Source organism: Pseudomonas sp. P5_A12, assembly GCF_056400685.1.
The window spans coordinates 1-57,118 of sequence record NZ_JBFUKU010000008.1; the positions used below are offsets into that span (position 1 = coordinate 1).

At 58.7% G+C, this 57,118-nt stretch carries 53 protein-coding genes, 1 other RNA gene and 1 riboswitch; of the genes, 39 read left to right on the top strand and 15 right to left on the bottom strand.

Annotated features, from left to right (window positions below):
* Positions 1 to 280: 280 nt before the first annotated feature.
* Positions 281 to 559, top strand: coding sequence for a hypothetical protein (locus AC1DSG_RS02245; RefSeq protein WP_477789395.1), 279 nt, complete (start codon positions 281 to 283; stop codon positions 557 to 559).
* A gap of 63 nt (positions 560 to 622) precedes the next feature.
* Here AC1DSG_RS02245 and AC1DSG_RS02250 read toward each other — a convergent pair whose 3' ends face one another.
* Positions 623 to 1,786, bottom strand: a complete 1,164-nt coding sequence (locus tag AC1DSG_RS02250) for a 1-acyl-sn-glycerol-3-phosphate acyltransferase (protein WP_477789396.1) — start codon at positions 1,784 to 1,786, stop codon at positions 623 to 625.
* A gap of 141 nt (positions 1,787 to 1,927) precedes the next feature.
* On the opposite strand from AC1DSG_RS02250, the gene AC1DSG_RS02255 reads away from it, so the two are divergent.
* From AC1DSG_RS02255 to AC1DSG_RS02270, 4 genes are all read left to right on the top strand, one after another.
* Positions 1,928 to 2,110 carry a CPXCG motif-containing cysteine-rich protein gene (locus AC1DSG_RS02255; RefSeq protein ID WP_477789397.1) on the top strand — a complete coding sequence of 61 codons (183 nt, stop codon included), beginning with the start codon at positions 1,928 to 1,930 and terminating at the stop codon, positions 2,108 to 2,110.
* A 16-nt stretch (positions 2,111 to 2,126) separates the two neighbouring features.
* The gene (locus tag AC1DSG_RS02260; protein WP_477789398.1) at positions 2,127 to 2,387 is read left to right on the top strand and encodes a putative signal transducing protein; all 261 of its coding nucleotides are present in this window, start codon (positions 2,127 to 2,129) and stop codon (positions 2,385 to 2,387) included.
* Between the two features lie 35 nt (positions 2,388 to 2,422).
* Positions 2,423 to 3,046, top strand: a complete 624-nt coding sequence (locus tag AC1DSG_RS02265; protein WP_223515363.1) for an SOS response-associated peptidase — start codon at positions 2,423 to 2,425, stop codon at positions 3,044 to 3,046.
* A gap of 165 nt (positions 3,047 to 3,211) precedes the next feature.
* A complete protein-coding gene (locus AC1DSG_RS02270) occupies positions 3,212 to 4,030 on the top strand; it encodes a M48 family metallopeptidase (protein WP_477789399.1) in 819 nt (272 codons plus the stop codon).
* A gap of 113 nt (positions 4,031 to 4,143) precedes the next feature.
* Here AC1DSG_RS02270 and AC1DSG_RS02275 read toward each other — a convergent pair whose 3' ends face one another.
* From AC1DSG_RS02275 to AC1DSG_RS02285, 3 genes are all read right to left on the bottom strand, one after another.
* The gene (locus AC1DSG_RS02275; protein ID WP_477789436.1) at positions 4,144 to 4,725 is read right to left on the bottom strand and encodes a TMEM165/GDT1 family protein; all 582 of its coding nucleotides are present in this window, start codon (positions 4,723 to 4,725) and stop codon (positions 4,144 to 4,146) included.
* 92 nt (positions 4,726 to 4,817) lie between these two features.
* Positions 4,818 to 4,942: riboswitch (yybP-ykoY riboswitch) on the bottom strand.
* A gap of 39 nt (positions 4,943 to 4,981) precedes the next feature.
* The gene (locus AC1DSG_RS02280) at positions 4,982 to 5,980 is read right to left on the bottom strand and encodes a methyltransferase (RefSeq protein ID WP_477789400.1); all 999 of its coding nucleotides are present in this window, start codon (positions 5,978 to 5,980) and stop codon (positions 4,982 to 4,984) included.
* Between the two features lie 33 nt (positions 5,981 to 6,013).
* A complete protein-coding gene (locus tag AC1DSG_RS02285) occupies positions 6,014 to 6,979 on the bottom strand; it encodes a 2-hydroxyacid dehydrogenase (RefSeq protein ID WP_477789401.1) in 966 nt (321 codons plus the stop codon).
* A 321-nt stretch (positions 6,980 to 7,300) separates the two neighbouring features.
* Here AC1DSG_RS02285 and AC1DSG_RS02290 point away from each other — a divergent pair, with 321 nt between their 5' ends.
* From AC1DSG_RS02290 to AC1DSG_RS02320, 7 genes are all read left to right on the top strand, one after another.
* The gene (locus AC1DSG_RS02290) at positions 7,301 to 7,930 is read left to right on the top strand and encodes a LysE family translocator (RefSeq protein ID WP_007947100.1); all 630 of its coding nucleotides are present in this window, start codon (positions 7,301 to 7,303) and stop codon (positions 7,928 to 7,930) included.
* Positions 7,931 to 8,083: 153 nt separating this feature from the next.
* Complete coding sequence (locus AC1DSG_RS02295) at positions 8,084 to 9,766, top strand: fatty acid--CoA ligase (protein ID WP_477789402.1); 1,683 nt, start codon at positions 8,084 to 8,086, stop codon at positions 9,764 to 9,766.
* A 337-nt stretch (positions 9,767 to 10,103) separates the two neighbouring features.
* The gene (locus AC1DSG_RS02300) at positions 10,104 to 12,005 is read left to right on the top strand and encodes a DUF1302 domain-containing protein (RefSeq protein WP_477789403.1); all 1,902 of its coding nucleotides are present in this window, start codon (positions 10,104 to 10,106) and stop codon (positions 12,003 to 12,005) included.
* Positions 12,006 to 12,033: 28 nt separating this feature from the next.
* Positions 12,034 to 13,398 carry a DUF1329 domain-containing protein gene (locus tag AC1DSG_RS02305; protein WP_477789404.1) on the top strand — a complete coding sequence of 455 codons (1,365 nt, stop codon included), beginning with the start codon at positions 12,034 to 12,036 and terminating at the stop codon, positions 13,396 to 13,398.
* 266 nt (positions 13,399 to 13,664) lie between these two features.
* A complete protein-coding gene (locus tag AC1DSG_RS02310) occupies positions 13,665 to 16,403 on the top strand; it encodes a winged helix-turn-helix domain-containing protein (protein ID WP_477789405.1) in 2,739 nt (912 codons plus the stop codon).
* An 84-nt stretch (positions 16,404 to 16,487) separates the two neighbouring features.
* A complete protein-coding gene (locus AC1DSG_RS02315) occupies positions 16,488 to 17,129 on the top strand; it encodes an MBL fold metallo-hydrolase (protein WP_477789406.1) in 642 nt (213 codons plus the stop codon).
* A gap of 115 nt (positions 17,130 to 17,244) precedes the next feature.
* Positions 17,245 to 17,943, top strand: coding sequence for a YiaD family glycine zipper/OmpA-like lipoprotein (locus tag AC1DSG_RS02320; protein ID WP_477789407.1), 699 nt, complete (start codon positions 17,245 to 17,247; stop codon positions 17,941 to 17,943).
* Between the two features lie 201 nt (positions 17,944 to 18,144).
* Here AC1DSG_RS02320 and AC1DSG_RS02325 read toward each other — a convergent pair whose 3' ends face one another.
* Positions 18,145 to 18,579 carry a Z-ring associated ZapG family protein gene (locus tag AC1DSG_RS02325; protein ID WP_477789408.1) on the bottom strand — a complete coding sequence of 145 codons (435 nt, stop codon included), beginning with the start codon at positions 18,577 to 18,579 and terminating at the stop codon, positions 18,145 to 18,147.
* Between the two features lie 144 nt (positions 18,580 to 18,723).
* Here AC1DSG_RS02325 and AC1DSG_RS02330 point away from each other — a divergent pair, with 144 nt between their 5' ends.
* The 3 genes from AC1DSG_RS02330 (at position 18,724) to zapE (ending at position 21,919) form a co-directional block, all read left to right on the top strand.
* A complete protein-coding gene (locus AC1DSG_RS02330) occupies positions 18,724 to 19,353 on the top strand; it encodes an alpha/beta hydrolase (RefSeq protein WP_477789437.1) in 630 nt (209 codons plus the stop codon).
* A gap of 24 nt (positions 19,354 to 19,377) precedes the next feature.
* On the top strand, positions 19,378 to 20,733 hold the full coding sequence (locus AC1DSG_RS02335) for a tryptophan--tRNA ligase (protein ID WP_477789409.1): 1,356 nt from the start codon (positions 19,378 to 19,380) through the stop codon (positions 20,731 to 20,733).
* 91 nt (positions 20,734 to 20,824) lie between these two features.
* On the top strand, positions 20,825 to 21,919 hold the full coding sequence (zapE, locus tag AC1DSG_RS02340; RefSeq protein WP_477789410.1) for a cell division protein ZapE: 1,095 nt from the start codon (positions 20,825 to 20,827) through the stop codon (positions 21,917 to 21,919).
* A gap of 137 nt (positions 21,920 to 22,056) precedes the next feature.
* On the opposite strand, the gene AC1DSG_RS02345 is transcribed toward zapE, so the two are convergent.
* The 5 genes from AC1DSG_RS02345 to AC1DSG_RS02365 form a co-directional block, all read right to left on the bottom strand.
* Positions 22,057 to 23,037 (bottom strand): asparaginase, encoded by a 981-nt coding sequence (locus AC1DSG_RS02345; RefSeq protein ID WP_477789411.1) that lies wholly within the window; start codon positions 23,035 to 23,037, stop codon positions 22,057 to 22,059.
* 78 nt (positions 23,038 to 23,115) lie between these two features.
* Positions 23,116 to 24,324, bottom strand: coding sequence for a hypothetical protein (locus AC1DSG_RS02350; RefSeq protein ID WP_477789412.1), 1,209 nt, complete (start codon positions 24,322 to 24,324; stop codon positions 23,116 to 23,118).
* Between the two features lie 16 nt (positions 24,325 to 24,340).
* Entirely contained in the window at positions 24,341 to 25,228 is an 888-nt protein-coding gene (locus AC1DSG_RS02355; RefSeq protein WP_477789413.1) for a nitrilase family protein, read from the bottom strand.
* Between the two features lie 194 nt (positions 25,229 to 25,422).
* Positions 25,423 to 27,366, bottom strand: a complete 1,944-nt coding sequence (locus tag AC1DSG_RS02360; RefSeq protein WP_477789414.1) for a flavin monoamine oxidase family protein — start codon at positions 27,364 to 27,366, stop codon at positions 25,423 to 25,425.
* A gap of 243 nt (positions 27,367 to 27,609) precedes the next feature.
* Positions 27,610 to 28,506, bottom strand: coding sequence for a GlxA family transcriptional regulator (locus tag AC1DSG_RS02365; protein ID WP_477789438.1), 897 nt, complete (start codon positions 28,504 to 28,506; stop codon positions 27,610 to 27,612).
* Between the two features lie 243 nt (positions 28,507 to 28,749).
* On the opposite strand from AC1DSG_RS02365, the gene AC1DSG_RS02370 reads away from it, so the two are divergent.
* Positions 28,750 to 29,886 carry an acyl-CoA dehydrogenase family protein gene (locus tag AC1DSG_RS02370; RefSeq protein WP_477789415.1) on the top strand — a complete coding sequence of 379 codons (1,137 nt, stop codon included), beginning with the start codon at positions 28,750 to 28,752 and terminating at the stop codon, positions 29,884 to 29,886.
* 106 nt (positions 29,887 to 29,992) lie between these two features.
* On the opposite strand, the gene AC1DSG_RS02375 is transcribed toward AC1DSG_RS02370, so the two are convergent.
* A complete protein-coding gene (locus AC1DSG_RS02375; RefSeq protein ID WP_477789416.1) occupies positions 29,993 to 31,033 on the bottom strand; it encodes an NADP(H)-dependent aldo-keto reductase in 1,041 nt (346 codons plus the stop codon).
* 245 nt (positions 31,034 to 31,278) lie between these two features.
* Between AC1DSG_RS02375 and rplM the strand changes: the two genes are divergently transcribed.
* The 7 genes from rplM (at position 31,279) to AC1DSG_RS02410 (ending at position 36,167) form a co-directional block, all read left to right on the top strand.
* Positions 31,279 to 31,707: a 50S ribosomal protein L13 gene (rplM, locus tag AC1DSG_RS02380; RefSeq protein ID WP_007905295.1), complete on the top strand. Its 429-nt coding sequence runs from the start codon at positions 31,279 to 31,281 to the stop codon at positions 31,705 to 31,707.
* A 14-nt stretch (positions 31,708 to 31,721) separates the two neighbouring features.
* Positions 31,722 to 32,114 carry a 30S ribosomal protein S9 gene (gene rpsI / locus AC1DSG_RS02385; RefSeq protein ID WP_002555064.1) on the top strand — a complete coding sequence of 131 codons (393 nt, stop codon included), beginning with the start codon at positions 31,722 to 31,724 and terminating at the stop codon, positions 32,112 to 32,114.
* Positions 32,115 to 32,382: 268 nt separating this feature from the next.
* Entirely contained in the window at positions 32,383 to 32,976 is a 594-nt protein-coding gene (petA, locus tag AC1DSG_RS02390; protein WP_140668505.1) for a ubiquinol-cytochrome c reductase iron-sulfur subunit, read from the top strand.
* Positions 32,976 to 34,187, top strand: coding sequence for a cytochrome b (locus AC1DSG_RS02395; RefSeq protein ID WP_477789417.1), 1,212 nt, complete (start codon positions 32,976 to 32,978; stop codon positions 34,185 to 34,187). Before petA ends, AC1DSG_RS02395 begins: the two co-directional genes overlap by 1 nt.
* The gene (locus AC1DSG_RS02400; protein ID WP_477789418.1) at positions 34,187 to 34,969 is read left to right on the top strand and encodes a cytochrome c1; all 783 of its coding nucleotides are present in this window, start codon (positions 34,187 to 34,189) and stop codon (positions 34,967 to 34,969) included. The genes AC1DSG_RS02395 and AC1DSG_RS02400 overlap by 1 nt, the downstream gene beginning before the upstream one ends.
* A gap of 150 nt (positions 34,970 to 35,119) precedes the next feature.
* The gene (locus tag AC1DSG_RS02405) at positions 35,120 to 35,737 is read left to right on the top strand and encodes a glutathione S-transferase N-terminal domain-containing protein (protein WP_477789419.1); all 618 of its coding nucleotides are present in this window, start codon (positions 35,120 to 35,122) and stop codon (positions 35,735 to 35,737) included.
* A gap of 16 nt (positions 35,738 to 35,753) precedes the next feature.
* Positions 35,754 to 36,167, top strand: coding sequence for a ClpXP protease specificity-enhancing factor (locus tag AC1DSG_RS02410; protein ID WP_477789420.1), 414 nt, complete (start codon positions 35,754 to 35,756; stop codon positions 36,165 to 36,167).
* 51 nt (positions 36,168 to 36,218) lie between these two features.
* Here the strand turns inward: AC1DSG_RS02410 and AC1DSG_RS02415 are convergent, their stop codons facing one another.
* The 4 genes from AC1DSG_RS02415 to AC1DSG_RS02430 form a co-directional block, all read right to left on the bottom strand.
* Positions 36,219 to 36,797 (bottom strand): BON domain-containing protein, encoded by a 579-nt coding sequence (locus tag AC1DSG_RS02415; RefSeq protein WP_477789421.1) that lies wholly within the window; start codon positions 36,795 to 36,797, stop codon positions 36,219 to 36,221.
* Positions 36,794 to 37,387 (bottom strand): phosphoheptose isomerase, encoded by a 594-nt coding sequence (locus AC1DSG_RS02420; RefSeq protein WP_223515311.1) that lies wholly within the window; start codon positions 37,385 to 37,387, stop codon positions 36,794 to 36,796. The genes AC1DSG_RS02415 and AC1DSG_RS02420 overlap by 4 nt, the downstream gene beginning before the upstream one ends.
* Before the next feature lie 104 nt (positions 37,388 to 37,491).
* Complete coding sequence (locus AC1DSG_RS02425; protein ID WP_019582357.1) at positions 37,492 to 37,854, bottom strand: YraN family protein; 363 nt, start codon at positions 37,852 to 37,854, stop codon at positions 37,492 to 37,494.
* On the bottom strand, positions 37,854 to 39,665 hold the full coding sequence (locus tag AC1DSG_RS02430; RefSeq protein ID WP_477789422.1) for a penicillin-binding protein activator: 1,812 nt from the start codon (positions 39,663 to 39,665) through the stop codon (positions 37,854 to 37,856). Before AC1DSG_RS02430 ends, AC1DSG_RS02425 begins: the two co-directional genes overlap by 1 nt.
* Before the next feature lie 176 nt (positions 39,666 to 39,841).
* On the opposite strand from AC1DSG_RS02430, the gene rsmI reads away from it, so the two are divergent.
* From rsmI to ftsA, 16 genes are all read left to right on the top strand, one after another.
* On the top strand, positions 39,842 to 40,747 hold the full coding sequence (gene rsmI / locus AC1DSG_RS02435) for a 16S rRNA (cytidine(1402)-2'-O)-methyltransferase (RefSeq protein WP_477789423.1): 906 nt from the start codon (positions 39,842 to 39,844) through the stop codon (positions 40,745 to 40,747).
* A gap of 75 nt (positions 40,748 to 40,822) precedes the next feature.
* An RNA gene (gene rnpB, locus AC1DSG_RS02440) (RNase P RNA component class A) lies at positions 40,823 to 41,176 on the top strand.
* Positions 41,177 to 41,530: 354 nt separating this feature from the next.
* Positions 41,531 to 41,986 (top strand): division/cell wall cluster transcriptional repressor MraZ, encoded by a 456-nt coding sequence (gene mraZ / locus AC1DSG_RS02445; RefSeq protein ID WP_007943733.1) that lies wholly within the window; start codon positions 41,531 to 41,533, stop codon positions 41,984 to 41,986.
* Positions 41,983 to 42,930 (top strand): 16S rRNA (cytosine(1402)-N(4))-methyltransferase RsmH, encoded by a 948-nt coding sequence (gene rsmH / locus AC1DSG_RS02450; protein ID WP_405046781.1) that lies wholly within the window; start codon positions 41,983 to 41,985, stop codon positions 42,928 to 42,930. Before mraZ ends, rsmH begins: the two co-directional genes overlap by 4 nt.
* On the top strand, positions 42,927 to 43,220 hold the full coding sequence (gene ftsL / locus AC1DSG_RS02455) for a cell division protein FtsL (RefSeq protein ID WP_477789424.1): 294 nt from the start codon (positions 42,927 to 42,929) through the stop codon (positions 43,218 to 43,220). Before rsmH ends, ftsL begins: the two co-directional genes overlap by 4 nt.
* Positions 43,220 to 44,959, top strand: coding sequence for a peptidoglycan D,D-transpeptidase FtsI family protein (locus AC1DSG_RS02460; protein WP_477789439.1), 1,740 nt, complete (start codon positions 43,220 to 43,222; stop codon positions 44,957 to 44,959). Before ftsL ends, AC1DSG_RS02460 begins: the two co-directional genes overlap by 1 nt.
* Positions 44,959 to 46,422 (top strand): UDP-N-acetylmuramoyl-L-alanyl-D-glutamate--2,6-diaminopimelate ligase, encoded by a 1,464-nt coding sequence (locus tag AC1DSG_RS02465; RefSeq protein WP_477789425.1) that lies wholly within the window; start codon positions 44,959 to 44,961, stop codon positions 46,420 to 46,422. Before AC1DSG_RS02460 ends, AC1DSG_RS02465 begins: the two co-directional genes overlap by 1 nt.
* Positions 46,415 to 47,782: a UDP-N-acetylmuramoyl-tripeptide--D-alanyl-D-alanine ligase gene (locus AC1DSG_RS02470; protein ID WP_477789426.1), complete on the top strand. Its 1,368-nt coding sequence runs from the start codon at positions 46,415 to 46,417 to the stop codon at positions 47,780 to 47,782. The genes AC1DSG_RS02465 and AC1DSG_RS02470 overlap by 8 nt, the downstream gene beginning before the upstream one ends.
* On the top strand, positions 47,782 to 48,864 hold the full coding sequence (mraY, locus tag AC1DSG_RS02475; RefSeq protein ID WP_123435073.1) for a phospho-N-acetylmuramoyl-pentapeptide-transferase: 1,083 nt from the start codon (positions 47,782 to 47,784) through the stop codon (positions 48,862 to 48,864). The genes AC1DSG_RS02470 and mraY overlap by 1 nt, the downstream gene beginning before the upstream one ends.
* A gap of 6 nt (positions 48,865 to 48,870) precedes the next feature.
* Positions 48,871 to 50,217 (top strand): UDP-N-acetylmuramoyl-L-alanine--D-glutamate ligase, encoded by a 1,347-nt coding sequence (gene murD, locus AC1DSG_RS02480; RefSeq protein ID WP_477789427.1) that lies wholly within the window; start codon positions 48,871 to 48,873, stop codon positions 50,215 to 50,217.
* Positions 50,214 to 51,431, top strand: coding sequence for a putative lipid II flippase FtsW (gene ftsW, locus AC1DSG_RS02485; protein ID WP_477789428.1), 1,218 nt, complete (start codon positions 50,214 to 50,216; stop codon positions 51,429 to 51,431). The genes murD and ftsW overlap by 4 nt, the downstream gene beginning before the upstream one ends.
* Complete coding sequence (gene murG, locus AC1DSG_RS02490) at positions 51,421 to 52,491, top strand: undecaprenyldiphospho-muramoylpentapeptide beta-N-acetylglucosaminyltransferase (protein WP_477789429.1); 1,071 nt, start codon at positions 51,421 to 51,423, stop codon at positions 52,489 to 52,491. The genes ftsW and murG overlap by 11 nt, the downstream gene beginning before the upstream one ends.
* A complete protein-coding gene (gene murC, locus AC1DSG_RS02495; protein ID WP_477789430.1) occupies positions 52,484 to 53,944 on the top strand; it encodes a UDP-N-acetylmuramate--L-alanine ligase in 1,461 nt (486 codons plus the stop codon). Before murG ends, murC begins: the two co-directional genes overlap by 8 nt.
* Positions 53,941 to 54,924 (top strand): D-alanine--D-alanine ligase, encoded by a 984-nt coding sequence (locus tag AC1DSG_RS02500; RefSeq protein ID WP_477789431.1) that lies wholly within the window; start codon positions 53,941 to 53,943, stop codon positions 54,922 to 54,924. Before murC ends, AC1DSG_RS02500 begins: the two co-directional genes overlap by 4 nt.
* Before the next feature lie 4 nt (positions 54,925 to 54,928).
* A complete protein-coding gene (locus AC1DSG_RS02505) occupies positions 54,929 to 55,798 on the top strand; it encodes a cell division protein FtsQ/DivIB (RefSeq protein ID WP_477789432.1) in 870 nt (289 codons plus the stop codon).
* Positions 55,799 to 55,813: 15 nt separating this feature from the next.
* On the top strand, positions 55,814 to 57,073 hold the full coding sequence (ftsA, locus tag AC1DSG_RS02510) for a cell division protein FtsA (RefSeq protein ID WP_477789433.1): 1,260 nt from the start codon (positions 55,814 to 55,816) through the stop codon (positions 57,071 to 57,073).
* Positions 57,074 to 57,118: the final 45 nt, after the last annotated feature.

Genomic DNA, 57,118 nt, shown 5'->3' on the forward strand with positions numbered 1-57,118 from the left:
CCTGGCCTGGGTCACAGCTTCTTCATTCCCTGTGGGAGCGAGACCGGCTTGCCGGCGAAAGCGGATGATCAGTCAAAATAAATGTCGACTGACACGACGCCATCGCCGGCAAGCCGGTCTCGCTCCCACAGGGAATGAAGAAGCTGTGACCCAGGACAGGAATCAGCCAAATAGTGAGCTCTTTGTCGTAAAACAGATGCGGGAGGTGAGGCTTTCGGTAGAATCCGCGCCGCACTCGTCGATTCGACGTCTGCTACACCGGTTTTGTTTGAGGTCCGTGATGTCGCTGCATTTGATGACGCTGTTTACCGCCCATCCCGCCAAGCTGGTCAATCTGCTGGCCTTGCTGCTTGCCTTTCCGGGCTGTTGGCTGCTGCACGCCACTCGTCGCCGCGAACAACGCGCCATGGCCATTGTTGTAGCTCAGCGCCAGAGTCAACCCAACGTAGAGCCGACCCTCGATGGGGCGACGTTGCGCATGAACCGCTTTTTCTATCGCTTCGGTTTCGCCTGCCTCGGGCTGGCGTTGCTGGTATCGTGGATCAGTACGCGGGTCTGATTACAAACATTGCAGCAATGAAAACGGCGCCCGAAGGCGCCGTTGTCGTATCCAGCCAATTAACTACAGCGGCAACCCGGCTTTCACCCGGTACTGATTGCGCACCGGCGTCGCATATTGCAGCACGAGGAACGGACGATGTTCTTCGGGGCAGGCCTCCAGACGCTTGTTCCATTCTTCCTGCGCCTTGGTCAGTTCATCGGCCGCAAACACTTCAGCCGCTTTGGGCACCTGCAATTGCGGGTCGGCGTCTTTCCATTGGGCGTAGGCCAGGTAGTGCACCGGGAACAAGCGGTAGCCACCGAGGATTTGCTTGTCCATCTCGACAGCGAGTTGCTTGGTGTCTTCAAACAGCTCGGTGATCGGCGCGGCGAAGTTCACGTGGACCCGGCCTTTGTAGCCGGTGATGCCCTTGGCGATGCTCACATCGTCTTCACCCGGCACTTTGCTGTAGCTGCCGGTGGTGGCGCGGATGAACAACTCGCGCGCCTTGGCCTGATCGCACGGGTCGTATTCATAGCTGATCGACACCGGGGTGAGGTTCAGCGACTGAATGACTTCGCCGAACGGCTCGTCCTTGCGACTCATGTGGAACATCTTGAGGATCGCCGACTCGGTGCGGTCGTCGCCGTCTTTCGCCCGACCTTCGGCCTGGGCGATCCAGATCGAGGCGCAATCGTTGCGGATCGAGTGGTTGATGTAGGCCGAGAGCAATTGATACGCCGCCATCTTCTCGCGGCGACCGGTGATCGAGCGGTGCACGATGAAGCTCTTGTTCAGGCGCATCAGGTCGCTGACAAAGGGCTTTTGCAGCAGATTGTCGCCGATCGCGATGCGCGGTGTCGGCAGGCCTGCGTGGTACACGGCGTAGTTGACGAAGGCCGGGTCCATCACGATATCGCGGTGGTTGGCGATGAACAGGTAGGCGCTGCCGGACTTGAACTGTTCGACGCCGGTGTAGGTGACGCCGTCTGTTGCGCGTTCGATGGTGTGGTCGACGTACATCTCGACCTTGTCTTGCAACGTGGCCACCGAATGAACGCCAGCGAATTCGCGGCGCAGCCGATGAGCTATAAGTGGTTTAAGCATCCAGCCGAAAGCACCGGCAAAACGCGGGAAGCGGAAGTGGGTGAGGATATCTAGAAACGCCTTGTCGCCGAGCAACCTGTCCAGTACCGCTGGGACTTCGCTGTCGTCGTAAGGTCGGATGGCATCGAATTCGCCCATCATGCTCTCTTGTTAGAAACGGCTAGGGTAAGTAAAGGTTTTGATCAAAACCGACAGGGTACGGTCTGAAAAATTAGCCAGACAAAAATAGCCCTGCAAATAGACCGGCGATTATACGCACAAGTCACCTGGGAGACCGCGATGCTGGAAACCGAGCGCTACGAATGTCCGTATTGTGGTGAACCAGCCGAGGCCGTGCTGGATTTGTCCGGCGGCGATCAGACCTACATCGAAGATTGTCCGGTGTGTTGTCGGCCGATAACGTTTGTCCTGCAGACCGACGGTCAGGAATGGTTGCTCGAAGTGCTCAGCGAAAACGAGTGAAAAAAGGGGTATCCCGATGCTGCGAATCTACGAGCCGGAAAACCTGATGGAAGGCGAATTGCTGCAAGGCATGTTGGCCAGCGAGGGCATCGAGGCGCATCTGGTGGGGCGCCATTTGCTCGGTGGCACTGGCGAACTGCCGATCTTCGGCCTGTTGGGATTGTCGGTGGACAACGACCAGGCTGAATACGCCCGCGAGCTGATCACCGCGTACAATGCCGCGCTGCCCCTGTCCGGCGATGAACCGGAGAGCTATCCCGGCACGCTGGTCTGTTAGGCTGGCGTTCGTTTGATCAAGAGTCGTGCTGCCCCATGTGTGGACGTTATGCCCTGTTTCGCTGGAACCCCGCCTTCGCGGCCCTGCCCGGTTTCCCTGCCGATCAGCAGGCCCAGTGGAATATTTCCCCCAACGATTCGGTGTTGATGCTGCGTGCAGGCCTGGACGGCCAGCGTGAACTGGCCCGCGCCCGCTGGGGCCTGACGCCACCGTGGCTGACCGACCTGTCCCGCACCCCGGCCCATGCCCGGGCTGAAACCGTCGCCGAGCAACCGATGTTTCGCCAGGCCTTTCGTGAGCGACGTTGCCTGCTGCCAGCCAACGGTTTCTATGAATGGCGCGGCACCACGCGCAAGCGTCCGTACTGGCTGACGCCGGGGGAGGGTTCGTCGCTTTTTTTTGCCGCGATCTGGGAAGCGTACCCGGTGCAGGAGCAAGTATGGCTGAGCACGGCAGTGATCACGCAGCCGGCGGCGAGTCAGCGCCGACCGTTGATTCTCGATGCAGCGGGGCAGGCGGCGTGGCTCGATCCCGAGACGCCGCTGCATACCTTGCAGGCATTGCTTGCCAGTGAACCCGCGGTGTTGCGTGAGCGGGTGCTGGCGAATCTGGTGAACGATCCGAAGCTGAATGCGCCGGAGTGTCTCACTCCGGGTTGATGGGGTGTCTGGGCAGGCCCATCGCGATGAGGGCCGCAGCGCACTGTGAATTTTTTCCTGCGATGCCGAGAGCTTTGGCTGAAATTTGCGTCTTAGTTTTRTGTATCTGGCGTCGATACATTTCCACGCCTAGGATACGCGGCATGATTTCAGGGAGTTTATTTGATGAACAAGTTATTGGTTTTTGGGACGCTGAGCGCCAGTTTGCTGCTCGCCGGGTGTCAGTCGGTCAACACCACCAGCGGCGGTGCCGTGGGGGTTGAGCGCAAACAGTACATGTTTACCATGTTGCCCGCGCAACAGGTCGACCAGATGTATGCGCAGTCTTATCAGAAGACTATCGGTGAAGCCTCCAGCAAAGGTGTGCTGGACAAAACCAGCGAGAATGCCATGCGCGTACAGGCCATTGCCGACCGGCTGATTGCTCAGGCGCCGAATTTTCGTCCGGATGCCGCTCAGTGGAAGTGGGAGGTCAACCTGATCAAGAGCGATGAGCTCAATGCCAACTGCGGGCCTGGGGGCAAGATCATCTTTTACACCGGGCTGATCGACAAACTGCAACTGACCGACGATGAAATCGCCGCAATCATGGGGCATGAAATCGCCCACGCCCTGCGTGAGCATGGTCGTGAAGCGATGTCCAAAGCCTATGGTATTGAAATGGCCAAGCAAGGCGCCGGTGCCTTGTTAGGGTTGGGCCAGGGCAGCATGGTTCTGGCGGATACCGTTGCGAACTACGGCATGACCCTGCCAAACAGTCGCGCCAATGAAAACGAGGCGGACCTGATTGGTCTCGAGCTGGCCGCCCGCGCCGGTTACAACCCCAATGCATCGATTACCCTGTGGAACAAGATGAGTAAGGTCTCGGAAGGTTCGCCACCGGAGTTCATGAGTACACACCCGGCGTCGGCCAGTCGTATTGCCGCGTTGCAGGCGGCAATTCCCAAGGTGATGCCGTTGTACGAGAATTCTCGTAAATCCTGATTCTTGTATGGAGGCTGCTGACGCCATCGCGGGCAAGCCCGCTCCCACAGTTGAAATGCATTTCCTTGTGGGAGCGGGCTTGCCCGCGATGAACGATGACTCGGTCTACCGAGTTAAACCCAGCCACTGCTCTGCATCGCCTTGTACACCGCAACAATCGCCAAAATGAGAAACGCCGACGCCGCCAGTCGACGGATCAGGGTCAATGGCAATTTGTCTGCCGCAAAGTTACCGGCCAGCACCACAGGCACGTTGGCGATCAACATGCCGGCGGTGGTGCCGAGAATGACCAGCCACAAATCCGGGTATTGCGCCGCCAGCATCACGGTAGCGACCTGGGTCTTGTCACCCATTTCCGCGAGGAAGAACGCGATCAGCGTGGTCAGGAATGGCCCGAATTTGCGGGCGGTGCTGACATCGTCGTCCATCTTGTCCGGGACCAGAGTCCACAAAGCAGTCGCGGTAAAGCAGGCGGCCAGGATCCAGTGCAGCGTCGCATTCGAGAAGAAACTGCCAAACCAGGCACCTACTGCACCTGCGGCTGCGTGGTTGGCCAGGGTGGCGGCGACGATGCCGGCGATGATCGGCCACGGCTTGCGAAAGCGGGCAGYGAGAATGAGCGCGAGCAGTTGCGTCTTGTCGCCGATTTCGGCCAAGGCAACGATTGCGGTCGGAACGAGAAATGAATCCAGCATCATCAGGGTTTTTCCTAAGGGGCGGGTCGACACGGCTATGACACGTACAGCCTCCCCGCCCCGGGTAAGGTGTTCGTGTCATAGGTCTTGTCAAACCCTGCGATCCGTCTGATGCGGACGCTGGGGTCGCATACGCCATGGTCTGAGGACCAAGTATGTTGACGTATGCCGGACGAGCATGGCGCTCGTGGGAGACTACTCCCCTAGGACGGAGCGGATTCTGCCTAGGCAAAATCCGTTAGGCAAGCACTTATTTTCAGCCGCGTTTGGCCCGGTAGATTCTGAAACCCTGTCCCTCAGCCTTGATTGCGCACACGCCCAAGTGTTCTTCGATCAGGGGTTGATACTTCAGGAAACTGTTGGCGACCAGGCGCAGTTCGCCGCCATTTTTCAGATGTTTGGCTGCTTTTCGCAGCAAGTTCTCGGTGGCGAAGTAATCGGTGTGGACGCCGACATGGAACGGCGGGTTGCTCAGGATCGCACTCAAGCCCATCGGAGCCGCGTCAATTCCATCACCGGTGATCACATCGGCTTCCAGACCATTGGCGGCCAGGGTCAGGCGACTGCTGGCGGCAGCAAACGCATCGACGTCGAGCAATGTCACCTGATTGTGCGGATAGCGACGCTTCACCGCGGCGCCCAAAACGCCGGCGCCGCAACCGAAGTCCAGCAAGTGGCCGCTCGGCAACTTGTCCAGATGTTCCAGCAACAGCGCGCTGCCGCGATCCARTCGGCCGTGGCTGAACACGCCCGGCAGGCTGATGACTTTCAATGGCCCTTCAGCCAGCGGCAATTCGTAGGTCTGCGCCAGGCTTTCCAGCGATTTGGCTGCTGGCGCATTGGCCACCGTGACCTGCCAGAGTTGGCAATGACGGGCGCTGTCGAGCTTGCGCGGTTTGCCGAACGGGTTCAGCTGTTTGGCTGCCCCTTCGATGCCGCTGCGTTTTTCGCCTACCAGGTACAACTCACGACCGGCCAGGCGCGCGGCGAGGGCGTTGAGGATGTAATCAGTCAGGTCCTTGGACTTGGGCAAAAACACTACCGCTGCCTCGAACTCGCGCTCGGGTGCGTTCACCCCAAAATGGCTACGCTCGGCAAAACGCGCATCGAGCGCCGCTTGATCGCCGGCGTGCCAGCACCAACCATGGGCATCGGGCAGTCGGCCCAGCAGATCGTCGGCGGGCAAACCGGCCAACAACACCGAACCCTGGAATAGCTCGGGCTGACGAAGCAGTACTTCACTGCGCGGATCCATACTCTGCTCCTTGAAAAAAAGTGCGGCAGTTTATCAACTGACGACCCGCAGCGCTGTACTGCTGAAGAAAGCCTGGGCGTTTTCGGTCAACTGTCCCACGATTCGCTGCCGCGCCTCGCGACTGCCCCAGGCGTTGTGTGGAGTGACGATCAACCGTGGAATGTCAGCGGCCAGCAAGGGATTGCCAATGGTCGGGGGCTCGACGCTCAGCACATCAGTGGCCGCGCCGCCCAGATGACCATTGCGCAAGGCATCGGCCAGCGCCTGTTCATCGATCAAGCCACCGCGAGCGGTATTGACCACGAAAGCGCCGGGTTTCATCGAGGCCAGTTCACGGGCGCCGATGAAGTGGCGGGTGTGTTCGTTGAGTGGACAGTGCAGCGTGAGGGCGTCGATCTGCGGCAGCAGCTCATCCAGCGGCAAACGATCCGGCCGGGCAGGGCGCCCCGGAATCTGCCCCAGCAGCACGCGCATACCGAATGCTTCGGCCAGTCGTGCGACCGCTCCGCCTAGTTCGCCATGGCCGAGCAGGCCAAGGGTTTTGCCTTCCAGTTCGACGATCGGGTAGTCCAGCAGGCAGAACTGTTTCGCTTGCTGCCAGCGACCTTCACCTACGGCTTTTTGATAGTCGGCCAAGCGCGTTGCGAGGTTGAGCAGCAACATGATGGTGTGCTGCGCCACCGACGGTGTGCCGTAGCCCTGGCAGTTGCAAACCGTCACGCCATGGGCGCGGGCAGCGGACAGATCGACGTTGTTGGTGCCGGTGGCAGTGATCAGGATCAACTTCAAATCCGGGCTGGCAGCGATGGTCGCGGCATCGATCAGGATCTTGTTGCTGATGGCTACCATGGCACCTTTGAGGCGTTCGATCACTTGATCCGGCGTGGTCTGCGCGAACAACTGCAGCTCGTCAAAGCAATCATGCAGCGGACTGAGGTCGAGGTCGCCGAGGTCCAGGGATGGGTGGTCGAGAAAAACGGCGCGGCGAGAGTTCGTCATCAACTGTACCTTTTGTGCATTGAACTGAAGGCGTAATCTGCCGAGCCTACCAGATGACACAAATGGTTACCCATTGCACTCAAGTGGCTGAGTTGACGCACTGAAACAGCGACGCACCCTTGTAGCAGCTGGCGAAGCCTGCGTCCGGCTGCGTAGCAGTCGTGAATTCATGCGCCTCGGTGTATCAGGCAGACCATGAGCGCATGTTTTGCGACTGCTGCGTCCGAACGCGGCCCGAACCTGACGCAGGCTTCGCCAGCTGCTACAGGTCATGTCGTTACCTGAACAATTATTCGACCGATCTACCCCAAAGGAGCCCCAATGTACTGGACAGAGTTCTTGACCGTTGCCCTGATTCACTTGCTCGCCGTGGCCAGCCCCGGCCCGGACTTTGCCGTGGTGGTGCGTGAAAGCGTGACCCATGGTCGACGCGCCGGCACCTGGACGGCGCTGGGCGTTGGTACGGCGATTTTCCTGCATGTTGGCTATTCGCTGCTCGGCATCGGCCTGATCGTGTCCCAGTCGATCGTGCTGTTCAACGCGCTGAAATGGGCCGCCGCCGCATACCTGTTGTACATCGGCTACAAGGCCCTGCGCGCGCAACCGGCCAAAGCGGTCGCTGACAATCTGCACAAGGAAGCTGGCGAGCGAACTGCCCGTGGCGCTTTCACCTCCGGTTTCGTGACCAACGGTCTGAACCCGAAAGCCACGCTGTTCTTTTTGTCGCTGTTCACCGTGGTGATCAACCCCCACACGCCGCTGGCGGTACAAGCCGGTTACGGGGTCTATCTGGCGGCGGCGACGGCGGTGTGGTTTTGCCTGGTGGCGCGGCTGTTCAGTCAGCAGCGTGTGCGTGCCGGTTTTGCCCGCATGGGCCACTGGTTCGACCGCACCATGGGCGTGGTGCTGATCGCCATCGGCGTGAAACTCGCCTTCACCGAGATGCATTGATAGCCGATTGATCCTCGATATCCTGCAAGTGCTGGCGCAACGCTAGCATTTGTACGGCTCTGCAAATCATTCCTTTGGCTGATTTGACCGGCGTTGAAGGGCACTAGAGTGCTTACTTTCAGCCAACACCRTGCAGTCAGAAAAGGGATTGATATGTTGCAGACTCGCGTTATCCCCCCAGCCGAAGGCGCTTACCAGTATCCGCTGTTGATCAAGCGGCTGCTGATGTCCGGCGCTCGTTACGAGAAAACCCGCGAGATCATTTACCGCGACCAGGTGCGCTACAGCTATCCGACCCTGATCGAGCGGGTCGCGCGGTTGGCCAACGTGTTGACGGCGGCCGGGGTCAAGGCCGGAGATACCGTGGCGGTGATGGACTGGGACAGCCATCGATACCTGGAATGCATGTTCGCTATTCCGATGATCGGCGCGGTGATCCACACAATTAACGTGCGCCTGTCGCCGGAACAAATCCTCTACACCATGAACCACGCCGAGGACCGCTTTGTGCTGGTCAACAGCGAGTTCGTGGGGCTTTACCAGGCGCTTGCCGGGAACCTGACCACGGTCGAGAAAACCCTGCTGCTGACTGACCTGCCGGAGAAAACCGCCGATCTGCCGAACCTGATCGGCGAGTATGAGCAACTGCTGTCGGCTGCCAGTACGCAATACGACTTCCAGGACTTCGACGAACACTCGGTCGCGACAACGTTCTACACCACCGGTACCACCGGCAATCCTAAAGGTGTGTATTTCACTCACCGGCAACTGGTGCTGCACACCATTGGCGTGTCGACCATCATGGGCTCCCTCGACAGTGTGCGTCTGCTGGGCACCAGCGATGTGTACATGCCGATCACCCCGATGTTCCATGTGCATGCCTGGGGCTTGCCCTATGTGGCGACCATGCTCGGGCTCAAGCAGGTTTATCCCGGCCGTTACGACCCGGAATACCTGGTGGAGTTGTGGCGCAAGGAGAAGGTCACCTTTTCCCACTGCGTACCGACCATTTTGCAGATGATCCTCAACGCCAAAGCGGCGCAAGGCACGGATTTCGGCGGCTGGAAAATTGTCATCGGTGGCAGTGCGCTTAACCGCACGCTGTACGAAACGGCCAAAGGCAAGGGCATCCAGTTGACGGCCGCTTATGGCATGTCGGAAACCGGGCCGCTGGTGTCATGTGCGCACCTCAACGATGAATTGATGGCCGGCAGCGAAGACGAACGCACCACCTATCGCATCAAGGCCGGCGTTCCGGGGCCATTGGTGGAAGCGGCGATCGTCGACCCCGACGGCAACTTCCTGCCCGCCGATGGCGAAACCCAGGGCGAGCTCGTGTTGCGTGCGCCATGGCTCACTGAGGGTTATTTCAACGAACCGCAAAAAGGTGCCGAGCTCTGGGCCGGGGGCTGGCTGCATACGGGCGACGTGGCGACGCTGGACGGCATGGGTGTGATCGACATCCGTGACCGCATCAAGGACGTGATCAAGACCGGTGGCGAGTGGATCTCGTCTCTGGACCTTGAAGACTTGATCAGTCGCCACGTGGCGGTACGCGAAGTAGCAGTGGTGGGCATCGCCGATCCGCAATGGGGTGAGCGGCCGTTTGCGCTGCTGGTGATCCACGAAGGGCATGAAATCGGGGCTCGTGAACTCAAGGAGCACCTGAAGCCATTTGTGGAGTTGGGCCACTTGAGCAAGTGGGCGATCCCCAGCCAGATAGCCCTTGTTACTGAAATTCCCAAGACCAGTGTCGGCAAGCTCGACAAGAAGCGCATCCGCCTCGACATCACCGAATGGCAGGCCAACAACAGCACCTTCCTCTCGACGCTTTAAGCGCCTCTTGGCGTGCCCGAAAAGGCACGCCAGGCCCACCAAGCAAGCGCTTGGCTTGTGTAATCCGAATTTTCAGCCATCCTTGCCGGGCCGACAGGTGTCGGACTGGCGAAAGGACTGTTCCAGAGTGGTCGGCAGCTGCAAATCACACTTTAGAGGGATCAAGCTCCACTACCTGCTGGCTATAGTCCGGTCACGGATTTTTAAGAACGGAGCAAACGCACAAAACGGGGCGATGCAATTTTGGAGTGACTTTCGGACGCCTTGGCTCCACGTCACCCACAACGTTTTTAGAAGTGCTTACAGCCAAAACAATAATGCACATGGAGTAGCGTCGATGACATCAGTAAACAAGTTCTGGCGCCGGGCGAAATTGCCCCTGGCGGTCAGTCTCGCCTCTTCGCTCGCCGGGCCTGCATTCGGCGTCAGTTTCAACGTTGGTGAAATCGAAGGTCAGTTCGATTCGTCGCTCTCCCTGGGTATGAGTGTGTCTACCCAGTCGCCGAACAAGAACCTGATCGGTGTCAACAACGGCGGGCAAGGCTTGTCCCAGACCTCCGATAACGGACACTTGAACTTCAAGAGCGGGCAAGCGTTCTCGAAGATCTTCAAAGGCATCCATGACCTTGAGCTGAAATATGGCGACACGGGCGTATTTGTCCGGGGCAAATACTGGTACGACTTCGCGCTGCAAAACGAAGATCTGGAATTCGTTAACGTCAGCAATGACGGCCGCAAGGAAGGCGCCAAATCCTCTGGCGGGCAAATCCTCGACGCCTTCGTTTATCACAACTACGCCGTTGCCGATCAGCCGGGTTCCGTGCGTCTGGGCAAGCAGGTGGTGAGCTGGGGTGAAAGTACTTTCATCGGCGGCGGCATCAACTCGATCAACCCTATCGACGTGTCCGCATTCCGTCGTCCGGGTTCCGAAATCAAGGAAGGCCTGATTCCGGTCAACATGTTCTACGTGTCCCAGAGCCTGACCGAAAACCTGTCGGCTGAAGCGTTCTACCAGCTGGAATGGGACCAGACCGTCGTCGATAACTGCGGCACGTTTTTCTCTCAGCCTGACATCGTGGCCGATGGTTGCGATACCTACCTGCGCGTGCTGAACAAGCGCTCGACGATTCCAGCCATTGCGTTGGGTCCGTTGGCTGCCAACGGCGTTAACGTCAACGAGGAAGGTGTTCTGGTCCAGCGTGGCGGCGATCGTGATGCACGGGACAGCGGCCAGTGGGGCGCGTCCTTCAAGTACATGTTCGACCCGTTGGACACCGAGTTCGGTGCCTACTTCATGAACTATCACAGCCGTGCACCGATCTTCAGCGCCACCGGTGCGCCGCAATCGGTCTATAACACTGCTGCGTCGCTTCCAGGCCCGTTTGCCGCGCTTGCACCTTTGTTGGTAGCCGGTAACWCGCAGTACTTCATCGAATACCCTGAAGACATTCGTCTCTATGGCCTGAGCTTCTCCACCACCTTGTCGACGGGGACGGCGTGGAGCGGTGAAGTCAGCTACCGTCCGAACGCGCCGGTGCAGTTGAACTCCACCGACATTCTGTTCGCTGGCATTCGTCCTTTGGGCAACGGCAATACGAACAATCCTTTGACCAACGCTTCGTTGCTCTCCGCCGCACCAGGTACTGACCTTCATGGTTATCGCCGTAAAGAAGTGACCCAGTTCCAGAGCACCCTGACGCACTTCTTTGACCAAGTGATGGGCGCGAGCCGCCTGACCCTGGTCGGCGAAGTGGGCGTGACCCATGTCGGCGGCCTGGAAAGCACCTCGGACGTTCGTTATGGCCGCGATCCGGTCTACGGCCCAGGTTCGTTGCCAGCCTCAGGCGCTATCGATACTTGCGTGGCGCTCAACACCAGCACCATCAACGGTGCCGGCCCGGGCACTCCCACCAACAACCGCAGCCGCAACTGCGACAACGACGGCTTCACCACGGCGACTTCGTGGGGCTATCGCGGTCGTGCGATCTGGGACTACAACGACGTGTTCGCCGGTGTGAACCTCAAGCCGAACGTGGCCTGGTCCCACGACGTAAACGGTTACTCGCCAGGCCCTGGCGGTAACTTCGAGGAAGGTCGTAAAGCGGTGAGCCTGGGGGTCGATGCCGAATACCAGAACACCTACACCGCGAGCCTGGCTTACACCAACTTCTTTGACGGCAAATACACCACGGTAGATGACCGCGACTTCGTTGCGCTCAGCGTCGGCGTGAACTTCTAAGCGCTGTTTTTTCAGGACAAACACACATATGAAAATAACAAAGAGTCTGTTCCAAGCTGGTGTTCTGGGGCTTTCGCTGCTGGCAACCAGTGTGATGGCGGCAGTCCCTGCGGCCGAAGCCGACAAACTGGGCAAGAGCCTGACCCCGATGGGCGCCGAGATGGCGGGCAATGCCGACGGTTCGATTCCGGCCTGGAAGCCAATGGCGAAAAACATTGGAACGGTCGACAGCAAAGGATTCCTGTCCAACCCGTACGCCAGTGAAAAACCACTGTTCACTATCACGGCGCAAAACGTCGACCAGTACAAAAACAAACTCGCCCCGGGCCAGTACGCGATGTTCAAGCGCTACCCGGAAACCTACAAGATGCCGGTTTACACGTCCCATCGTGGCTCTACCGTGCCGGCTGAAGTGTTTGCCGCCATCAAGAAAAACGCCACCACGACCAAGCTGGTATCCGGCGGCAACGGCCTGGAAAACTTCGAAACCGCTATCCCGTTCCCGATTCCCCAGAGCGGCATTGAAGTCATCTGGAACCACATCACTCGCTATCGCGGTGGCAGTGTGACCCGTCTGGTGACCCAGGCCACGCCGCAGCCGAACGGCTCGTACAGCCTGGTGTACTTCCAGGATCAGTTCGTGTTCCGTGACAAGATGAAGGACTTCGATCAGGCGAACCCAGGCAACATCCTGTTCTACTTCAAACAAAAAGTGCTCGCGCCAGCACGTCTGGCCGGCGGTGTGCTGCTGGTGCACGAAACCCTCGACCARGTGAAGGARCCGCGYTCKGCSTGGGTCTACAACGCCGGTCAGCGTCGTGTGCGTCGTGCCCCACAAGTGTCCTATGACGGGCCGGGTACTGCGGCGGATGGCTTGCGTACCTCCGATAACCTGGACATGTACAACGGTGCGCCGGATCGCTACGACTGGAAGCTGGAAGGCAAGAAAGAGATGTACATTGCCTCTGACAGCTACAAGCTCGATTCGCCTACCCTCAAGTACGACGACATCATCAAGGCCGGCCACATCAACCAGGACCTGGCACGTTACGAGTTGCGCCGGGTCTGGCATATCGTGGCGACCTTGAAAGAAGGCCAGCGTCACATCTACGCCAAACGTGACTTCTACATCGACGAAGACACCTGGCAAGCCGCAGTGATCGATCACTACGACGGTCGTAATCAACTGTGGCGTGTGGCAGAAGCTCACGCCCAGGATTACTACAACGTTCAAGTGCCGTGGTACGCATTGGAAGCGCTGTACGACCTGCAATCGGGTCGCTACCTGGCGCTGGGTATGAAAAACGAAGAGAAGTCTGCGTATGACTTCGGCTTCACCGCTACCACCAGCGACTTCACACCGGCTGCACTGCGTCAGGACGGGGTTCGCTAACCTGTACTGAACAGCGCACGCCTCCTCGAAAAACGCCCCGACTGGTTCGGGGCGTTTTTTTTGGAAGTTCATAAAACTACAGGTAGCAGCAGCCTCGCAGACTCGGCAGCTGCTACGAGTCAAGTGTGGCTATCTGGATTGACTGCAGCGTCTGCTCGTAGACTTTTTGTAGCCATTTGTAGCAATTACCTTCATTCCCTATCCGTTTACCGCTAGTCTGCGGACATCTGCAACGCCGCCATCCGCAATTCAAACAAGAGCCGGCCATGACTGATCTGTCCCCACTCCCGGGCCCTGCAAGCGTTTCCATCGCGGCATTGGACGGGCGCTTTTTTCGGCCCCCGCTGCCCGACGGCCATGTGCTGCGGCCTCGTCTGTGCGAGCGCCTGAGTGCCGGCCTCGGTGGCAGGCTGTTGCTGGTCAGCGCACCTGCCGGGTTCGGCAAGAGCTCATTGGCGGTGGAGTTCTGTCAGGGGCTGCCGGCCCATTGGCAAAGTCTGTGGTTGGGGTTGAGTTCTCGAGACAGTGATCCGGGGCGTTTCCTTGAGCGGTTGCTCGAAGGTCTCCAGGACTATTTTCCGACACTGGGCAGTCAGGCACTGGGATTGCTGAAAATGCGCCAGCGTCATCAACCGTTCGCCTTTGAAGAATGGCTGGACGGGTTGCTGGACGAGCTGGCCATCTACCTGTCGCCGAGTACGCCTTTGCTATTGGTGCTTGATGACTATCATCTTGCACAAGGCCCGGTCCTCGATCGTTGCCTGCAATTTTTCCTCAATCATTTGCCCGATGGCTTGCTGGTCATGGTCACCAGTCGCCAGCGCCCGGACTGGCATCTGGCACGTCTGCGCTTGTCGCGCCAACTGCTCGAACTGCATGAGCAGGACCTTCGACTGACTCATGATGAAGCCCTCACGTTGCTGGATCGCCACAGCAGTTCCTTGCATGGCGAGGCGCTGGAAAATCTGATTCAGCGCAGTGAAGGCTGGGTCGCGGGTCTGCGATTCTGGTTGCTGGCGGCCTCCGAGGCCGGCAATGACGGTGCGTTGCCACAGTCGCTGCACGGTGGGGAAGGGCTGATCCGCGATTACTTGCTGGAAGAAGTCATCGATTGCCTGCCGGCCGAAGTGCAGCAATTTCTTTACGACACGGCGCCTCAGGAGCGTTTTTGCAGCGAGCTCTGCGACGCGGTTCGTGACGCCCATGACAGTGCCGAAATACTGCGTTTCCTTCAGGCACACCAGGTATTCCTGGTGCCGCTGGACGAGCACGGCCACTGGTATCGCTATCACCATCTGTTTTCCGATTTGCTACGCACTCGGCCCACCGCTCACACGATAGTGCCGGCCGCCAGCCTGCATTTGCGTGCCTGTCGCTGGTTCAATGCACAGGGGTTGCTCGACGAAGCGGTGGAGCAGGCATTGCGTGCCGGGCATCTGGACGTTGCGGCGAACCTGGTGCAAAACCTCTCGGAAGAACAATTGCTGGCCGAGCAGAACGCCGGCATGTTGCTGCGCTGGAAAATGGACTTGCCCGACAGCTTGCTGATCAGCACACCCAGGCTGATCGTGCTCTACAGCTGGGCGCTGGGGATGGCCTGTCAACTGGATGCGGCGGAGGAATTGGCAGCCCACTTGAGCCGCTTCCTGCCGGCCCCTTCGGCCACCGCGCAGAAGTCGATGCTCGCGCAATGGCTGGCCCTGAGGGGCATCATCGCCCGGGGGCGTGGTAACCGCGAGCAGACGCTTCTCTATTGCACTGAAGCGCTGCAGAGCCTGCCGGCCAAACGTTACGGGCAACGTCYGATGTGCCTCTCGACCCTGTCCAACCTGGCCATCGCCGACGGCGACTTGTGGCGTGCGCGCAGTTTGAACCGTGAGTCGCTGGAATTGGCGCAGCGAGTTGGTAATCCATTGTTTGAAGCACTGGCCCATTACGACCGCGCCCGGGTATTGCAGGCACGCGGGGAAATCCTGCGCTCGTTGCAAGAGGTTCGTCAGGGGTTGCAACGCCTGCAAGGGTTATCCGCGCAACGACTTTACGCCATACGCGCTCGCCTGACGTTGTATGAGGGGCTCTTGCTGGCCTTGCGTCTGCAACCACAAGCTGCGCGGGCACGTTTGCAAACCGGTTTGAGTGAGGCTCGGGCCTGTCGCGATATCAGCGTATTGATCGGCCATTGCGTGATCGCCAGGCTTGAGGGTAACAGCGGCGAGTTCGCCAACGCCTTCGCAGAACTGGCCGAAGCCGAGCGCCTGATGCACATCTGGGACGTGCCCCCCATTTACTATCTGGCGATGATTACCATGGTCAAATGCGAGCTCTGGCTGGCCCAGGGCCGCACCGACCTGGCCGAAGCCTGGCTTTCCCGCTTGGGGCAGACCTATAACGGCGAACACCCGGCAGCACCGCCGGAATTCCATCCACAGCTGCCGTTGCATATCGAATTGCAACAAGCCTTGCTGGAGGTCATTCAGGGGCAGCCAATGCTGGCCGAAGGCCGATTGAATACGCTGTTTGAACATGGGCAGCAAACGGGGCGGCAGATGCTCAGTGCCATGGCGCTGACTCAGAAAGTGGCCTTGTTACTCGTCAGTGGCCGCGAGCCCGAAGCCCGCAAGGTGCTGGCACAGGCATTGGAAGCGTCGACCGGCGGCGCCTTGCAACCGTTCGACGGGTTGCTGGCTGAACATCCGGACTGGTTACGCGGGCAACTGCAACTGGTTGCTCCGACGGCTGTTTCGCAGAGTCTCGTAGAACAACTGCCGGTCCTGATCACTCGCCCGGTATTGGAGCCGTGTTCGGGGGCAGAGCAGCTCAGCGCGCGTGAACTGGCGGTCCTGCAACTGATAGCCCAAGGTTGCTCGAACCAGCAAATCAGCGATCAACTGTTCATTTCGTTGCACACGGTCAAGACCCACGCCAGCCACATCAACAGCAAGCTCGGGGTTGAGCGGCGCACGCAGGCGGTGGCACGGGCGAAAGAATTGGGAATGCTGAGATAGTATTTTCAAGATTGGCCTGGCGCTGAAAAGCTTGCTGCAGTTTTGTGCCAGAATTGCCCATCTCTGATATTCGAGCTTGTCCCGATGACCCAGCAACCCAGCCTTATTCGCGAAACTTTCCCCGTCGGCCCTTTGCAGTGCAACTGCACCATCATCGGCGACCCGATCAGCAAAAAAGCGATCGTGGTCGATCCGGGCGGCAATCATGAATTGATTCTGGCGCGCCTCGATGCCCTGGGCTTGAAGGTGGTCAGTATCATTCATACCCATGCGCACCTGGATCACTTCCTGGCCTCCGGCCGGTTGAAGGAGAAAACCGGCGCTACCCTGCACCTGCACAAAGAGGATCAGTTCCTCTGGGACAATCTGGAGATGCAATGCCAGATGTTCGGTGTGCCTTACACGCCCGTGCCACCGCCGGATCGCTGGTTGGCCGATGACGAAGAACTGGCCTGCGGTTGCGGGGTGGCGTTGCACACGCCGGGTCATACACCGGGTTCCATGAGCTTCTGGTTTTCAGAGGCCAAGCTGCTGATTGCCGGTGACACGTTGTTTCGACGTGGAGTAGGGCGCACGGATTTGTGGGGCGGCGATCAGGCGACCATCGTGCGGTCGATCAAGCAGCGGCTGTATACGCTCGACGAAGAGGCGACCGTGGTCACCGGGCATGGTCCGGACACGCGTTTGGGCGATGAAATGCGCGAGAACCCGTTTGTGYGGGCTTGATTTGTAACACGTTTTTAACGTGGGGAATTTTTGACTTGTGCGATGATCCAACCCCCGCGAAGGTCCAATGCTGAAGTCCGTTGCAYCACCGAATGCAAAATAGTAGGAGCTCTTAATGTTCACCACGCGTCGCTTGATAATTGTCGCTACCGCAGTCGCCTTGCTGTCTGGCTGTGCCGCACCTGGCCCTTACGATAACCAGGACCAAGCTAATGGCGGCTCTCAAGGTATGAGCAAAACCGCTAAATATGGCGGTCTCGGTGCTTTGGCCGGTGCTGTGGCGGGTGCCGCCATTAACCATGATAACCGTGGCAAAGGCGCGCTGATCGGCGCAGCAGTCGTGGGTGCTTCTGCCGCTGGTTACGGCTACTACGCCGACCAGCAAGAGAAGAAATTGCGTGCCAGCATGGCCAACACCGGCGTTGAAGTGCAGCGCCAGGGCGATCAGATCAAACTGATCATGCCAGGCAACATCACGTTCGCTACCGATTCGGCGAACATCGCTTCAGGCTTCTATCAGCCGTTGAACAACCTGGCGGGCTCGCTCAAGGAGTTCAACCAGAACCAGATCGAAATCGTTGGTTACACCGACAGCACCGGCAGCCGCCAGCACAACATGGACCTGTCCCAGCGTCGTGCGCAGAGCGTGGCGACGTACCTGACTTCGCAAGGTGTGAGCGGTGCCAACCTCTCGGCTCGCGGTGCCGGCCCGGATAGCCCGATTGCCAGCAACGCTGATGCCAATGGTCGGGCACAGAACCGTCGAGTTGAAGTCAACTTGAAAGCGATCCCCGGTCAGCAGTATCCTCAGTAATAACAGTTTTACCTTTACCAACCTGACTGAACCCCAGGCGTAAAAAAAGAGCCCGCCCGATCCTTAACAGATCGGGCGGGCTTTTTTGTGTCTGTGGGAGAGAGACCGGCTTGCCGGCGATAGGGCCAGAACTGACATAACAATAAAAAAGCCCCCGGACAATCACTCATCCGAGGGCTTTTTGTACTGCGCGAAACCTGATTACTTCTTCAGGCCGTAATGCTCGTCCAGCATGCCCGGCGCGTTCGGGGTCTTGGGGGCGTAGTCGCGAGGAGGCTCCTGATTGCGCGGTGGCGTCAGGCGTTCGCGTGGGGCCACTGTCGCATCGGCGTGCAGGGAGGYCAGCAAGCGTTGGCGCGTCTGCTCGTCCAGGGCCAGACGGTTGGCACCCTCGGCGAGGTGATCCTGCACTTCCTGATAGCTCTGAGTCAGTTTTTTGACCAGGTTTGCAGTGCTGTTGAAGTGGGTGACCACCTCGTTCTGATAACTGTCGAAACGTTCCTGAATGTCATCCAACTGACGTTGCGTGCTGCTGGGCGCGGCGTTCGGCACCAGGCGAGCGATCAGGAATCCAATGGCGACACCCACAACCAGGGCAAGAGTCGGTAACAACCAAACTAAGAGCGAGTGTTCCACGAGTCCTTCCTCTATAAACGGCTTTGCTTTACGTTAACGGCTCGAACCTGCGCTGTATACCGCGATTCACTCGCAATAGATTGGCACAGACAATTTGCTAGACGAGTCGACCCGATTAGAGGTCACGGAGTTCCTTACTTGCTTATGCGCGAAACCCCTGTAGTGATTGATGGCCCGGTCGGCCATTTGGAAGCTTTGTATCTGGATAATGAGCAGCCCCACGGTATTGCGCTCATCTGCCATCCGAACCCGGTGCAGGGCGGCACCATGCTCAACAAAGTCGTCTCGACCCTGCAGCGCACTGCGCGCGACGCCGGTTTGATTACCCTGCGGTTCAACTACCGTGGCGTCGGTGCCAGTGAAGGCTCGCACGACATGGGCACCGGTGAAGTCGACGATGCTCAAGCCGTCGCCGAATGGCTGCGGGCCAAACACCCGGACCTGCCACTGACCCTGTTGGGTTTCTCCTTCGGCGGTTTTGTTGCAGCAAGTCTCGGCGGACGCCTGGAAGCCAAGGGCGAACAACTGAAACATTTGTTCATGGTCGCACCGGCGGTCATGCGCCTGGGCGATCAGGAGCAACTGTCACAGCAGGGCGAGTTGACCCTGATCCAGCCGGAAACCGACGAAGTGATCAATCCGCAGTTGGTTTACGACTGGTCCGAAAAACTCGAGCGCCCCCATGAGCTGCTGAAAGTGGCAGAATGCGGACACTTTTTTCATGGCAAGCTGACCGATCTCAAGGATCTGATCCTGCCGCGTCTTTCGAATTGATTGCAGTCTGACAAGCGATAACCCATGACGACTCGTACCCGTATCCTCACCGGCATCACCACCACCGGCACGCCACACCTGGGCAACTACGCCGGCGCCATCCGCCCGGCGATCGTCGCCAGCCGTGACAGCAATGCCGATTCGTTCTACTTCCTGGCCGACTACCACGCCCTGATCAAATGCGATGACCCGCTGCGCATTCAGCGCTCGCGTCTGGAAATCGCCGCGACCTGGCTGGCCGGTGGCCTGGACGTGGATCGCGTGACGTTCTACCGCCAGTCCGACATCCCGGAAATCCCCGAGCTCACCTGGCTGCTGACCTGCGTCGCCGCCAAGGGGCTGCTCAATCGCGCACACGCCTACAAGGCCTCGGTGGACAAGAACGTCGAGACCGGCGAAGATCCGGATGCCGGCATCACCATGGGCTTGTACAGCTACCCGGTGTTGATGGCCGCAGACATTCTGATGTTCAACGCGCACAAGGTGCCGGTCGGTCGCGACCAGATCCAGCACGTGGAAATGGCCCGCGACATCGGTCAGCGCTTCAACCACTTGTTTGGTCAGGGCAAAGAGTTCTTCACCATGCCTGAGGCATTGATCGAAGAAAGCGTTGCCACGCTGCCAGGCCTTGACGGTCGCAAGATGTCGAAGAGCTACGACAACACCATCCCGTTGTTCAGCAGCGCCAAAGAGATGAAAGACGCGATTTCGCGGATCGTCACCGATTCGCGCGCGCCGGGCGAAGCCAAGGACCCGGACAATTCGCACCTGTTCACACTGTTTCAAGCGTTCGCTACGCCGGCGCAATCCGACGAGTTCCGCAGCGAGTTGTTGCAGGGCCTGGGCTGGGGTGAGGCGAAGAATCGCCTGTTCCAATTGCTGGACAGCGAGTTGGGCGAATCCCGCGAGCGTTATTACCAGCTGATCGAACGTCCGGCCGACCTGGAAGACATGCTGCAAATCGGCGCCAAAAAAGCCCGTGCCGTAGCGACGCCGTTCTTGAACGAACTGCGTGAAGCGGTCGGCCTGCGTTCTTTCGTGGCGCAGACTCAAGTCGCCGCCACCACCAAGAAAAAAGCCGCGAAAGCAGCACGTTTCGTCAGCTTCCGTGAAGACGACGGCAGCTTCCGCTTCCGTCTGCTGGCGGCCGATGGCGAGCAACTGCTGCTGTCGCGTAACTTCGCCGACGGCAAAACCGCCGGGCAAGTGACCAAACAACTGCAAGCGGGCCAGCCTCTGGACGTGCGCAGTGAAGACCTGAGCTTCAATGTCTGGCTCGAAGGCGAGTGTGTCGCAGACAGTCCGGCATTCGCCGACAGCGCGGCTCGCGACGTCGCCATAGACGCCCTGCGCGTTGCGCTGACGCCGGTTCAGGAATAAATCAGCGGCTCGGCCCGACCAAGGGCTGATTGCCATTCCCCGGGGCCGTCGCTACAGTGACGGCCCGTTTTTGTTGCCTTGCTAACGAATTATGACGCCCCTAGAACGATATCAAGCTGATCTGAAGCGCCCGGAATTTTTCCATGATGCTGCGCAGGAAACTGCTGTGCGCCATTTGCAGCGCCTGTACGACGATCTGGTCGCGGCCTCGCAGAACAAGCCGGGCCTGCTCGGCAAACTGTTTGGCAAGAAAGAGCAGGCGCCGGTCAAGGGCCTGTACTTCTGGGGTGGCGTGGGTCGCGGCAAGACTTACCTGGTCGACACCTTCTTCGAAGCACTGCCGTTCAAGGAAAAGACCCGAACTCACTTCCACCGCTTCATGAAGCGCGTGCACGAAGAAATGAAAACCCTCGGCGGCGAGAAAAACCCGCTGACCATCATCGCCAAGCGTTTCTCTGACGAGTCGCGAGTGATTTGCTTCGATGAGTTCTTCGTCTCCGACATCACCGATGCCATGATCCTCGGCACGCTGATGGAAGAGCTGTTCAAGAATGGCGTGACCCTGGTAGCGACCTCGAACATCGTGCCGGACGGTCTGTACAAGGACGGCCTGCAACGCGCGCGCTTCCTGCCGGCCATCGCGCTGATCAAGCAGAACACCGACATCGTCAACGTCGACAGTGGCGTCGATTACCGCCTGCGTCATCTTGAGCAAGCGGAGCTGTTCCACTTTCCGCTGGACGCCGCCGCTCAGGACAGCTTGCGAAAGAGCTTCCGTGCGCTGACGCCGGAATGCACGGCCGCGGTCGAGAACGACGTGCTGATGATCGAGAATCGCGCAATCCGCGCCGTACGCACGTGCGATGACGTGGCCTGGTTCGACTTCCGCGAACTGTGCGATGGCCCGCGTAGCCAGAACGATTACATCGAACTGGGCAAGATCTTCCACGCCGTGTTGCTCAGCGATGTCGAGCAGATGAGCGTCACCACAGACGACATCGCCCGTCGCTTTATCAACATGGTCGACGAGTTTTACGACCGTAACGTCAAACTGATCATTTCTGCCGAAGTTGAGCTCAAAGACCTCTACACCGGCGGCCGCCTGAACTTCGAGTTCCAGCGCACGCTCAGCCGTCTTCTGGAAATGCAATCTCACGAATTCCTGGCGCGGGCGCATAAGCCATAAGCCATAAGCCATAAGCGTTTCAAAAAAGTCGAACGTTTCGGATGTCTAGTCCTGGAGCAGGTGTAAACCTTATTCAGGACGCGACAGACAAATAAAAAAGGCCTGCAAATGCGGGCCTTTTTTTATGCGTATATTTGTCAGTTTTGAACGAGAAAACCCGCCAGCTCATCTTGTCGCTGGCAGCCGACGAGCAGCCACAGCAGGATTCTGGCTTTGCGTGGACAGAGAAATCCAGCCATCGATGCGCCTTTACTGATCAGGTCCATCTCGCTGCCAATAAATCCGTAGGTTGATTGAGCCGTGGAGCCGGAACCTGTTCGGGTGGCAACGATGACAGGGATTTTTCTGGCGATGGTTTCAATTACATCTGCCCAGCTTGCGCCAACGTGTCCTGCACCGAAACCCGCAATCACCAGCCCGTCGTAACCCAGTTCGAGGATGTTCTCGATTAACAGGGTATCGGCGCAAAGCGACGCTTCCAGCAGGGCAATCTTCTGTGTGGACAGCTGTGGCAGCGGCAAGACCCTGCGCCGGACTGGCAGGCGCAGAAAGTTGACGGTGTTTTCCATTACCATGCCGGCAGGACCAACGATGGGGGAAGAAAACGCCTGCAATGCCAATGAATCGGTTTTGCGGACGGCGTTCGCTGAATGAATCTGTCCGTTCATCACTACGTGAACGCCTCGTTGACGGCTGCTTTCAGCCAGTGCAACCCTGCAAGCATCCAGCAGATTTGCCGGACCATCGGCCCCTGCCTGGGCTGCCGAACGCATGGCGCCGGTCAGGACCAACGGCTCATCGTGATCCCACAAATAGTCGAAAAATGTGGCTGTTTCTTCGAGGGTGTCCGTGCCTTGAGTGATGACAATACCCACCGCACCTTGCCTGATTTGAACATTCGCCCAGGAAAGGGCACTCAGCAAAAAGTCGAAATCCAGTGAGGCACTGGGCAACAGTCCGAGCGTTTCTACGGTGACTCTTGCCAAGGTCGCCAACTCTGGCACCGAGGCCAGCAGGGTTTCGCCGCTGACGGTCGGGATTACCCCTTCGCCAGCGTTCCTGGCTTGCATGCTCAAGGTGCCGCCGAGCGCTGCAATGGCCAGTTTGGGCAGGTCCATGTGATACCTCATTAGCTTGTGATGAGAGGTGGCTGTACCCGGACTTGAGTCCGTGATACAGCCCGGTCGCAACGTTCGTCAGCTGGCTACCAGCAGTCCAATAAACGGAATGATCAGCAACGTGCTGATAGCCATCGCCAGTACATTGCCGATGAAACTGTGCATGTAGGCCGGCAACCGCTTGGCAATCGCGCATGCCAATGGTGGTGCAATCAATGCCCCCAGCAGGGCGCTTGAGGCGATGACCTGCCAGCTACCGCCGTACGTCAGAACGGCCGCTGGTACGACTGACACCAACGGTACGTAGGTGGGATACCAGCCGCGCAATATCCATTGCTGACGCCAGATCACTACTCCTAACGCCGAGGTCAACGCTTGCGCGGCGATCAGTTGGGGCAGCAAGCCAGTGCCATACACCGGGCTGGTGGGGTTCAAGGTGTAAGCCATCAAGGCGCCCGCTATCAAACCGAGACTGGCCCATTCATTGCCAAAGAACGGCGCTTCCGAAAAGTCGGCCAACACCCGGCGCAGGCTCCACACGACACCATAATCGGGCGTTTTGGTAATTGCGGGTACGGGCACAGGGGGGGACGGTTTCTTGGGTGGGTCGGACTTCACCAGGTTCGGCAGGTAATGACAGAGCAGAAAAGCACCGACGCTGGCGAACGCCATGCCCGTGACATTGCCAATCACCGCCGGCAATCCGAGGGGGAGGCAGACGTAATTGACGATCAACAAGCACATCGGAGTGACGAACACGGCGCCCATGATTGCGCCATTGATTGTGACCTTCCAGCCGCCGCCAAACATTAGCACCATCGCCGCCGGCAACGAAACAAAGGCGGCAAACGTGGGTTGCCAACTGGTGGCCGTGACCGTCCAGCCCCACAGAAGGTTGCTCAACAACAGGCCCAGCAACGAGCTGGTGACGAGCCACGGCCATAATCCGCTGCCGTAGCAAATGGTAAAACCTTGCCAGGCTTTTCCCGTTCGATTCGCCCAGTAAGCAAGGTAGGCGCCTGCAAGCAACCCGATCGAAGCGAACTCATGTTTGTAGAACGCCACCTCGCTGATGTCTCCCAAGATCCAACGCAGCCAGGCACTGGGCTCCGGGAGGCTCGACACCATGTGACTGTAGTCTGGCCAATGGGCTGACCAGGATGTCCGGTAGGTGAATGAGAGCCAGATGATCAACAGAGTCGTGCTGAGCATCAGCCAGATGATCGCCATATCCAGCCGCGACCTGGCGGCAAGCCGGTTTTGCGGTTTTTCGTTTGTGGATTCCATCAGTCATTCCCCCTTATCAGCGCGGCAGACAAGGGTGCTGGGTGTAACCGAGCATTTGATCGTAGAGATCGGTTCGACGATCGCGATGCAAATCGTTCAGGTTGTTCCAGATGGGCGCGCTGCGCGAACTGGTCAGGTCGATGTCGGCAAACAGGATTTCCTGCTTGTCCGCTGAGGCCACCTGGCCAATCGGCCAGCCGTTGGTGCCCGCGATTAGCGAGCAGCCCAGGTAACGTGCACCTCGCTCTTCGCCGATCCGGCTCGCCGCTGCAATAAACACATTGTTGACGTGAGCCGCCGTCATTGTCAGGTACGACGCCATGCACTTGCCGGCGTCATCGAACAGGGGCGGCGGGGTCCAGACCCAATTGTTCAGGCTGCAAATAATGTCGGCGCCTTGCTGGCTCAAAATGCGTGGTACCTCCGGGAACCAGATATCCCAGCAGATCAACAACCCTATGCGACCGATTGGGGTGTCGAAAACCGGAAAGCCCAGATCGCCCGGCGTGAACCACAATTTTTCCAGATTCCATAAATGTACTTTTCGGTACTTGCCGATGAAGCCGTCAGGCCCAACAAGAACGCCGGTGTTGAACAGCTGCATACCGTCGCGCTCCGTCAAACCGGCGACCAGATAAACCTTGTGCTGGCGGGCAAAGTCCATCCAGCTCTGCACGCTCGGACCGCTGGGAACAGCCTCCGAATGCTCGAACGCATCCTGCCGGGTTTTGAAGAAGTAACCTGTGCTTGAAAGCTCGGGCAGGACGATGAGATTCGCACCGTCATTTGCCGCTTCCAGCGCTAATTCCAGGCTGTTACGCAGATTTGCTTCGCGATTTTGCATTCCGACTTGTGGGTCGAATTGCACGACTGCTACACGAACAGGGCTTGTTGGCTCGCTCATTTCGATGACCTCTTATTATTGTTATTCACGCTGTTTAATTGCGTGCTCATAAGAGTCGAATCGGCGAAAACGTGTAAGTCAGCTACTTCCGTTTGGGGTGTAGTCCGTTTCCCAAGATGACTGCGCGGGGCACTTGGTTTGTGGGGAGAGGCAGAGCCAATGCACGCCGTGCATGGCTCCGGAGGGGGGAGTGATCAGGTTCCGGCGTTATAGTGCGGGTAGTCACTCATGGAAAAACCGCCATGAAAGGACGCTGCGGTTTTGTTGCAAATATGGATGACCGCATCGATAGCGCCCCGAAAGCACGGCTCGGTCCAGCCAGCATCGACTGAAAATGACTCCCCGGAAAAATAAAGACCTGAGACATGCGCGAAGTCCCGGTTGTAGTTCATCAGGCTGATGGCGTCGTAGTAAGTGCCGGGTCGATATAATTTTGCACAGCCCAATGCGTTTTTATCGGTCATCCAGCGTTGAACCACGGCTTTATCAAGGGCAATGTAGGGAGAGATTTTCTCCTGGATATTGGCGGAATTCATGAGGATCCGGTCCAACTCTTTGGCGCACTTGTGCACCAATTCCTTGTCGGTGAATGAGGCCAGTTTGGTGGCGTCATCTTCCCATGTGTAACTTAAAAGGATGCAGTCGTAATTATAGTTATCGTTGTAACGATAGGTGTAGACGTCGTGAATGAAACTGTCAGTGACGATGGCTTGCGGGATTTTACTGTTTTTTGAAAGAAAGGATTTTTTTAACGGTGCGAAGACTTTACAACTGGTTTCCCAGTGCGCGGTTTTATAGGCATTGATCGTCTCGAACGGCAGCATCTGGGGTGTGAAGTTCTCAAGCTTGATGCGAGTTTCTATCAGCCAGGAGGGAAGGGTCATGATGACCGAATCAAAGTCATCGAAGTGCTCCTGGATTTGCTCGGGTTGGCTGTGTTTCCAGTTGTAGTAGACACGAGTTTTCTGGTTGGTCAGTTTTTTGRGTTTTGTAACGGATGAGTCCATGAGCAAACCATTGTTTCTTTCCCGGCAGTGTTCGTAGAAGGACTTTCCGGTTTCGTCGGTTTTCATGAACAGCAGGCATTCGTCCAGTGCTGCGAGTCCAATGTAGCGGGGCCTGTCGAAACTCAGCCCCATCGAGTCAAAAACGGCTTCGTTGTTCAGACAGGGTGAATCCAGCGGAACGCCAATTGAGTCGACCCGACCATGGATCAGTTGTAGCTGGCTGCTGAATCCAAAAATGGCAGTGCGCAGGGGATAAAGGGAGCAGACATCGTAAAAGGCACCCCAACTACCGTCGCCGATGCCAATGGCATAGAAGATCGCGGACTCCTGCGCGGACATTCCCATTCCGCCAAAGTCCCCCGGTGAGCGTTCATCCCAAGCTTGCAGGGTGGGCATGCTGACCAGATCGCGAAACGAAACGCTCTCGTATTTTTCGACGATTGCAGCCCACATGACTTCCCATGCCTGACTGGCGTAAACCTCTGCAACGTGCCGGGTCATGCGATCGGCAAAGGCCTTCCACTTTGCATAAACCTTTTGCAGTTCTTCACCGGGAGGTGGTGTCTGGCCATCCTCATTTTTCCAGATCAGCATCTGCGGAGTCGGTCCGCCGCCCATGCTGCCCTCTCGCAGATAGATCCCGGTCGAAGTGACCCACTGGCTTCCGGGATTGGCAAAATCTGAAAACGCCAGGTCGAACGCCTTGGCGTAGTAAGCCATCAGTGACCGGCCCTCTGTCGGTGGCTCGTCCGCCCGATTAAAGAAGGGCATGCGCATGGCCCCCATTTCAAACGGTGTATGACTCTTCGAAGAGTTCGGGCTTCCAGGGATGGTCAGGTGTCTGCCGCCTATGCGCATGGATTGTTCTATGAGGGTGATTTGGGTAAAACCGCAGCGATACAGTTCTCTGGCGGCCGTCAGTCCGGTTACGCCGGCGCCAATAATGCAAATTTTATGGTGCGGGTCAGTTGCCTTGGCGATGCCGTTTTCCTGTTCAACCAATGTTCGATAGTCGAAGCACAAATCGGGTGGGTTTGGAAAGCGAGTCGCCCATTTGTTTTCAGTCGAACGCTTTGCCCGAACGGCCTTGGCGGCGAATGACGGGTAGTTGTAGCTTGATCCGATAGTCACTGTTGATCTTCCCTGATGTGATTGGCAGGGAAAGATTTTGGCGTTTTTCGTGGGCAGTGTATGTGAGCAGAATGGAGTTCTGCGCTGCTCTGTATTCCCGATTTGGTGTGGGAAAAAGATAATCAAAAGCCGCTGATACTTGTAGGCGCGGGCTTGCTAGCGACTGCATCGACACGGTGCAACAGGCGTCCGTGTCATCGTTTATCGCCAGCAAGCGGTGCTCCTTCTGGAGGCGCGTTTCCCTTAAGCTGCTTGCTGAAACTGCTGTCGATACTGGTTTGGCGATAGCTCGGTGTGTTGACGGAACAGCCGCGCAAAGAAACTCGCATCGTCGTAACCGACCTCATAACTGATGGTCTTGATGCTCTTGCGGCTGCCGGACAGCAGGCCCTTGGCGGTTTCGATGCGCAGTCGTTGCAAGTAATGCAGCGGCTTGTCGCCAGTGGCGGTCTGGAAGCGGCGCATGAAGTTGCGGATGCTCATGCCGTGTTCGCGGGCCACGTCTTCGAAGCGGAATTTGTCGGCGAAATGCTCTTCGAGCCAGTGCTGGATCTGCAGGATGATCACATCCTGGTGCAGTTTCTGGCCGCCAAAACCAATGCGACCCGGGGAATAGCTGCGCTGTACTTCGTAGAGGATATCCCGCGCCACGGCTTGCGAAACATTGGCGCCGCAGAAACGCTCGATCAGGTAGACGTAAAGGTCGCAGGCCGACGTCGTGCCGCCTGCGCAATACAGGTTGTCGGCGTCGGTCAGGTGTTTGTCCTGTTTGAGGTGAACCTGTGGGAAGCGCTCAGCGAAGGCGTTGAAGAAACGCCAGTAAGTGGTCGCTTCCTTGCCATCGAGCAGGCCCGCCTCTGCGAGCCAGAACACCCCGGTCGCTTCGCCACACAACACCGCGCCGCGGGCATGTTGATCGCGCAACCATGGCAGGACCTGTGGATAACGTTTGCAGAGCGTGTCGAAGTCATCCCAGAAGGCCGGGAGGATGATGATGTCGGTGTTTTCCAGGCCACCGTCTACGGGAATGACGACATCGCTGAAGCTATTCACCGGTTTGCCATCGGGACTGACCAGTCGAATTTCGAACGACGGTGTCAGGCCTTGGCCCAGTTGTTTGCCATGGCGCAGGCTGGCCATATGAAAAAAATCTTTGGCTTGCAGGAGGGTGGACGCGAAAACCCGGTCAATCGCCAGGATGCTGACGCGCCGCAGGGGCGTGGAGACTTGCTTAGACATAATTCAACTTTATTTTTATAGGAGAAAGTGGTCATCAAACGGCTGGATCGTCTTATTTTTTGTCTGATGTGTCCAGTGTCCTGTGTCGAATGCGGGGCTTAGTCTCTGAAGATCAACTCCTCTAACAATAACGACAGGTGCCGCATGATCCCCAGAACCTTGTTCAGCTCCGAGCACGAACTTTTCCGCGACAGCGTGCGAACGTTCCTCGAAAAAGAGGCGGTGCCGTTCCATGGGCAATGGGAAAAACAAGGCTATATCGACCGCAAACTCTGGAACAAGGCGGGGGAGGCGGGGATGCTGTGTTCGCATCTGCCGGAGGAATACGGCGGGCTGGGGGCGGACTTTTTGTACAGCGCGGTAGTGATCGAAGAGGTCGGGCGCCTAGGGCTCACCGGGATCGGTTTTTCCCTGCATTCGGACATCGTGGCGCCGTATATCCTGCATTACGGCAGTGAAACGCTTAAGCACAAGTACTTGCCGAAACTGGTGTCCGGCGAAATGGTCACGGCGATCGCCATGACCGAGCCGGGGGCGGGCTCCGATTTGCAAGGGGTGAAGACCACTGCGGTATTGGATGGCGACGAGTATGTCATCAACGGTTCGAAGACCTTCATCACCAACGGCTTTCTGGCTGACCTGGTGATTGTCGTCGCCAAGACCGATCCAAAGGCCGGCGCCAAGGGCACCAGCCTGTTTCTGGTGGAAGCCGGTACGCCGGGTTTCGACAAGGGCCAGCGTCTGGAAAAGGTTGGAATGAAGGCGCAGGACACTTCGGAGCTGTTCTTCCAGGACGTTCGCGTTCCCAAGGAAAACCTCCTGGGGCAGGCCKGGATGGGCTTCGCTTACCTGATGCAGGAATTGCCGCAAGAGCGGCTCACCGTGGCCATTGGTGGGCTTGCGTCGGCGGAAGCGGCGTTGCAATGGACGCTGGACTACACCCGCGAGCGCAAGGCGTTTGGCAAGGCGATTGCTGACTTCCAGAACACCCGTTTCAAACTGGCGGAGATGGCGACCGAGATCCAGATCGGCCGGGTTTTCGTCGATCGCTGCCTGGAACTGCACCTGCAAGGCAAGCTGGATGTGCCGACGGCGGCGATGGCCAAGTATTGGGGCACGGACCTCCAATGCAAAGTGCTCGACGAATGCGTGCAGTTGCATGGCGGCTACGGCTTTATGTGGGAATACCCGATTGCCCGGGCGTGGGCGGATGCGCGGGTGCAACGGATTTATGCCGGCACCAACGAAATCATGAAGGAGATTATTGCGCGGTCGCTTTGATGCAGTGGTGAGCTTGAGACCGCTATCGCGGGCAAGCCACGCTCCCACAGGAGATCATCTAACCCTGTGGGAGCGTGGCTTGCCCGCGATTGGGTTTATGAGTCCATCAAGGTGCAGGGTTCGGGTGATCCTTGTGAATCGCCTCAATCCCTTCCAGCACTTCGTCCGAAAGTTTCAGCTCGAAGCTGGCAATGTTGCTGTCCAGTTGCTCAAGCGTCGTTGCGCCAATGATGTTGCTGGTGACGAACGGCTGCTGATTCACGAATGCCAACGCCATCTGCGCCGGGTCCAGGCCGTGTTCACGGGCCAGTGCCACGTAACGGCTGCACGCGGCTTCCGATTGTGGATTGAAATAGCGGCTGAAGCGGCTGTAGAGGCTCAGGCGGCCTTTCGGCGGGCGCGCGCCACCTTCGTACTTGCCTGACAGGAAGCCGAACGCCAGCGGCGAGTAAGCGAGCAAGCCGCATTGTTCACGAATGGCAATCTCTGCCAGGCCGACCTCGAAGCTGCGGTTGAGCAGGTTGTACGGGTTCTGGATCGACACTGCGCGCGGCCAGCCCCGAGCTTCGGCCAGGGCGAGGAAGCGCATGGTGCCCCATGGCGTTTCATTGGACAGGCCGATGTGGCGGATCTTGCCGGCCTTGACCTGTTCGTCCAGTGCTTCGAGGGTGTCTTCCAGCGGCGTGAGGTTGGCTTCGCTCTTGTGCTTGTAGCCCAGTTGGCCGAAGAAATTGGTGCTGCGCTCCGGCCAATGCAATTGGTAAAGGTCGATGTAATCGGTTTGCAGGCGTTTGAGGCTGGCGTCCACGGCTTCAGTGATGTGCTGGCGGTTGTGGCGCAGGTTTTTGTCGCGGATGTAGTCGATGGTGTTACCGGGGCCGGCGATCTTGCTGGCGAGGATCCAGTCGGCGCGATCGCCGCGACTTTTGAAGTAATTGCCGATGTAGCGCTCGGTCGTGGCGTAGGTATCGGCCTTGGGCGGCACCGGGTACATCTCGGCGGTATCGATGAAATTGATCCCGGCACCTTTGGCTCGTTCAATCTGGGCGAAGGCTTCTGCTTCGCTGTTTTGCTCGCCCCACGTCATGGTTCCGAGGCAGATAGCGCTCACGTTCAGATCGGTTCGGCCTAGCTGTCGATAATCCATCAGGTGCTCCTTGGGCAAAACAATCATAAAAGCAGGTTGAAATATTTTTCGCAATCTGCATAATTGCGCACCTCTTTCTGCAGTGGAAGTGATGCGCCGCCGCCGAAGAATCTTGCCGTTGAACGGACGCGCCGACCCGAGCCCCCGAAAGCGTCTGTATCCGGCTGCCTTTGACTTGTCAAAGTACGCACTATTCAGTAAGATCCGCCGTCTAATTTACAGGGCGGCCCCTGAGGCTATAAAGAATGAAAACTTTTACTGCTAAACCGGAAACAGTACAGCGCGACTGGTTTGTCGTCGACGCTGCAGGTCAGACCCTGGGTCGTCTGGCCACCGAAATCGCGAGCCGTCTGCGTGGCAAGCATAAAGCTGAGTACACTCCTCACGTTGACACCGGCGATTACATCGTCGTTATCAATGCCGAGCAGATTCGTGTAACCGGTGCTAAAACCACCGACAAAATCTACTACTCCCACTCCGGTTTCCCGGGCGGCATCAAGTCGATCAACTTTGAAAAGCTGATCGCCAAAGCCCCTGAGCGCGTGATCGAGACCGCGGTCAAAGGCATGCTGCCTAAGAACCCGCTGGGTCGCGACATGTATCGTAAGCTGAAAGTCTATGCGGGCGCTGTACACCCTCATACTGCTCAGCAGCCCCAAGAACTGAAGTTTTAACGGAATAGTTCATTATGTCGGCGACTCAAAATTACGGCACTGGCCGTCGCAAGACCGCAACCGCACGCGTTTTCCTGCGTCCGGGTACTGGTAACATCTCCATCAACAACCGTTCGCTGGATAATTTCTTCGGCCGCGAAACTGCCCGCATGGTAGTTCGTCAGCCGCTGGAATTGACTGAGACTGTCGAGAAGTTCGACATCTACGTCACCGTGATCGGCGGTGGTGTAAGTGGTCAAGCTGGCGCAATCCGCCACGGTATCACTCGCGCACTGATGCAGTACGACGAAACCCTGCGTGGCGCTCTGCGCAAAGCTGGCTTCGTTACTCGCGATGCTCGTGAAGTTGAACGTAAGAAAGTCGGTCTGCGTAAAGCGCGTAAGCGTCCGCAGTACTCGAAGCGTTAATTCGCTTTCACGTTCAAAAAAGAACGCCCAGTTTCCTCACGGAGCTGGGCGTTTTTTTATGTGTGCGATTTATCAAAGAATTGCGCTGTGACAACTTGCCACATCCGTAGAGCCCCTATACTACAAGGCTTGGCAGTGGAGCCCTTCGGTAATTACCTTGTCAGAATTGGGGCTTTTCATTACCATTCGGCAAAATTTTTATAAGTACATAGATTTACTTAGTAGATGCCTGATTTAACAGGCCACAAAGCTGATGGGAGAGGACTGAATGAGCAATGACGGCGTGAATACAGGCCGGCGTCGCTTCTTGGTAGCAGCCACATCCGTGGTGGGTGCTGCAGGAGCGGTGGGGGCTGCGGTCCCGTTCGTGGGGTCATGGTTTCCCAGTGCCAAGGCGAAAGCCGCAGGTGCACCGGTGAAAGTGAATGTCAGCAAAATCGAGCCAGGCCAGCAGATGATTGCTGAGTGGCGCGGCCAGCCGGTATTCATTGTCCGCCGTACTCCGGAAATCCTGGGGAATCTGAAAAAGATCGAAGGCGATCTCGCCGATCCTGATTCCAAGCAATCGACGCAACCGGCCTATGTCAACCCAGAAACACGTTCGATCAAGCCAGAAATTCTGTTGCTGATCGGCATTTGCACGCACTTGGGTTGTTCGCCTACTTTCCGTCCGGAAGTGGCACCTGCGGATCTTGGTCCGAAATGGGTAGGTGGATATTTCTGCCCATGCCACGGCTCCCATTACGATCTGGCTGGCCGCGTCTACAAGTCGCAACCTGCGCCTTTGAACCTGCCAGTTCCCCCGCATTCCTATGAGACCGACGAGATCATTGTAATCGGCGTCGATACGGAGAAAGCGTGATGAGCAAGTTCATGGATTGGGTTGATGCGCGCTTTCCCGCGACCAAAATGTGGGAAGACCATCTCAGCAAGTACTACGCCCCGAAGAACTTCAACTTCTTCTATTTCTTTGGCTCCCTGGCGCTGCTCGTTCTGGTTAACCAGATCGTCACCGGTGTCTGGCTGACCATGAGCTACACCCCGTCGGCGGAAGAGGCGTTTGCTTCCGTCGAATACATCATGCGCGACGTCGAGTACGGCTCGATCCTGCGTCTGCTGCACTCCACTGGCGCTTCGGCGTTCTTCATCGTGGTTTATCTGCACATGTTCCGTGGCTTGCTCTACGGTTCGTACCAGAAGCCGCGTGAGTTGGTGTGGGTCTTCGGCATGCTGATCTACCTGGCGCTGATGGCTGAAGCCTTCATGGGGTACCTGCTGCCGTGGGGCCAGATGTCCTACTGGGGCGCCCAGGTGATCATCTCGCTGTTCGGTGCAATTCCGGTCATCGGTAACGACCTGACCCAGTGGATCCGTGGTGACTACCTGATTTCCGGTATTACCCTGAACCGCTTCTTCGCCTTGCACGTTGTTGCCTTGCCGATCGTGATCCTTGGTCTGGTGGTGCTGCACGTTCTGGCGTTGCACGAAGTCGGTTCGAACAACCCGGACGGCGTCGACATCAAGAAATACAAAGACGAAAACGGCGTACCGCTGGACGGCATTGCCTTCCACCCGTACTACACCGTGAAAGATATCGTCGGCGTGGTGGTATTCCTGTTCATCTTCTGCTCGATCGTGTTCTTCTTCCCGGAAATGGGTGGTTACTTCCTCGAGAAGCCGAACTTCGAAGTGGCGAACGCCTTCAAGACTCCAGAGCACATCGCTCCGGTCTGGTACTTCACGCCGTTCTACGCGATTCTGCGGGCGGTTCCGGACAAGCTCCTGGGCGTTATCGCCATGGGTGCAGCCATCGCCGTGCTGTTCGTCCTGCCGTGGCTGGACCGTAGCCCGGTCAAGTCGATGCGCTACAAAGGCTGGCTGAGCAAGATCTGGCTGTGGGTGTTCTGCATCTCGTTCGTGATCCTGGGTGTGCTGGGCGTGTTGGCCCCAACGCCAGAGCGGACGCTGCTGTCGCAGGTGTGTACGTTCCTGTACTTCGCCTACTTCATTCTGATGCCGTTCTACACCAGGCTTGAGAAGACCAAACCGGTTCCGGAAAGGGTGACTGGCTGATGAAAAAGCTATTTGCTGTATTGATTCTTGCTGCTATGCCTATGCTGTCCTTCGGGGCTGAACACGGTGGTCCTGAGTTGGAAAAAGTCGACATCGACGTTTCCGACAAGGCGGCCTTGCAGGATGGCGCGCGTACATTTGCCAACTACTGCATGGGTTGCCACAGCGCCAAGTTTCAGCGCTATGAGCGTGTTGCCGATGATATTGGCGTTCCCCATGATCTGATGCTCTCGAAGCTGGTGTTCACCGGCGCCAAGATTGGCGACCACATGAGCATCGGCATGCAGCCGGCAGACGCCAAGGCCTGGTTCGGCGCGGCTCCGCCCGATCTGACGCTGGTGGCTCGTGTTCGGGGTACTGACTGGCTCTACGGCTACCTGAAGTCCTTTTATGAAGACCCGTCGCGTCCATGGGGTGTGAACAACAAGGTCTTCCCGAACGTCGGTATGCCTAACGTCATGGCTGCCCTGCAAGGTCGTCAGGTAGTGGGCTGCAAACAGGTTCAGATCGTCGAAGGCGGCAAGAAGCAATATGATCCTCTGACCGGTACCGCGCTGACTCATGAAGCGTGCGATCAGTTGACCATCGTGCCGAAAAGCGGTGCCCTGACCGAAGAGCAGTTCGATGAGAAGGTCAAGAATCTGGTAACCTTCCTGGCTTACTCGGCTAACCCGGTTAAGCTGCAACATCAGCGCATCGGTACATACGTCTTGCTGTACCTGGCGTTCTTCTTCGTATTCGCTTATTTGCTCAAGCGCGAATACTGGAAAGATGTGCACTGATAAAGCTTCAAGCAATTGCTGTTAATCGCGCGCGCCCAAGGGCGCCTCTGAAGGTGTAACGAGCCTGGTGATCCAGGCGTTACGGGAGGCGCCCTCTGGGCGCGCTCGTTTTTCCGCTTCCGATAATTTCAACAAGCGAGGAGGACCGCCATGGGCGTGACCAATCGGTTGGCCTGTTACTCCGACCCCGCCGACCACTATTCCCACCGAGTGCGTATCGTACTTGCAGAGAAGGGTGTCAGCGCCGAGATCATTTACGTGGAAGCTGGTCGTCAGCCGCCTAAACTGATTGAGGTGAACCCTTACGGAAGCCTGCCCACCCTGGTCGATCGTGACCTGGCGTTGTGGGAGTCGACCGTGGTGATGGAGTATCTGGATGAGCGTTACCCGCACCCGCCCTTACTGCCGGTTTATCMAGTGGCGCGTGCCAACAGCCGTCTGCTGATTCATCGAATTCAGCGTGACTGGTGTGGCCTGGTGGATCTGATCCTGGATTCACGGACCAAGGAAGCTGCCCGCGTCGTCGCTCGTAAAGAACTGCGCGAAAGCCTGACTGGCGTGTCGCCGTTATTCGCCGACAAGCCGTTTTTCCTCAGCGAGGAACAAAGTCTGGTGGATTGCTGCCTATTACCAATACTGTGGCGCTTGCCGATTTTGGGTATTGAACTGCCGCGGCCTGCCAAGCCGCTGCTTGATTATATGGAGCGCTCGTTTGCGCGTGAGGCTTTCCAGGCAAGTCTGTCTGGTGTCGAACGCGATATGCGCTAAGGCTTAAGGAGCCGCTATGAACTCCAGTCGACCTTATTTGGTCCGCGCGCTCTACGAGTGGATTGTGGACAACGATTGCACCCCGCACATGCTGGTCAATTCCGAGTATCCGTCGGTGCAGGTGCCTCAGGGTTTTGCCAGTGACGGACAAATTGTCTTGAACGTGTCGCCGCAAGCCGTGCGTCATCTGCACATGGATAACGAGGCGGTCAGTTTCGAAGGGCGTTTCGGTGGCGTGCCGCACACCTTGTACGTGCCTATCGCCTCGATCCTGGGGATTTACGCCCGGGAGAATGGCCAGGGCATGGTGTTCGATCTGGAATTGCCTATGGAAGACGAGGAAGAGATCGAGCCGGATGATGATATTCCGCCACCTGACAGCGAACCTCCGCGTCCCAGCGGTCGACCCAGTTTGAAAGTGGTGAAGTAATAAAAAAGGCGATCCGGATGGATCGCCTTTTTTATGTCTGCGGTTTGGGTATCAGTCGATGTACTCAAACAGCTTCACAATCTTCTGTACGCCGGAAACGCTCTGTACCAGGTTGGTAGCCTGAGCGGCTTCCTGTTTGGTCACCAGGCCCAGCAAGTAGACGATGCCATTTTCGGTCACAACCTTGATGCGTGAGCCAGGAATGTAGGCGTCGGTGAGCATCTGGGTCTTGATCTTGGTGGTCAGCCAGGTGTCGTTCTGGCGCGCCAGCAACGAGGAGGGCGGCAGGATCTGCAATTCGTTGTGGACTGTTTTTACCCGTTGAACAGAGGCAGCAGCTTGTTCTGCTTTAGCCTTGAGGTCTGCGCGAGGCGTCTGTCCGGCGAGCAGTACCACGCCATTGAAGCTGGTGACGACGATGTGCGAATCCTTGTCCAGTGCCGGATCGGCCTTGGCCACGTTTACGCCGACTTTGGTATCGATCAGGGAATCGTCGATCTTGCTGCCAAAGGTGCGCGTGCCACGGTCATCTTCAATCGGCGCTTCACGGCTGGCGTTAACCACCGAAGTGCAGCCGCTGATGCCAAGGCACAGGGTCAAGGCCAATAGGCCTAGGCGATTAGGGGTCATTCTTCACTCCCGAACAATTGGCTGTCGATCAAATCGCAAAGGCAATGGATCGCCAGCAGGTGGACTTCCTGAATACGTGCGGTGACATTGGCCGGTACGCGAATCTCGACGTCCTCGGGCAAAAGCAGTGACGCCATGCCGCCGCCATCGCGACCGGTCATTGCTACGACAACCATTTCGCGATCATGTGCGGCCTGGATCGCCTGAATTATGTTTGCCGAGTTACCGCTGGTGGAAATCGCCAGCAATACATCGCCCGGTTGGCCAAGGGCGCGGATCTGTTTGGAGAAAATTTCGTTGTAGCTGTAGTCGTTGGCAATCGAGGTGATGGTCGAGCTGTCAGTGGTCAGCGCGATGGCGGGCAGGCTCGGGCGTTCACGTTCGAAGCGGTTGAGCAGCTCCGACGAAAAGTGCTGGGCATCGCCGGCGGAACCGCCGTTGCCACAGGAAAGCATTTTGCCCTCATTGAGCAGGGCGTTGACCATCACTTGGCTGGCTTGCTCGATGTGCGGTGCAAGTACGTCCATCGCCATTTGCTTGGTGTCGATACTGGCCTGAAAAAGCTGGCGAATTCGGGATTGCATGTCCATCTGTGTGACCTTAATTRGCGCGGCTWSKTGGCACRTRAATGTGCAGCCCGCAAWGCAAAGAGCAAAAGTGTTGGGTGAAGGTGTCCGGTTCGGGGTGCAAGCGATCAGCTGTCGAAGGCATTCTGCAACCAGTTCAACTGATCAAGGTTGCTGTCGATGGCAACCACGTCGAAGCGGCAAGGGGAATTGGCCCAACGCGACTCGCGCTGAAGAAAATACTGCGCAGCGAAAATCAGTTTCTGCCGTTTGCGCTCATCGATGCTATCGAGCGCGCCACCCCATTGGGTGTTTTTTCTGTAGCGGACTTCAACGAATACTACTGTATCGCCATCAAGCATGACCAGATCAAGCTCGCCGCGTTTACACAACCAGTTCTGCGCCAACAGGCGCAGACCTTGTTGTTGAAGATGCTCGAGCGCATGGCGCTCGGCGTCTTTACCGCTTTGCTGGCGTGACCTGTCAGGCATCAGTTCGGGGTGCCCGGCAGGCGTTGAACCTGGCCATTGACGAATTGAGCCCACGGCAGCTGACGCACGACGCGTTGGTTCTGAGTCAGACTCAGGCTGCCCGACTGACCTTCGAGGCGGCTGTCCGGCAAGGCTTTGAGTTGCCCCAGGCGTGGCGCCAGGCGATAGGCATCGACGCCCATGGCGTACAGGCGACCGAGGCTGCCGGCGGCTTGTGGCCATTGAGCCGTAACCTGCCTGCGCAGTGGATCATTGGCGTCCAGCAACCACGGGGTTTCGCAGAAGCGAATGCCGTTCATGTCGTTGTACTGATTCACGTCGCCGCTGGCGCTGTACACGTGGGAGGTGGCGTAAACCGGCACGTCACCTGCGTATTGGAAGTTCAGGGTCGGTTTGATCTGTTGAGCCTGTTGCGGAGTGGCGGCCAGGAAGATGAATTCAATGTCCTGGCTGCGCGAGGGCTGGGCGGCAACTTGCGAGCCGACGGTGCTTTGCAGGCTTTTCGCGCGGCCTTCGCTCTGTCGCAGCTGGAACATGTCAGCAATCTGCTGGGCCAGTTGAACCGGTTGGTCTACGCGTTCGGTGGCAACAATGGTGCCGCCGTTGGCTTGCCAGTCCTGGCTGAATGCGCGGAGTACACGATCGCCCCATTCGCCTTTCGGCACCATGATCGCGGCGCGATGCAGGCCATCGGCGCGAGCGCGGCGAGACACTTCGCGGGCTTCGTCTTCAGCAGCCAGACCAAACTGGAACAGTTGGGGCGGGCCTTGTTCACCTTCGCTGTAGTTCAGCGCCAGGGTGGTGATCGGCAATTGCGGGCGAGCGCTGAGCTGTTTAACCAGTGGTTTTTCCAGCGGGCCGACCACCAGTTGCACGCCATCAGCCTGGGCCTTGCGGTAGAACTCGTCCACCGATGTCAGCTTGGAACTGTCATAAAACTCGATGGCGGGTGGCTTCTGTCCGGTTTGTTGGGCCTGGTAGTAAGCAGCCATGAAGCCTTCGCGCAATGCTTTGCCGACCGATGCCAACTGGCCTTCTTGTGGCAGCAGCAGGGCGATCTTGCTCAGGGGTTGGCTGGCCAGCTCCTTGAGGTTGGTCAGTGCCAGCGGCAGTTGAACGGCGGCCGGATGTTTAGGGTTTTGGGCGCGCCAGTTATCGATTGCGGCTTGCTGTTGCTCCAGTGTCCCGGCCGTTTTCACCGCCAGCGCCAGACCCATCCAGCCGCCGAGGTCGTCGGAGGTGGTGGGCTGCAGTTGCTCGACGGGCAATGAGGCGATCAGGGTCCAGATCGCATCGTGGTTTTTGCTGGCCGCTTCACCGCTCAGCATGGGCGCGATGAAAATACGCACCCGTGCGGCGGCCAGCGTCTGGCCATCCGCTTCAAGTGCGCGGGCGTGAACAGTGCCGGTGCGCACCTGTTGCTCAGCTGGCAATTCACCCAGGCGTTGCAGGCTCGGATGGCTCAAGGCCGTCAGTGCCGCTTTGGGCTGGTTGCGTACCATCGCCAGCTCTGCCGCCAGCGTACTGGCGAAGACTTGTGGGCCTGGCTTGAGTTGCTCGACCGGAACCTGCTGCAGGATTTGCGCGGACTGGCCGGCATTCCCTTGGCGGTAGGCTACGTCTGCGGCGCTCAGGCGCAACAGGGCAGCTTCCTCCGGATCTTTGCTTTGATTGGCCTGCCCGAGCAGTTGCTCGACGCTGGCATTCGGGGTCCGTGGAACTTCGCCAAGGCTGGAGGAGGGCGAGCTGGCGCAAGCCGCCAGCAAGGCAGCGAGGCAGAGGGCAGTAAACAGCCGCAGGCAAGCGATCATGTAGTGTTCCTGTTACTCGATCAAATTAGCGTGGAATTGTACCCAAGCACTGGCCGGGGCGCGATGTTACTGGCGTGAATCGATCAATTTAGCTCGTGTAAATGTATTAGCACTGCACAAAAGGCGGGAAAACCCGGGAAGGGCCAGGCGTATCGCAAGCACCGCTACGCGCTACAATGTCACTTTTTACCGATCAAGAGGTGTGCGCTTTGACTGCTCCAGGTGTTTTGAATTCCGCTGCTGGCTCGCTTTATGTGGTGGCGACGCCCATCGGCAACCTGGACGACATCAGTGCGCGTGCGCTGAAGATCCTTCGTGAGGTGGCGTTGATTGCTGCCGAAGACACTCGCCACTCCCAGCGATTGATGCAGCATTTCGGTATCCCTACGCCGTTGGCAGCTTGCCACGAACACAACGAACGGGATGAAGGTAGTCGCTTTATCACGCGTCTGCTGGCAGGCGACGACGTGGCGCTGATATCCGATGCCGGCACGCCGTTGATCTCTGATCCCGGTTATCACTTGGTGCGTCAGGCCCGTGCCGCGGGGATCAATGTAGTGCCGGTTCCGGGAGCCTGCGCATTGATCGCGGCGCTGTCGGCGGCGGGTTTGCCATCCGACCGGTTTATCTTTGAGGGCTTCCTGCCGGCCAAGGCTGTCGGTCGCCGGGCCCGTCTTGAGCTGGTAAAGGAAGAGCCGCGGACGCTGATTTTCTATGAAGCGCCGCACCGCATTCTTGAATGCCTGCAGGACATGGAGTTGGTGTTCGGTGGCGAGCGTCAGGCGTTGCTGGCTCGTGAAATCACTAAAACCTTTGAAACCCTTAAAGGCCTGCCGTTGGCCGAGTTGCGTGAGTTCGTCGAGTCGGACAGCAATCAACAGCGCGGTGAATGTGTGGTGTTGGTGGCTGGCTGGGCTGCGCCCGAGACCGAAGACGCGGTCAGCAGCGAAGCGATGCGCATTCTTGACCTGTTGCTCGAAGAAATGCCGCTCAAGCGTGCGGCTGCCTTGGCCGCGCAAATCACCGGCGAGCGCAAGAATGTGCTGTATCAGGTCGCACTGGATAAACAGAAGGGCGAGTAAAACCCGACGTGCAGGAGGGGTTAAAGGCGTTTAGCGCTTGTTCTTCGGTCGCTCTGCCGTTAACCTTCGCGGCGGAGAGTCGATCGGACAGTCGCTGCCCTCTATGAAAATTAGGGGGGGGAGGAAAGTCCGGGCTCCATAGGGCGAAGTGCCAGGTAATGCCTGGGAGGCGTGAGCCTACGGAAAGTGCCACAGAAAATAACCGCCTAAGCGCTTCGGCGCCGGTAAGGGTGAAAAGGTGCGGTAAGAGCGCACCGCACGTCTGGCAACAGTTCGTGGCTAGGTAAACCCCACTTGGAGCAAGACCAAATAGGGTCCCAAGGCGTGGCCCGCGCTGGGACCGGGTAGGTTGCTAAAGATGTCCAGTGATGGCCATCGTAGACGAATGACTGTTCAAGACAGAACCCGGCTTACAGATCGACTCTCCACCTTTTTTCCTCCCTGTTCTAATCTTTGAACAGGGCGCTGATAGTGGCAATTTCCCTCCTTTCCGAATCATCAGCAGAAGCACTTTCGTAATACCAAAAAAATCTTACTCTTAACAAACTACCTTAACTTTCGAGCGCAGCCATCTGAGTTGTCTCAAGTTATTGGGTGTGATGACACGTCGGATTTCCGTATTACCTCCTCCTACTCTCCTAAATCTCAGTTCTGTAAGGGTTTTCCTTTAATCCGCGCCTTGACGGTGCGGTAGCCGCATTCCTATAGTGTGCGCAAGTGGCGGAAAGTGGCATGAAGTGGGTTTTTTGAACGTAAAACGCTAGAATTTGGAGAAACGCTGACGTGTTTCGCGGAGCTAACGCTATCAGTCTCGATGCAAAGGGCCGTCTCGCCATGCCGAGCCGGTACCGTGACGAGCTCGTTTCGCGTAGTTCCGGTCAGTTAATCGTCACAATTGACGCCGTTGACCCATGTTTGTGTGTTTACCCCCTCGATGAGTGGGAAGTTATTGAAACCAAACTGCGCGCACTGCCTTCGCTTCGCGAAGAGAACCGCCGCCTGCAACGTTTACTGATTGGTAATGCCGTCGACCTCGAGCTCGATGGCAGTGGTCGTTTTCTGGTTCCACCGCGTCTTCGTGAATATGCCAAGTTGGATAAGCGCGCGATGTTGGTAGGCCAACTGAACAAGTTCCAATTGTGGGACGAGGATGCCTGGGATGCGGTTTCTGCCGCTGACCTGGCTGCTATTCAACAACCGGGCGCTATGCCTGATGAACTGCGTGATTTGATCCTGTGACTATTGATAGCGGCTTTAACCACATCACCGTATTGCTTGACGAAGCCGTCGAGGCTCTCGCCGTACGTCCTGATGGCTGCTATCTGGATGGCACGTTCGGGCGCGGCGGGCACAGCCGGCTGATCCTGAGCCAGCTGGGGCCTGATGGGCGGTTGCTTGGATTTGATAAAGATCCTCAAGCGATTGCCACGGGGCAGACGCTAGCGGCCGAAGACGGCCGCTTTGTCGTTGTGCAGCGCAGCTTTGCCGAGCTGGGTTCGGAAGTCGCCGAGCGCGGTCTGGCCGGCAAGGTCAGTGGTGTTTTACTCGACCTTGGCGTGTCTTCGCCGCAGCTCGACGACCCTGAACGCGGCTTCAGTTTCCTCAATGACGGCCCGCTGGACATGCGCATGGACCCGTCCCGCGGGATCAGCGCTGCAGAGTTCGTCAACACCGCACCGGTGGAAGAAATCGCTCGCGTGTTCAAGGAATACGGCGAAGAGCGTTTCTCCGGTCGTATGGCCCGAGCCGTAGCCGAGCGCCGCGACATCAAGCCGTTCGAGCGCACCGCTGACCTGGCCGAAGTCCTGAAAGTCGCCAACCCGGCGTGGGAAAAGGGCAAGAACCCGGCGACCCGTGCGTTCCAGGGCCTGCGCATTCACGTCAACAACGAACTGGGCGATCTGGAAGCCGGCCTCGAAGCCGCACTGGAATGCCTGGAAGTTGGCGGCCGTCTGGTCGTTATCAGCTTCCATTCGCTGGAAGACCGCATCGTCAAACTGTTCATGCGCAAACTGGTTAAAGGTGAAGCCGACAACTTGCCGCGCAACCTGCCGGTACGTCACGTCGCTTTCGAACCGATCATCAAAATCCATGGCAAAGCCCAGTCCGCCTCCGAGGCCGAACTCAAAGCCAACCCACGTTCCCGTAGCGCCGTCATGCGCGTGGCGGAGAAGCTGCGGTGAGCAAGCTTTTCGCCAAGCCACTGCCCGGCGGAAGCTTTTTCATGCTGCTGTTGTTTGGGGGCGTGCTCGTTTCAGCAATCGGCGTGTCATACAGCGCTCACTGGAATCGTCAGCTGTTGAATTCGCTGTACAACGAGTTGAGCGTGCGCGACAAGGCGCAGGCCGAATGGGGCCGTTTGATCCTGGAACAGAGCACCTGGACCGCCCATAGCCGCATCGAAGTGTTGGCCTCCGAGCAGCTGAAGATGCGCATTCCTGGCGCCACTGAAGTGAAGATGGTGGCGCCATGATGAAACTCGAAGGTGCAATGTTCCCATGGCGTTTCCGCGTGGTGGKGGGATTGCTCGGCATCATGGTCGCGGCGATTTCCTGGCGCATCATCGATCTGCAAGTCGTCGACCGGGCCTTCCTTAAAGGTCAGGGCGATGCGCGCAGCGTTCGTCATATTCCGATTCCGGCGCACCGTGGCCTGATCACCGACCGTAACGGCGAGCCTTTGGCCGTGAGTACCCCGGTCACCACGCTGTGGGCCAACGCCAAGGAAATGCAAACGGCCAAAGAGAAGTGGCCGGCACTGGCGGCTGCCCTGGGTCAGGACCCTAAAGCCCTGGCTGAACGTCTCGAAGCCCAGGCCAACAAAGAATTCATTTACCTGGTTCGCGGGCTGACTCCGGAGCAGGGCCAGTCCGTGCTCGACCTGAAAGTACCGGGCGTCTACGGCATTGAAGAATTCCGGCGTTTTTACCCGGCCGGTGAAGTCACCGCGCACATGGTTGGATTCACCGACATCGATGACCACGGTCGAGAAGGGGTCGAACTGGCCTATGACGAATGGCTCGCCGGGGTCCCCGGCAAGCGTCAAGTCATCAAGGATCGGCGCGGAAGGCTGATCAAGGATGTCCAGGTCACCAAAAACGCCAAGGCCGGCAAGCCCTTGGCGTTGTCCATTGACCTGCGCCTGCAATACCTGGCCAACCGCGAACTGCGTAACGCGATCATCGAGAACGGCGCCAAGGCGGGCAGCCTGGTGATCATGGACGTAAAGACCGGCGAAATCCTGGCCATGGTCAACCAGCCGACCTACAACCCGAACAACCGTCGCAACCTGCAACCGGCGATGATGCGTAACCGCGCGATGATCGACGTGTTCGAACCGGGTTCGACCATGAAAGCCGTCTCCATGAGCGCCGCGATTGAAACCGGGCGCTGGAAGCCGAGCGATACCGTCGAGGTGTATCCAGGTTCCTTGCAGATTGGCAAGTACACCATCAAGGACGTATCGAAGACCGAAGGCCCGGTACTCGATCTGACCGGCATCCTGATCAATTCCAGTAACGTCGGCATGAGTAAGGTCGCGTTCGATATCGGCGGCGAGACGATTTTCCGTCTGGCGCAAAAACTCGGCCTCGGCCAGGACACCGGTCTCGGCTTCCCGGGCGAACGCGTCGGCAACCTGCCGAACTACCGCGAATGGCGCAAGGCTGAAACCGCCACGCTGTCCTACGGCTACGGTGTTTCCGTGACCGCGATTCAGCTGGTCCACGCCTTCTCGGCGCTGGCCAACGACGGTCGCCTTGCACCCTTGACCCTGATCAAAACCGACAAGGCCCCGCAGACCACGCAAGTGCTGCCGGAAGCCGTCTCGAAAACCATGCAAACCATGCTGACCCAAGTGATCGAAGCGCCGCGCGGTGTATTCCGTGCTCAAGTGCCGGCGTATCACGTGGCCGGCAAGTCGGGTACTGCGCGTAAAACATCGGTGGGCACCAAAGGCTACGCCGAGAACTCTTACCGTTCGCTGTTCGCAGGCTTCGGGCCGATGAGCGATCCGCGTTACGCGATCGTTGTGGTCATCGATGAACCGTCCAAGGCTGGTTACTTCGGTGGTCTGGTCTCGGCGCCAGTGTTCAGCAAAGTGATGTCCGGGACGCTGCGCCTGATGAACATTACGCCGGACAACCTGCCGCCGACTGAAACCGCGAATGCAACACCCGTCGTACCGCTGAAAGCCAATGGAGGGCGCGGCTGATGTCTCTGAGTCTGAACAAGATTTTTGCCCATGCCGGTCGCGATCTGTTGATCCGCGAATTGGCACTCGACAGCCGCAACGTGCGCGCTGGCGACCTGTTTCTCGCCGTCCCGGGCGGGCGCTTCGACGGTCGCGCGCACATCGCCGACGCCTTGCAACGCGGCGCTGCCGCTGTGGCTTATGAAGTCGAAGGCGCGACCGTATTGCCGATCACTGACGTTCCGCTGATCCCGGTCAAAGGTCTGGCAGCGCAACTGTCGGACATCGCCGGGCGCTTTTATGGCGAGCCGAGCCGTCACTTGAATCTGATTGGCGTGACCGGCACCAACGGCAAAACCAGCGTGACGCAACTGGTGGCCCAGGCGCTCGATCTGCTGGGCCAACACTGCGGCATCGTTGGCACGCTGGGCTCCGGTTTCTACGGCGCGCTGGAAAGCGGCCTGCACACCACGCCGAACCCGATCGCCGTGCAAGCGACTCTGGCCGACCTGAAAAAGGCCGGTGCCAAAGCCGTTGCCATGGAAGTCTCCTCCCACGGTCTGGATCAGGGTCGCGTGACCGCGCTGGCGTTTGATGTGGCGGTGATGACCAACCTGTCCCGCGATCACCTCGATTACCACGGCACCATGCAGGCCTACGGCGAAGCCAAGGCCAAGTTGTTTGCCTGGAACGATTTGAAGTGCCGGGTGGTTAACCTCGACGACGAATTCGGCCGCCAACTGGCCGCCGAAAAGCGTGAGTCGCGTTTGATCACCTACAGCCTGGAAGACACCAGCGGCTACCTGTATTGCCGTGAAGCGCACTTCGACGACGAAGGTGTGCGCGCCACGTTGGTGACGCCTCAGGGCGAGCACCATTTGCGCAGCGCCTTGCTCGGTCGTTTCAACCTGAGCAACGTACTGGCCGCGGTCGGCGCCTTGCTTGGTCTGGATTACGCGCTGGACGAAATCCTCCACGTCCTGCCAAAGCTCGAAGGCCCGGCCGGTCGCATGCAGCGCTTGGGTGGCGGCACTCAGCCGCTGGTGGTGGTCGATTACGCGCACACCCCGGATGCGCTGGAAAAAGTCTTGATGGCCCTGCGTCCACACGCCAAAGGTCGCTTGTTGTGCCTGTTCGGCTGCGGCGGTGATCGTGATCGCGGCAAGCGTCCGCTGATGGCTGAAGTGGTTGAACGTCTGGCCGATGGCGTGCTGGTGACCGATGACAATCCGCGCACCGAAGACCCGGCTGTGATCTTCGATGACATCCGCGCCGGTTTCAGGGCTGTGGATAAAGTGACTTTCGTGGCTGGCCGTGGCCAGGCGATTGCCCAGTTGATCGCCAGCGCTTCGGTGGATGACGTGATTGTTCTGGCCGGTAAAGGGCAYGAGGACTATCAGGAAATCAACGGCGAGCGTCACGCCTTCTCCGATCTGGTCGAGGCCGATCATGCCCTGACCGCGTGGGAGGTGGCCCATGCTTAAGGCCTTTAAGCTGAGCGAACTGACTGGCGCGCTGAATGCTCGCCTGATCACTGCCGACGCCTCGTTCGACGGCGTCAGCATCGACAGCCGTGCGATCAAACCGGGTCAGCTCTTTATCGCCCTGACCGGCCCACGCTTCGACGGTCACGACTATTTGAACGATGTCGCAGCCAAGGGCGCCGTCGCAGCATTGGTCGAGCGCGAAGTTGCCGACAGCGCACTGCCACAGCTACTGGTCAACGACACCCGTCAGGCGCTCGGCCAGCTGGGCGCGCTGAACCGTGCGGCGTTCACCAGCCCGGTCGCGGCGGTCACCGGTTCCAGCGGCAAGACCACGGTCAAGGAAATGCTCGCGAGCATCCTGCGCACGCGCGGTCCGGTGTTGGCCACCCGTGGCAACCTGAACAACGACCTCGGTGTGCCGCTGACCTTGCTCGAACTCGCGCCGGAACATTGCGCTGCCGTGATCGAACTCGGTGCCTCGCGCCTTGGCGAAATTGCCTACACCGTGGGCATGACCAAACCTCACGTGGCCATCCTCAACAACGCCGGTACCGCCCACGTTGGCGAGTTCGGCGGGCCGGAAAAAATCGTTGAAGCCAAAGGCGAAATTATTGAAGGGCTTGAGGCCGATGGCATCGCCGTTCTCAATCTCGATGACAAGGCTTTTGAAATCTGGAAGGCCCGCGCCGCCGGTCGCAAAGTGCTGACGTTCGCCCTGAGCAATCTCAGTGCCGACTTCTATGCCAGCGACCTGGACCGCGATGCGCGTGGTTGCCCGGCGTTTAACCTGCACACGCCTGAAGGAGTGGAGCGCGTTCAACTGAACCTGCTCGGTACGCATAACGTTGCGAACGCCATGGCTGCCGCTGCCGCTGCTCATGCCTTGGGCGTGTCGCTGTTCGGCATCGCCACGGGTCTGGCCGCCGTACAACCGGTCAAGGGTCGCACCGTCGCGCAACTGGCCACCAATGGCATGCGCGTGATTGATGACACGTACAACGCAAACCCGACCTCCATGTGCGCCGCCGTTGATATACTCGCCGGCTTTTCCGGTCGCACCGTACTGGTGCTCGGAGACATCGGCGAGTTGGGCGATTGGGCGGAGCAGGGGCACCGCGATGTGGGTGCATACGCCCGCGGCAAGGTGTCCGCGCTATATGCCGTCGGACCCAACATGGCTCACGCCGTAAACGCTTTCGGTCCACAGGCCTTTCACTTCAGCACTCAGGCTGAACTGATCAAGGCACTGGGCGCCGAGCAAGACACCAACACCACCATTTTGATCAAGGGCTCGCGCAGCGCTGCGATGGAAAACATCGTCGCCGCTTTGTGCGGGTCCAGTCTGGAGAAACATTAATGCTGCTGCTGCTAGCGGAGTATCTGCAACAGTTCTACAAAGGCTTCGCGGTCTTTCAGTACCTGACCCTGCGCGGGATTCTCGGTGTGCTGACTGCGTTGGTTTTGTCGCTGTGCTATGGCCCGTGGATGATCCGCACCTTGCAGAACCGTCAGATCGGTCAGTCCGTTCGCAACGACGGTCCACAATCGCACTTGTCCAAGTCGGGTACTCCGACCATGGGCGGCGCGCTGATTCTGTCGTCCATCGGCGTCAGCACCTTGCTCTGGGCCGACCTGAGCAACCGCTATGTCTGGACGGTGCTGCTGGTGACCTTGCTGTTCGGCGCCATCGGCTGGGTCGACGATTACCGCAAAGTGATCGAGAAAAACTCTCGTGGCTTGCCGAGCCGCTGGAAGTACTTCTGGCAGTCGGTGTTTGGTCTGGGCGCGGCGATCTTCCTTTATATGACCGCTGCCACCCCGGTGGAAACCACCCTGATCCTGCCGATGCTCAAGGACTACAGCATTCCGTTGGGCGCAGGCTTCATCGTCCTGACCTACTTCGTGATCGTCGGCTCGAGCAACGCAGTCAACCTGACTGACGGCCTCGATGGTCTGGCCATCATGCCGACCGTGATGGTCGGCGGTGGTCTGGGGATCTTCTGCTATCTGTCGGGTAACGTGAAATTCGCTGAATACCTGCTGATCCCTTATGTACCGGGCGCGGGTGAACTGATCGTGTTCTGCGGCGCATTGATCGGTGCGGGCCTCGGGTTCCTGTGGTTCAACACCTATCCGGCACAGGTTTTCATGGGCGACGTCGGCGCACTGGCGTTGGGCGCGGCGCTGGGCACCATCGCGGTGATCGTCCGTCAGGAAATCGTCCTGTTCATCATGGGCGGCGTGTTCGTGATGGAGACCCTGTCGGTCGTCATCCAGGTTGCTTCTTTCAAGATGACCGGTCGCCGGGTGTTCCGCATGGCACCGATTCACCACCACTTTGAACTCAAGGGCTGGCCTGAGCCACGTGTGATCGTCCGTTTCTGGATCATCACCGTGATTCTCGTCCTGGTCGGCCTTGCCACCCTGAAGCTGAGGTAGAAATTCGTGTCTCTGATCGCTTCTGACCACTTCCGCATCGTTGTCGGCCTCGGCAAGAGCGGCATGTCCCTGGTTCGCTTCCTGGCGAACCGGGGCACGTCGTTTGCTGTGGCCGATACGCGGGAAAATCCACCGGAACTGGCCACGCTCAAGCGTGACTATCCGCACGTGGAAGTGCGTTGTGGCGAGCTGGACGTCGAGTTCCTGTGCCGCGCCGACGAACTCTACGTGAGCCCCGGTCTGGCGCTGGCGACCCCGGCCCTGCAGGCTGCCGCTGCCCGTGGCGTGAAATTGTCCGGCGACATCGAGCTGTTCGCGCGTAACGCGAAGGCGCCGATTGTCGCCATCAGCGGTTCCAACGCGAAAAGCACCGTCACCACCCTTGTCGGCGAAATGGCGGCTGCGGCGGGCAAGCGCGTGGCCGTCGGCGGCAACCTCGGTACGCCGGCACTGGACCTGCTTGGCGATGACATCGAGTTGTACGTGATGGAGCTGTCGAGTTTCCAGCTGGAAACCACCGATCAACTTAACGCCGAAGTGGCGACCGTACTTAACGTCAGCGAAGACCACATGGACCGTTACAGTGGTCTGCCAGCCTATCATCTGGCCAAGCACCGGATCTTCCGTGGCGCCAGGCAGTTTGTGGTCAACCGTCAGGACGCCCTGAGCCGTCCGTTGATGGGCGAGGGCCAGCCGTGCTGGACCTTCGGTCTGGGCAAGCCTGATTTCAAGGCCTTCGGGATCCGCGAAGAAGACGGCGAGAAGTACCTGGCCTTCGAATTCCAGAACCTGATGCCGGTGCGCGAGTTGAAAATTCGTGGCGCCCACAATCAGTCCAATGCCCTCGCAGCTTTGGCGCTGGGCCACGCTGTCGGTCTGCCATTCGACGCCATGCTCACGGCCCTGCGCTCCTTTGCCGGGCTTGAACATCGTTGCCAGTGGGTTCGTGATCTGGATGGCGTCGGCTATTACAACGATTCCAAAGCTACTAACGTCGGTGCCGCACTGGCAGCCATCGAAGGCCTGGGCGCGGACATCGGCGGCAAGATCGTGCTGATCGCCGGCGGCGACGGCAAAGGTGCCGAGTTCAATGATCTGCGTGATCCGGTGGCTGCCAACTGCCGCGCCGTGATCCTGATGGGCCGTGACTCCGACAAGATCGGCGAGGCCATCGGCGATGCCGTGCCGCTGATTCGCGTCAGCTCGCTGGTTGAAGCCGTAGCGCAATGCCGCACGGCTGCCGAACCCGGTGACGTGGTTCTGCTGTCACCTGCCTGCGCCAGTTTCGACATGTTCAAGAACTACGAAGACCGTGGTCACCAGTTCGTCCGGGCAGTGGAGGAGCTGGCATGAGCCTGAAAAACATCATCAAGCCTTATCCGTCGCCGATCATCACCGGGCGCGGTATCGACCTCGATTTTCCGATGCTCGCCGGATGCCTGGCATTGATCGGTCTGGGGCTGGTCATGATTGCATCGGCATCGACCGAAGTGGGGGCGGTGCAGTCGGGCAGTGCGCTGTATTACATGATTCGCCACCTTATTTACGTGGTACTGGGCCTGGGTGCCTGCATTGTCACCATGATGATTCCGATTGCCACCTGGCAACGCCTGGGCTGGTTGATGCTGCTGGGTGCGTTCGGTTTGCTGGTGATGGTGATCGTTCCAGGGATCGGCCGTGAAGTGAACGGTTCGATGCGCTGGATCGGCTTCAGTTTCTTCAACGTCCAGCCTTCCGAGATCGCCAAGGTGTTCGTGGTGATCTACCTCGCCGGTTATCTGGTGCGTCGCCAGAAAGAAGTGCGTGAAAGCTGGATGGGCTTCTTCAAGCCGTTCATTGTGCTGTTACCGATGGCCGGGCTGTTGCTGATGGAGCCGGACTTTGGTGCCACCGTCGTGATGATGGGGGCGGCTGCGGCGATGCTGTTCCTTGGCGGGGTCGGGCTGTTCCGGTTTTCCTTGATGGTGGCCCTGGCCGTCGGGGCGGTGGTGTTGTTGATTCAAATGCAGCCGTATCGAATGGCGCGCCTGACCAACTTTGCCGATCCATGGGCCGACCAGTTCGGTGCCGGCTATCAGTTGTCGCAAGCCTTGATCGCGTTTGGTCGCGGTGAGTGGCTGGGCGTTGGCCTGGGCAACAGCGTGCAGAAACAGTTCTACCTGCCGGAAGCCCACACCGACTTCGTATTCTCGGTACTGGCTGAAGAACTGGGTGCCGTGGGTTCGTTGTGCACCGTGGCGCTGTTCACCTTTGTCTGTATTCGTGGCATGTACATCGGTTATTGGGCCGAGAAGGCCAAGCAATTCTTCGCTGCCTACATCGCGTATGGCCTGTCGTTCCTGTGGATCGGTCAGTTCCTGATCAACATCGGCGTGAACGTCGGTCTGCTGCCGACCAAAGGCCTGACGCTGCCGTTCCTCAGTTATGGCGGCAGTTCGCTGGTGATTTGCGGCGCCTGTCTCGGCTTGTTGCTGCGCATCGAGTGGGAGAGTCGGACCCACCTGGGCAGTGAAGAGATTGAGTTCCATGAGAGCGACTTCGCCGAGGAGCCGACCCATGGGCGCTAACGTCTTGATCATGGCGGGCGGTACCGGGGGGCATGTGTTCCCTGCGCTGGCCTGTGCTCGCGAATTCCAGGCCCGCGGTTACACCGTGCATTGGCTCGGAACGCCGCGTGGCATCGAGAACGACCTGGTACCGATGGCCGGTATCGAGCTGCATCGGATCAACGCCAGCGGTCTGCGTGGCAAGGGCAAGCTGTCCTTGCTCAAGGCACCGTTCATGTTGCTCAAATCCGTCTGGCAGGCACGGGCAATCATTCGTCAGCTGCGGCCGGTGTGCGTGGTGGGCTTTGGTGGTTATGTGACCGGCCCTGGCGGTATTGCAGCCAAACTGTCTGGCGTGCCGGTAATCGTTCACGAACAGAACGCCGTGGCCGGTACCGCCAATCGGTTGCTGGTGCCGTTTGCCGCCCGGGTCTGTGAAGCGTTCCCCGACACCTTTACCCTGTCGGACTGCCGTCGGACCACCGGTAACCCGGTGCGCACCGAGCTGTTCCTCGAAACAGCGCGACCTGCCCTGGCCGGTCGCAAGGCGCGTTTGCTGATCCTGGGCGGAAGCCTGGGCGCAGAACCGTTGAACAAATTGCTGCCTGAAGCCCTGTCGCAAGTCGCCCCCGACCTGCGTCCGGAAGTGTTTCATCAGGCCGGAAAAAACCACGAGGAAGTGACTGCAGAGCGCTATCGCGCGGCTGGCGTCGAGGCGCAAGTACAGCCTTTCATCAAAGACATGGCCCAAGCCTATGGCTGGGCCGACCTGGTGGTGTGCCGCGCAGGCGCGCTCACCATCAGTGAACTGGCCGCCGCCGGTCTGCCCTCGATGCTGGTGCCTTTGCCCCATGCGATCGACGATCACCAGACCCGCAACGCCGATTATTTGGCCCGTGAAGGCGCTGCCTTCCTGATGCCGCAAAGAACGACTGGTGCAGCGGATCTTGCCGCTCGCCTGACAGAGGTCCTGATGCAACCACAACGACTCAACGATATGGCCACCGCGGCACGCCGCCTGGCCAAACCCGATGCCACCCGTAACGTGGTCGATACCTGCCTGGAGGTGGCCCATGGTTGAGAATCAGAAAGCCATGCCGCAACCGGAAATGCGCCGCATCCGTAAAATCCATTTCGTCGGCATCGGCGGCGTGGGCATGTGCGGGATTGCCGAAGTGTTGTTGAACCTGGGCTATGAAGTCTCTGGTTCCGACCTGAAGGCGTCGCCAGTGACCGAGCGCCTGGAGTCTTTCGGCGCGCAGATCTTTATCGGCCATCGCGCCGAAAACGCCGCGTCGGCCGATGTGCTGGTAGTGTCGAGCGCCGTCAACACCTCCAACCCGGAAGTCGCGACTGCGCTGGAACGCCGTATTCCGGTGGTGCCGCGCGCCGAGATGCTGGCCGAACTGATGCGCTACCGTCACGGCATCGCCGTCGCCGGTACGCACGGTAAAACCACCACCACCAGCCTGATCGCCTCGGTGTTCGCAGCCGGAGGCCTGGACCCGACATTCGTTATCGGTGGCCGTCTGAATGCCGCGGGCACCAATGCCCAGCTGGGCACCAGCCGCTACTTGATTGCCGAAGCCGATGAAAGCGACGCCAGTTTCCTGCACTTGCAGCCGCTGGTGGCCGTGGTCACCAACATCGACGCCGATCACATGGCAACCTACGACGGTGACTTCAACAAACTGAAGAAAACCTTCGTCGAGTTCCTTCACAACCTGCCGTTCTACGGTTTGGCCGTGGTGTGCCTGGACGATCCGGTGGTGCGTGAAATCCTCCCGCTGGTCAAACGCCCGACGGTCACTTACGGCTTCGGCGACGACTGCGACGTACGCGCCATCAATGTGCGTCAGCAGGGCATGCAAACTTTCTTCACGGTGCTGCGTCCTGAGCGCGAGCCGCTGGATGTCTCGGTGAACATGCCGGGCAACCACAACGTATTGAACGCGCTGGCCACCATCTGCATCGCCTCTGACGAGGGTGTCAGCGATGAAGCCATCGTCCAGGGCCTGTCCGGGTTCCAGGGTGTCGGCCGACGCTTCCAGGTCTACGGCGAACTGCCGGTCGAAGGCGGCAACGTGATGCTGGTCGACGACTACGGTCACCACCCGACCGAAGTCGCTGCGGTGATCAAAGCCGTGCGCGGTGGCTGGCCGGAGCGCCGCCTGGTGATGGTTTACCAGCCGCACCGTTACAGCCGCACCCGCGACCTGTACGACGATTTCGTCAATGTACTCGCCGATGCCAACGTCCTGCTGTTGATGGAAGTCTATCCGGCCGGCGAAGAGCCGATCCCGGGCGCCGACAGCCGCAAGCTGTGCAACAGCATCCGTCAGCGCGGGCAGTTGGACCCGATCTACATCGAGCGTGGTGTCGACCTCGCGCCGCTGGTCAAGCCACTGCTGCGTGCTGGCGACATCCTGCTGTGCCAGGGCGCCGGTGATATCGGTGGGCTTGCACCCAAATTATTGAACAGTCCGTTGTTCGCTGGCGCCGTGGCTGCACCCGCTGTGGGGAAATTGAAATGACTGCTGCTTACGCCAACCTCGTCTCCACTCTCGCGCCGGAAGACTTCGGCCGCGTTGCCGTGCTGTTCGGCGGCAAGAGTGCCGAGCGGGAAGTTTCCCTGAAGTCGGGTAACGCAGTTCTCGGCGCATTGCAAAGTGCCGGTGTGGACGCGTTCGGTCTCGACGTCGGCGATGACCTGTTGCAGCGTTTGYTCAACGAAAAGATCGACCGCGCTTTCATCATCCTCCACGGTCGTGGTGGCGAAGACGGCAGCATGCAAGGCCTGCTCGAATGCCTGGGCATTCCGTACACCGGCAGCGGCATTCTGGCTTCGGCTCTGGCTATGGACAAGCTGCGCACCAAACAGGTCTGGCACAGCCTGGGCATTCCGACGCCGCGTCATGCCGTATTGAGCAGCGAAACCGATTGTATTTCGGCAGCGACGGAACTGGGCTTCCCTTTGATCGTCAAACCGGCGCATGAAGGTTCAAGTATCGGTATGGCCAAAGTGAGTTCCACGTCCGAATTGATCGACGCCTGGAAAGCGGCCAGTACCTACGATTCGCAAGTGTTGGTCGAGCAATGGATTCACGGTCCGGAGTTCACCATCGCCACCCTGCGTGACCAGGTGTTGCCTCCGATTGCCCTGGGCACGACGCACAGCTTCTACGACTACGACGCCAAGTACATCGCCAACGATACCCAGTACCGCATTCCGTGCGGGCTGGACAGCACCAAGGAAAAGGAACTCATGGACCTCACGGCGAAAGCCTGCGAGGCGCTGGGTATCGCCGGTTGGGGCCGGGCAGACGTGATGCAGGATTCCGACGGGCAGTTCTGGTTCCTGGAAGTGAACACCGCACCGGGTATGACCGATCACAGCCTGGTGCCGATGGCGGCCCGTGCTGCCGGTCTGGATTTCCAGCAACTGGTTCTGGCCATCCTGGCCGCCAGTGTTGTCGGCAACACTGCCGGTAACCAAGAGTTGGCGAGAGGTTAAGACCATGCAAGGCGCGCAGCTAAGACATCAGCCCCCTCCAGCACCCGGCCGCAAACCGGTGCCACGAGGTGCAAGCCGAATGGTGGCCAAAGAGCCGATGTCTGTGCGCCTGCCGAAAGCCAATTTTGGTTTTCTCAAAGCCTTGTTCTGGCCGGTGCTGTTGGTTGCACTGGGGTTTGGTACTTACGAAGGCGCGCAGCGTTTGCTGCCCTACGCCGACCGGCCAATCACCAAGATCAACGTGCAAGGCGATTTGAGTTACATCAGCCAGCAAGCCGTGCAGCAGCGGATCGCCCCGTTCGTGGCGTCGAGCTTCTTCACCATCGACCTGGAGAGCATGCGTACCGAGCTTGAAACGATGCCATGGATCGCCCACGCCGAAGTGCGCCGGGTGTGGCCGGATCAAGTAGTGATCCGCCTGGAAGAACAGCTGCCTGTGGCCCGTTGGGGTGATGAGTCGCTGTTGAACAACCAGGGCCAGGCGTTCACCCCGCGTGAGCTGGCGAACTACGAACACTTGCCACAGCTGTTCGGCCCACAACGGGCTCAACAGCAGGTGATGCAGCAATACCAGGTGCTGAGCCAGATGCTCAGGCCGCTGGGCTTCTCGATTGCACGCCTGGAATTGCGTGAACGCGGTAGCTGGTTCCTGACCACCGGCGCTGGCAGTGCCGGTCCGGGGATCGAGCTGCTGCTGGGGCGCGGCAAGCTGGTAGAGAAGATGCGCCGTTTTATCGCCATCTATGACAAGACGCTTAAAGAACAGATTACGAACATTGCGCGCATCGATCTGCGCTACGCCAACGGCCTCGCTGTTGGCTGGCGGGAACCTGTAGCGCCCACGGCAGCCCAACCCGCTGTCGCGAAGAATTAAGAAGAGGCAGGACCCATGGCAAACGTGCAAAGCGGCAAAATGATCGTCGGTCTCGATATCGGCACCTCCAAGGTGGTGGCGCTGGTCGGCGAGGTTGCGGACGACGGCACGCTCGAAATCGTCGGGATCGGTACCCATCCGTCCCGTGGCCTGAAGAAAGGCGTGGTGGTGAACATCGAATCCACCGTGCAGTCGATCCAGCGCGCCATCGAAGAAGCGCAGCTGATGGCCGGTTGCCGCATTCACTCGGCGTTTGTCGGCGTGGCCGGCAATCACATCCGCAGCCTGAACTCCCACGGCATCGTCGCCATTCGTGATCGCGAAGTCAGTCCGGCCGACCTTGAGCGCGTCCTTGACGCTGCCCAGGCTGTGGCGATCCCGGCAGACCAGCGAGTGCTGCACACCTTGCCGCAGGATTATGTGATCGATAACCAGGAAGGTGTCCGTGAGCCACTGGGCATGTCCGGCGTGCGTCTGGAAGCCAAGGTTCACGTGGTCACCTGCGCCGTCAACGCCGCACAGAACATTGAAAAATGCGTGCGTCGTTGCGGCCTGGAAATCGACGACATCATTCTCGAGCAGTTGGCTTCCGCGTATTCGGTCCTGACCGACGACGAGAAAGAGCTGGGCGTGTGTCTGGTGGACATCGGCGGCGGTACCACCGACATCGCGATCTTCACCGAAGGTGCGATCCGTCACACCGCCGTGATCCCGATTGCGGGCGATCAGGTGACCAACGACATCGCCATGGCGTTGCGCACCCCGACCCAGTACGCCGAAGAAATCAAGATCCGCTACGCCTGCGCCCTGGCCAAACTGGCCGGAGCCGGTGAAACCATCAAGGTCCCAAGCGTTGGCGACCGTCCACCGCGCGAGCTGTCCCGTCAGGCCCTGGCCGAAGTGGTCGAGCCGCGTTACGACGAGCTGTTCACGCTGATCCAGGCAGAACTGCGTCGCAGCGGCTACGAAGACCTGATCCCGGCCGGCATCGTGCTGACCGGTGGTACGGCGAAGATGGAAGGCGCTACCGAACTGGCCGAAGAGATTTTCCACATGCCGGTGCGCCTGGGCGTGCCCCATGGCGTCAAGGGCCTGGACGACGTGGTTCGCAACCCGATTTATTCCACCGGCGTTGGCCTGTTGATGTACGGCCTGCAAAAGCAGTCCGACGGGATTTCGTTCTCGGGCATCAGCAGCCGTGACAGCTACAGCAATGACGAACCGAAAGCCGCCTTGCTCGATCGGCTCAAGAGCTGGGTACAAGGGAACTTCTGACGAAGTTAGCTTCAAGCTGCAAGTTTCAAGCGACAAGCGACAAGC

Coding starts and splice junctions, on each gene's coding strand:
- AC1DSG_RS02245 (WP_477789395.1), top strand. CDS start 281: ATGTCGCTGCATTTGATGACGCTGTTTACCGCCCATCCCGCCAAGCTG.
- AC1DSG_RS02250 (WP_477789396.1), bottom strand. CDS start 1,786: ATGGGCGAATTCGATGCCATCCGACCTTACGACGACAGCGAAGTCCCA.
- AC1DSG_RS02255 (WP_477789397.1), top strand. CDS start 1,928: ATGCTGGAAACCGAGCGCTACGAATGTCCGTATTGTGGTGAACCAGCC.
- AC1DSG_RS02260 (WP_477789398.1), top strand. CDS start 2,127: ATGCTGCGAATCTACGAGCCGGAAAACCTGATGGAAGGCGAATTGCTG.
- AC1DSG_RS02265 (WP_223515363.1), top strand. CDS start 2,423: ATGTGTGGACGTTATGCCCTGTTTCGCTGGAACCCCGCCTTCGCGGCC.
- AC1DSG_RS02270 (WP_477789399.1), top strand. CDS start 3,212: ATGAACAAGTTATTGGTTTTTGGGACGCTGAGCGCCAGTTTGCTGCTC.
- AC1DSG_RS02285 (WP_477789401.1), bottom strand. CDS start 6,979: ATGACGAACTCTCGCCGCGCCGTTTTTCTCGACCACCCATCCCTGGAC.
- AC1DSG_RS02290 (WP_007947100.1), top strand. CDS start 7,301: ATGTACTGGACAGAGTTCTTGACCGTTGCCCTGATTCACTTGCTCGCC.
- AC1DSG_RS02295 (WP_477789402.1), top strand. CDS start 8,084: ATGTTGCAGACTCGCGTTATCCCCCCAGCCGAAGGCGCTTACCAGTAT.
- AC1DSG_RS02320 (WP_477789407.1), top strand. CDS start 17,245: ATGTTCACCACGCGTCGCTTGATAATTGTCGCTACCGCAGTCGCCTTG.
- AC1DSG_RS02330 (WP_477789437.1), top strand. CDS start 18,724: ATGCGCGAAACCCCTGTAGTGATTGATGGCCCGGTCGGCCATTTGGAA.
- AC1DSG_RS02335 (WP_477789409.1), top strand. CDS start 19,378: ATGACGACTCGTACCCGTATCCTCACCGGCATCACCACCACCGGCACG.
- zapE (WP_477789410.1), top strand. CDS start 20,825: ATGACGCCCCTAGAACGATATCAAGCTGATCTGAAGCGCCCGGAATTT.
- AC1DSG_RS02345 (WP_477789411.1), bottom strand. CDS start 23,037: ATGGACCTGCCCAAACTGGCCATTGCAGCGCTCGGCGGCACCTTGAGC.
- AC1DSG_RS02350 (WP_477789412.1), bottom strand. CDS start 24,324: ATGGAATCCACAAACGAAAAACCGCAAAACCGGCTTGCCGCCAGGTCG.
- AC1DSG_RS02355 (WP_477789413.1), bottom strand. CDS start 25,228: ATGAGCGAGCCAACAAGCCCTGTTCGTGTAGCAGTCGTGCAATTCGAC.
- AC1DSG_RS02365 (WP_477789438.1), bottom strand. CDS start 28,506: ATGGCCAGCCTGCGCCATGGCAAACAACTGGGCCAAGGCCTGACACCG.
- AC1DSG_RS02375 (WP_477789416.1), bottom strand. CDS start 31,033: ATGGATTATCGACAGCTAGGCCGAACCGATCTGAACGTGAGCGCTATC.
- rplM (WP_007905295.1), top strand. CDS start 31,279: ATGAAAACTTTTACTGCTAAACCGGAAACAGTACAGCGCGACTGGTTT.
- rpsI (WP_002555064.1), top strand. CDS start 31,722: ATGTCGGCGACTCAAAATTACGGCACTGGCCGTCGCAAGACCGCAACC.
- petA (WP_140668505.1), top strand. CDS start 32,383: ATGAGCAATGACGGCGTGAATACAGGCCGGCGTCGCTTCTTGGTAGCA.
- AC1DSG_RS02395 (WP_477789417.1), top strand. CDS start 32,976: ATGAGCAAGTTCATGGATTGGGTTGATGCGCGCTTTCCCGCGACCAAA.
- AC1DSG_RS02400 (WP_477789418.1), top strand. CDS start 34,187: ATGAAAAAGCTATTTGCTGTATTGATTCTTGCTGCTATGCCTATGCTG.
- AC1DSG_RS02410 (WP_477789420.1), top strand. CDS start 35,754: ATGAACTCCAGTCGACCTTATTTGGTCCGCGCGCTCTACGAGTGGATT.
- AC1DSG_RS02415 (WP_477789421.1), bottom strand. CDS start 36,797: ATGACCCCTAATCGCCTAGGCCTATTGGCCTTGACCCTGTGCCTTGGC.
- AC1DSG_RS02420 (WP_223515311.1), bottom strand. CDS start 37,387: ATGGACATGCAATCCCGAATTCGCCAGCTTTTTCAGGCCAGTATCGAC.
- AC1DSG_RS02425 (WP_019582357.1), bottom strand. CDS start 37,854: ATGCCTGACAGGTCACGCCAGCAAAGCGGTAAAGACGCCGAGCGCCAT.
- AC1DSG_RS02430 (WP_477789422.1), bottom strand. CDS start 39,665: ATGATCGCTTGCCTGCGGCTGTTTACTGCCCTCTGCCTCGCTGCCTTG.
- rsmI (WP_477789423.1), top strand. CDS start 39,842: ATGTCACTTTTTACCGATCAAGAGGTGTGCGCTTTGACTGCTCCAGGT.
- AC1DSG_RS02470 (WP_477789426.1), top strand. CDS start 46,415: ATGCTTAAGGCCTTTAAGCTGAGCGAACTGACTGGCGCGCTGAATGCT.
- mraY (WP_123435073.1), top strand. CDS start 47,782: ATGCTGCTGCTGCTAGCGGAGTATCTGCAACAGTTCTACAAAGGCTTC.
- ftsW (WP_477789428.1), top strand. CDS start 50,214: ATGAGCCTGAAAAACATCATCAAGCCTTATCCGTCGCCGATCATCACC.
- murG (WP_477789429.1), top strand. CDS start 51,421: ATGGGCGCTAACGTCTTGATCATGGCGGGCGGTACCGGGGGGCATGTG.
- murC (WP_477789430.1), top strand. CDS start 52,484: ATGGTTGAGAATCAGAAAGCCATGCCGCAACCGGAAATGCGCCGCATC.
- AC1DSG_RS02505 (WP_477789432.1), top strand. CDS start 54,929: ATGCAAGGCGCGCAGCTAAGACATCAGCCCCCTCCAGCACCCGGCCGC.
- ftsA (WP_477789433.1), top strand. CDS start 55,814: ATGGCAAACGTGCAAAGCGGCAAAATGATCGTCGGTCTCGATATCGGC.